A 56,505-nucleotide genomic window follows, 5' to 3' on the forward strand; every position below is an offset into this window, starting at 1 on the left:
TCACCCTCCATCCCGAAGCCGGCGCCGACGAGGCCGGTGACGAAGCGGCGGAGGCCTGAACCCCATGGCCTCCCGAAAGATCGCCAAAGTGAAGAACACCGTCCGCAAGGCCGCCAAGGCCGTGCGCAAGCAGGCCACCGCCGCGCGCAAGAAGGTCGCGCAGGTGAAGAAGGCCGTCCCGGCCCGGGCCAAGAAGCTGGTGAAGGCCGCGCAGGCGCCGAAGTCCGCCGCCACCGGCGAGCTGAAGCTGCCCGCGCTGCATGAGAGCACCACGTCCACGGGCCTGAGGGTCATCGCCGCCGAGCGCGGGCCGCTGCCGCTGGTCTCCGTGCGGCTGGTGATGCGCGCGGGCGGCGTGTGGGATCCGCCGGGCAAGGACGGCCTGGCGGACTTCACCGCGCGCCTGCTGCGCCGGGGCACGAAGCGCATGGACGCGGATGGCATCAGCGAAGCCATCGAGTTCGTGGGCGCCAGCCTCTACGCGGGCGTCAACGAGGACGTGCTGTCCGTCTACCTCACCACGCCGGCGGAGCACTTCTCCGCGATGCTGGACGTGCTGGGGCAGGTGGTGCGCGAGCCCACGTTCCCGGAGAAGGAGGTCGTGGACGCCCGCGAGCGCGCGCTGGCGCAGTTCGCCAACGACCTGGATGATCCGTCCTCCATCGCGGACCGCGCCTTCACGCGCGCCGTGTGGGGGGACCATCCGTACGGGCGCGACCTGGGCGGCAACAAGCGCACCGTGTCCACCTTCACCCGCGACGACGTGGTCCGCTTCCACGCCGAGTGCATGGGGCCGAAGATCTCCCTGCTCACGGTGGTGGGCGCCATCGACCCCGCGACCGTGGCCGCGGAGGCCGAGCGCGCCTTCGTCGGCTGGACGGGCGGCCCCGACGCGGAGCCGATGCTGCCCCGCAGGCAGGAGCCGCTGGCGAAGGCCGGCACGGTGCTGCTGGTGGACAAGCCGGACCAGACGCAGTCCCAGGTGCGCCTGGGCGGCCCCGGCTTCTGGCTGGGCCACGAGGACTACTTCCCGGCCACGGCGATGAACATCGCGCTGGGCGGCGGCTTCACGTCGCGGCTGATGAACGAGATCCGCGTCAACCGGGGCCTCACCTACGGCGTCAGCTCCTACTTCGACACGATGAGCGCGGCCGGCATCTTCGCGCTGTCCACGTTCACGAAGACGGCGTCCACGCGGGTGATCATCGACGTGGCGCTGAAGGAGATCCACGGCGTGCGCGACGGCGGCCTCAAGCCCCGCGAGCTGAAGGACGCGCAGAGCTACCTGGCCGGCCTGTACCCGCTGCGCACGGAGACCAACGAGTCCGTGGCCTCCGTCATCGCGGACATGCGCATGCACGGCCTGGGCGACGACTGGGTGGAGAAGTTCCGCGACCGGCTGCGCGCCGTGACGCCGAAGGACGTGGCCGCGGCGGCGAGGAAGTACGCGTTCGCGGACCGGCCCGTCATCGTGGTGCTGGGCAAGGCGTCGGAGGTGAAGCCGCTGCTGGAAGGGCTGGGCCCCATCACCGTCGTGCCGGCGTCGGACTACGAATGAGCGGAGACGTTCCCCGCGTCCTCTTCGAGGGCGCGGGCGTGATGGTGGTGGACAAGCCGGCCGGGGTGCTCGTCATCCCCGGCCGCGAGGGCGGCGCGTCGCTGCGCGACACGCTGGAGGCGTCGCTGGGCCGCAAGGTCTACGTGGTGCACCGGTTGGACCGAGACACGTCCGGCGCGCTGGTGTTCGCGCTGGACGCGGCCGTGCACCGCGCGCTGTCCCAGGCCTTCGAGACGGGCAAGGTGCGCAAGCGCTACCGCGCCCTGGTGGAGGGCCGGCTGGAGGCGCCCCGGATGGTGGACGCGCCGCTCGTCGCCGGCCGCAAGGGGCGCATGCGCGTGGCCAGGCCGGAGGAGCCGGACGCCAAGGCGTCACGCACGCGGGTGCGCCCGGTGGAGACCTTCGCGCGCGCGTCGCTGGTGGAGGCGGAGCCTTTGACGGGCCGCACGCATCAGATCCGCGTGCACCTGCTGTCCCTGGGGCACCCGCTGCTCGTGGACCACCAGTACGGCCGCGAGGCGCCGCTCACGGAGGGCGACCTGGGAGGGCAGGGGACCGCGGAGGTGCTGGCCCGGACGCCGCTGCATGCCGCGCGCGTGGAGTGGCCCGCGTTGCCCGGGCTGCCAGCGCGCGGGGTGGACGCGCCGCTGCCCGAGGACATGCGGCGCACGCTGGAGCTGCTGCGCGCGGCGGGGTGAAGCGCGGCGCTACCTGGCGGGCTCCAGCCGGAACGTGTTGGACTCGCCGGTCGCGCCGAAGCTGTTCAGCGCGGTGAGGCGCACGTTGCCCGCGGGCGCGTCCATGACGACGTACGCGTTGCAGACGCCGACCTCGCAGGGGCCGATCTTGGAGGGCGTCACCGTGCCGCGCGACGCGCTCAGCTCCACCGAGCCCTGGAAGTGCCCGGCCCGGGGCCCCAGGGCGCGCACCGTGATGACGAAGGGCGTCCGGCTCACGCGCGTGCCTTCGATGGCGTCGAAGCTGAAGCCCGTGACGTCGCCCTCGCGCATCGGCTCGTCCGGGCCGGGGCCCGCGTCCACCGGCTGGCCGCCGTCCGTGGTGTCGACCCCGCCGTCGAAGTCGCTGGAGATGGGGCCCGCGTCCGTGAGGATGAGCACGCCTCCGTCCTCCGCCGGGGGCGGGTCGATGACCTCCTGTCCCGCGGGGCGCAGGGTGAGGGCGTCATCGGCCACCGCCTCGCGCCCGTCCTCCAGTCGCAGGCGCACCGCGTGCGAGCCCGCACCCAGCCCCCGGGGCACCGTCACGACGGCGACGCCCGCCGGGTCGAAGCTCGACACCGTCGCCTCCACCTCATCCACCCAGACGCGGCCGGCGCCCATGCGCGCGTCCACCTTCTGCGCGCCGTAGTCCACCGCCACGCTGTAGCGCGCGTCGAACCGCACGGTGACGTCTTCGTCCCTCGTGTTCACCGGCAGCGTCGCGGGCTCCACGCTGACGATGGTGGGGTCGGGCAGCGCCGCCGGGTCGCCCGAGCAGGCCCACGCCAGCACCGCCAGCCCCACCGTGGCCAGGCCCGCGCGCCTCACGGCACGAACCTCAGCCCCGCGGACACGGACACGCCGCCCAGCTCGGCGCGCAGCGACGGCGTCTCCACGGGCGCCAGGGCCGCGCGCACCTCCGTGAGGACGCTCCAGCGGCCCAAGCCATACGCGCCCTGTGCGGCCAGGAATCCCATGGCGCGCACTCTGCGCTCATCCAAGGCGTCAGGAAAGACGGCACCGGCCTCAATGGCTTTCGTCGACAGGTGATGGCTCAAAGCCAGCACTCCGCCGCCTGCACGGCCGTCCAGTTGAAAGGAACCACGCTGGAAAAGGGTGACCCGCGCGGACAGAAGCAGGGGCATCCCCCAGACGCGGGAGCGCACCTGCGTGCCGGCCTGCTGTCCGTCCAGGCTCGCGTGACGAAGGCCCGCCTCGGCCTCGGCCGCCACGCGCCAGCGCCACAGCGGCAGCGGCACGGTGACGCCCAGCCCCAGCAGCGGTCCCCCGTTGGCGCCGCTCGCGAACGCGGCGCCGCCCAGGAGGAACAGCGACGGCTGCGGCACCGGGATCTGGACCCCGTGCCCAGGGAAGAGGGCAGGGGCGTCCGGGATGAGCACCACGTCCGCGGGCCGTGCGTCGGCGGGCTTCACCGCGCCCTGGAGCCGCACCGCGTCCCCGGCGGGCGCGTCACTCCAGCGCACGGTGACGGACACGTCCGTCGCGTCCGCGCGCGGGCGCACCGTGTAGCGCGCGCGCTCCGGATCCACCGGCTTCACGTCGGCGCCCTCCGCCTCCACGCTCAGCGCCGAGGCGGGGACGCGCTCCTCGGCGCCCGCGATGATCAGCCAGCCGCCGCCCTCCACGGGCAGCGGATCCGGCGTGAGCGCGGCGACGAGCGGACGCACCGCGGGCACCTCCAGCGGCGCGCGGCGATCCGTGGTGAGCGTGCCCCGGGTCGCGAGCACGCGCGCCTCCGTCGCGTCCGGCGGCACCTCCACGGGCACCTGCGCGCGCCCGTGCCCGTCCGCCTTCACCGGGCCGAAGCGCGCCTCGCCCACCGCGACCACCACCTCCGCGCCCGGCGCCGTGGACACGTCCAGCGTGGTGCGTCCCAGGAGCGGCAGCCGCACGGTGGTGACCTCCGGCGCGCGGCCGTCCTCCACCCAGAACGAGAGCACCGCCCACAGCGGGTAGCGCACCGGCGGAGGCGTCCAGCGGAAGACGCGCTCGGCGCCGCCCTCCACCCGCGTCCGCTCCCAGGTGCCGGCGGAGGCCGCCGCGCGCACGGGGCCGGCGCCCTTGGGCACCCGCACCCGCACCTCCACGACCACGTCCTCCCCGAGCACCACGCGCCCGGGCGTCGCCTCCACCTCCGGCGGAGCCGCCCGTGCGACGGCGGCACCCAGCAGCAGGAGGCAGAGAGCGAGAGGGAGCGGCGGACGCATTCGGGAGACCCAGCGCCCCAGTTGACCGCCGCTCCGGCCTCCGGGTCAATCCCCGGAAGGCAGGGAAGTCTCAGCGGCCAGGTCCGCCTCCGGAGGGGGCTCGGCCTGGGGCTTGTCCGCGGGGCCGGTGTGCTTGTTCGTCGGCGGACTGAAGACGGGCTTGTCCGTCGGCGGACCGCCACGGCCGTGCACCAGCGTCTTGGTGTCCGTGCGGAAGGTGAGGTCCACCTTGTCGCCGCGCACCGCCGTCACCAGGCCCACGCCGAACGTCGGGTGGTGGAGCACCTGGTCGACCTTGTAGGTGTCCTTGGGGCTGTACTTGGGCGCGCTCGCGATGTCCTTGCCCGCGAGCTGCTCGTCAAAGGAGATGACCACCTTCTCCGCGCGGGTGCTGCCGCCGCTGGAAGAGGCCGCGCGGGGCGCGCGGGTCGTGGAGGCCTTGGTGGGACGGTCCGTGACGCCCGCGGCGCCCCGGAACGCGTGGTCCCCGCCGCAGGTGTTGCAGCGGACGCGCACGATCTTCGGACCCACCATCGCGAGGATGGTGTGCGCCAGGTTCATCTTGCAGCGGGTGCACTGGGCATCCACCTCGCCGCCGACCTTCTGAGTAGCCATGCTGTCGTGTCGCTCTGGCCCGGCAACTCCCCGCGAGGGGCGCGCCGGACGTGGAAGTAAAAGGGCCGCGCAACATAACGGCCGACCCCAGGCGGAGGAAGTCCCATCGCATCCCACCCGCGCGCCGCGTGGGAGCCCTCCGGCCAACCAACCGATGGAGGTGGGGGTGGGATGGGCCCGCGCTCAGTTCCCTTGTGCCGCCGTCCGGAGCACGTAGAGTCGCCCGCCTGAACGCATGACCACCGAGACCCCCAGCAAACCCAACCGGTTCACCGGCGCCTTCATCCAGTCGGTGGAGGGCCTCGGCAAGGGCCTCATCGACGTCGTCAGCAGCATTGGCGGCGTGGTGGCCCTGGGCCTGGACGTCTTCCGCTGGAGCGTGCGCCGCCCGTTCCGGCTGCACAACCTCTTCACCCAGTTGGACTTCGTGGGCGTGGGCTCCATCTTCATCGTGGGGCTCACCGGCACCTTCACCGGCATGGTGTTCGCCCTCCAGACGTCCACGGCGTTCGCCCTGTTCGACGCGGAGAGCCTGGTGGGCCCCACCGTGGCCCTGACGCTCACGCGAGAGCTGGCCTCCGTGTTCGCCGCGCTGATGGTCACCATGCGCGCCGGCTCCGCCATGTGCACGGAGCTGGGCACCATGCGCGTCACCGAGCAGGTGGACGCGCTGGAGACCATGGCCGTCAACCCGGTGCAGTACCTGCTGGTGCCCCGGGTGCTCGCCGGCCTGTTCATGGTCCCCGCGCTCACCATGCTCTTCAACACCACGGGCATGAGCGGCGCCTACGTGGTCGCCGTCTTCGGCCTGGGCATCTCCCCCGGCACGTTCCTGTCCCGCACCCAGCAGTGGATGGCGCCGGCGGACGTCTACGAGGGCCTGCTCAAGGGCGCCATCTTCGGCCTCTCCGTGGCCCTCATCTGTTGCTACAAGGGCTTCAACGCCTCCGGCGGCGCCAAGGGCGTGGGCCAGGCGACCACGGAGGCGATGGTCTCGAGCGCGCTGGCCATCTTCATCCTCGACTTCATCGTCGGCATGTTGATGCACTGATGAGCTCAGAGACGGCGCCCGGCTCCGAGCGGGCCATGATCGACATCGTGGACCTGCACAAGACGTTCGCGGGCAACAAGGTCCTCACCGGCATCAACCTCACCGTGCCCGCGGGCAGCACCTGCGTCATCCTGGGCGGCTCCGGCTCCGGCAAGACGGTGCTGATGAAGCACATGATCGGCCTGCTCAAGCCGGACAGCGGCAAGGTCATCATCGACGGGCAGGACATCGTCCCCATGAGCGTGGAGGCGCTGCAGCAGGTGCGCCGCAGCTTCGGCATGGTGTTCCAGGCCGCCGCGCTCTTCGACTCCATGACGGTGTTCGAGAACGTCGCCTTCCCGCTGCGCCAGCACACGAAGCTGTCCGAGGACGAGATCCGCGAGCAGGTGAGGAAGCGCCTGGACCTCATGGGGCTCAAGCGCGAGGTGGAGGGCCGCTTCCCCGCGGACCTGTCCGGCGGCATGCGCAAGCGCGTGGGCCTGGCGCGCGCCGTGGTGCTGGACCCCAAGGTCGTCCTCTACGACGAGCCCACCACCGGCCTGGACCCCATCACCACGGACTCCGTGGACGACATGATCCTCACCGCGCAGAAGGAGCTGGGCGTCACCAGCGTGGTCATCAGCCACGACATCGCGTCCGCCTTCAACGTGGCCAACCAGATCGCCTTCCTGTCCAAGGGCGTCATCGTGGAGTACGGCCCGCCGGAGAAGCTGCGGGAGTCCCAGCACCCGGCCGTCCAGGTCTTCCTCCAGACGTGGTTCGGCAAGAACTAAGAGTGCGGGTAGGGAATCCGGTCCCCCAAGGATTCCAGCCCTTCATGAAAAGCTGGCACCCGGCATGCAAATCGTTAGAGTCGCGCGCGGCCGGTGGTAGCGCTCGGAGTCACATCAGGTGAAGAAGCTCGTCACGCCCTTCCGTGTTGGCCTGCTGGTCCTCGCCGCCGGAGGATTCCTCATCACGTTCGTGCTGTTCGCCAAGAAGGGCGGACTGAGCGACCGTGACTCCACCCAGGTGTGGGCCTACTTCCGGGACGCGTCCGGCCTGGCGGTCCGTGGGCGGGTGCAGATCGCCGGCATCCCCGTGGGCGAGATCAGCGACATCAGCCTGGAGGGCACCCGCGCGAAGATCTGGCTGAAGATCCGCAAGGGCGTGGACCTGCGCCAGGACGCCGCGGTCACCAAGCGCTCGGAGTCGCTCCTGGGCGACTACCTGCTGGACCTGAACCCCGGCACGGAGCAGGCGCCGGAGCTGGAGAACGGCGGGCAGATCCGCCGCGTCATCGACACGCAGGGCGTGGAGGCCGTCTTCGAGTCCCTGTCGCAGATCACCTCCGACATCCAGCAGGTGACGGGCGCGCTGCGCGAGGTGCTGGGCGGCGAGAAGGGCGCCGGCAGCCTGGAGCGCATCGTGGAGAACCTGGTCCGCCTGTCGGACTCGGTGGACGCGACGGTGCGCCGCAACACGGACCGCCTGGACACCATCATGGCGAACGTGGAGGGCGTGTCCTCCGACGTGCGCGCCATCACCCAGGGCAACGGCGCGGAGGTGACGCGCATCGTCACCAACGTGGAGCGCATCACCCAGGACGTCCGCGAGGTGCTGGGCACCGTCAAGAACATCGTGGGCAGCGGGGAAGGGGAGTTCAAGGAGAGCGTCTCCAGCCTCAAGCAGACGCTGGGCCGGCTGGACAACACCCTGGCCAACCTGGAGGACATCACCCGCAAGGTGAAGGACGGCGAGGGCGCCGCGGGCGCGCTGCTCACGGACGAGCAACTGGGCCAGCGCCTCAGCGAGGCCGTCACGGACGTCAGCGAGTTCGCCACCCGCCTCAGCACCCTCCAGACGGAGGTGGGCCTGTTCAGCAGCTACCTGGTGGCCCAGGGCGCGTCCAAGAACGGCCTGTCGCTGCGGCTCATCCCCAAGCCGGACAAGTACTACCTGCTGGAGATCATCGACGACCCGCGCGGCTCCGTCAGCACGCAGGTGGTGCAGACGAACCCGCCGTCTGACGGGGACCCGGTCATCCAGACGCAGAAGGTGACCCGGGAGTCCTTCAAGGTCAGCCTCCAGTTCGCCAAGCGCTACTACTTCACCACCCTGCGCGTGGGCCTCATCGAATCCACGGGCGGCGTGGGCGCGGACCTGCACCTCTTCGACGACGCGCTGACCCTGAAGATGGACGCGTTCAACTTCACCGCGGACGAGCTGCGCTACCCGCGCCTGCGCGCCACGCTGCGCGCCCAGGCGTTCGACCACCTGTTCGTCATGGCGGGCATGGACGACATCCTCAACGCCAAGCAGCGCGACGCGGCCACCCGCCGCCTCATCGCCGGCCGCGACTTCTTCTTCGGCGCGGGCTTCTTCTTCACCGACGACGACCTGAAGGCCCTCATCGCCACCACGGGCGTCCCGGCGTTCTAGACCGTTGTCCCCTTGACGTTGCCGGGAAGGTGTCGTACCCGGCACGGGCACGGGGTTTCCCCTGGAATGCGCCGTGCCCTGACGCGAAGCCGTACCCGCGCCGGGTCACCCCCAGGAAGAAGCCTCCATGTCTCTGCTCGTCGTCGGTTCAATCGCGCTGGACTCGCTGGAAACGCCCTTCGGCAAGAAGGAGGACGTGCTGGGTGGCTCGGCCACCTACTTCTCCACCTCCGCGTCCTTCTTCAGCCCCGTGCAACTGGTGGCGGTGATTGGCGAGGACTTCCCGGAGGCGCACCTGCAGTTCCTGCGCGGGCGCGGAATCGACCTGGAGGGGCTCACCCGCGAGTCCGGCCGCACCTTCCGCTGGAAGGGCAAGTACGGCTGGGAGCTCAACGAGGCGCAGACGCTGGACACCCAGCTCAACGTCTTCGAGGCCTTCTCGCCCAACCTGCCGGCCGCCTACCGCGAGACGCCCTACGTCTTCCTGGGCAACATCCACCCGGAGCTCCAGTCGCGCGTGCTGGATCAGGTGAAGGCGCCCAAGCTGGTGGCCGCGGACACGATGAACTTCTGGATCCAGGGCAGCCGCCCCGCGCTGCTCAAGACGCTCCAGCGCGTGAACCTGCTCTTCATCAACGACGCGGAGGCGCGCCAGCTCTCCGGCGAGCACAACGTGGTGAAGGCCGCCCGCGCCATCCTGGCCATGGGCCCGTCCCGCGTGGTCATCAAGCGCGGCGAGCACGGCGCGCTCCTCTTCGAGCAGGACCACATCTTCGCCTGCCCGGCCTTCCCCCTGTCGGAGGTCTTCGACCCCACCGGCGCGGGTGACACCTTCGCCGGCGGCTTCATGGGCACCCTGGCCAGCTCCGGCGCCGGCAAGGTGGATCAGCAGGTGCTGCGCAAGGCCATGGTCATGGGCAGCGTGATGGCGTCCTTCACCGTGGAGAAGTTCAGCCTGGAGCGCCTGCGCGAGGTGCAGCGCCCGGAGATCCACGCCCGCTTCACCGAGTTCAAGAAGCTCACCCACTTCGACGACCTGGGCCCGCTGGGCGGGTAGGGGAGCGCCGACGCGGGGACGGGACGGCCCGGTGTGGAACTTGACGGGCCGCACCCACCCTCCCTAGGCTCGACCGGACGCAGTGGATGAATAAATCCGGTGCGGACGTCCTTTTTCAGCGCCGGCGTGGACAGTGAAGGTGCCACGTCGGGAGGTCCCCCGGTTGAGCGAGAATCGAAAGCACGCGCGGGTCGGCACCCTCCTGCGCTGCTGGTGCGAGGGTGAGAACGTGACCCTGTATGCACGCATCGCCAACCTGAGCGAGGGAGGCCTCTTCGTGAGGACGAGCACCCCGCTGGCGGCGGGGACGCGGGCGCAGGTGCGGCTCACGCAGCAGGCGACGGACACGCAGTTGCAGGCGCAGGCCACGGTCGTCTGGTTGCGGCAGGAAGAGCAGCCCGCCGGCCGGCCCCCGGGCATGGGCCTGAGATTCGAAGCGTTGGACGCGGACGCGCTGACGAGTCTGCGGCGCATCATCTCCCAGCAGCAAACCCACCCCTAGGGTTCCCATGCGCATCGCCGTCATCTCCGACATCCACTCCAACATCGAGGCCCTCACGGAGGTGCTGAGGGTGGCGGAGCACCAGAAGGTGGACCGCTTCGTGTCGCTGGGGGACATCGTCGGTTATGGGGCGTCCCCCAACCCGTGCTGTGACCTGGTGCGCTCGGTGGCGGAGATCACGCTGCTGGGCAACCACGACGCGGCGGTGGCGGGGCGGATGGACTACTCGTACTACTACGACGCCGCCCGGCACGCGCTCGACTGGAGCGCCAACGTCATCTCCGACGAGAACCTGGCCTGGCTCAGAAGCCTCCCGTACACGTACCGCATCGGCGAGGTGGGCTTCTGCCACGGGTCGCCCATCGACCCGAAGGCGTACGAGTACATCTTCGCGCTGGAGCAGGCGCGGGAGCTGACGCCGTACGTGGCGGAGCTGCCGGAGGTCACCTTCATCGGCCACAGCCACCTGTGCCGCGCGTTCGCCATTGGCAACGGCGAGGTGAACGACGTGGTGGCGCAGAAGTTCGTGCTGCGCAAGGGCTACAAGTACATCGTGTCCGTAGGGAGCGTGGGCCAGCCGCGCGACTACGACAACCGGGCCTGCTTCGTCATCTGCGACACGGACGCGCGCACGGTGGAGTACCTGCGCGTGGAGTACGACATCGAGACCTCCGCGCAGAAGATCTTCGACGCGGACCTGGCGCTCAACTTCGGCAAGCGGCTGTTCCTGGGCGTGTAGGGCAGGCCCGCCGCCCCCGTGCGGAAAAGGGGCGCGGCCGGACGGAAGGTGGCATAAACCGGGGCCGTGCGCCCCCAGGTCCCCCGTCCGATGCGGCCCTTCATGGGCCTTGGCCTCGCAGCCTTCCTGTTCGTCAGCGGCTGCAGCCGCTCGCCCGCGCCGCCCTCGCCCGAGTTCGAGCAGGCCAGCCGCCGGTGGACGTCGCTCTACGCCCAGAAGCTGGACGACGCGTACCTGGACCCCTCCATTGGAGAGATTGAAGCGCAGTTGCAGCGCGTGCCCGCGGACAGCGTGGACTCCGCCGCGTCCCAGGACCTGCTCCAGCGCATCCAGGCGGGCCGCACGCGCATGCAGGCGGCGCTCGACGAGCAGCGCCGCGCGGTGGCCAACGCCGGCGCGCTGCCCACGATGGACCCCTCTTCCACGGACTTCCCGCGCCAGGCCGAGCCCGTGGCGGCCGAGCCCGTGGACGCCGGGCCGGGGGACGCCGGGGCGATCGCCGGGCCCCAGATGGGCACCCCGGCCTCCGAGCTGGTGGCCGGCTTCGAGGGCTGCTTCGGCCGGGGCACGCCCGTCACGGTGGAGGGGCGGGGGATGCGGGAGACCTGGCAGCTCAGCGACCGGGCGTCCTGCCAACTGGGGTACCCCAGCCACCGGGACTCCGTGGTGGTGGTTGAAGACGGCCGTGTGCTGGCGCTGTTACCCAAGAGCGCCATGCGGACCGTGCGCCGTTATGAGGACGGCGGCACGGTGCCCGCGGACGGCGGCGGGCGTTGAACCTCTCTCTTTCAAGAGCTGACGACCTTCGATGAACGAACAGACCTTCATGAAGTTGATGCGCGTGCTGCCCAAGTCGGCGGTGTCCTCCGCGGTGGGCCTGGCCACGCGCCTGCCCGCGCCCGCGCCGGTGCACCACTGGGCCATGCGCACCTTCGCCAAGGCGTACAACGTGGACATGGAGGAGGCGGAGCACTCCTTCGAGAAGTACCCGACCTTCGCCCAGTTCTTCACCCGCGGCCTGAAGCCGGGCCTGCGCCCGGTGGACCCCGGCGAGAAGGTCGTCGTGTCCCCGGTGGACGGCCGGGTGTCCCAGGTGGGCTACGCGGACAACGGCCGCTGCCTGCAGGCCAAGGGCATCGAGTACACGGTGGACGAGCTCCTGGGGGACGCGCAGGCGGCGAAGCCCTTCCACGGCGGCGCCTGGACGACGGTGTACCTGTCCCCGCGCGACTACCACCGCATCCACTCGCCGCTGGGCGGCACCATCACCGGGTACGCGTACATCCCGGGTGAGTTCTGGCCGGTGAACCCCGCGTCGGTGAAGAACAAGCAGTCGCTGTTCTGCGTGAACGAGCGGCTCGTGACGTACCTGGACACCGTGGCCGGCAAGGTGGCGGTGGTGAAGGTGGGCGCCACCTGCGTGTCGCGCATCAAGGCGTCCTACGAGGACATCACCACGCACGTGGGCCAGCCCGGCAAGGTGCACCGCTACGGCGCGGGCATCCCGGTGGAGAAGGGCGGCGAGCTGGGCCGCTTCGAGATGGGCTCCACCGTCATCCTCTGCTTCGAGCCCGGCCGCGTGCGCTGGGACGACAGCATGCAGCCGGAAGCGGTGGTGCGCATGGGCACGCGTATCGGAGTCATCACGTGAGCCAGAAGATCAACGGCGTGAAGGGGATGAACGACCTTCTGCCGGGCGAGATTGAAGTGTGGCAGTTCGTGGAGTCCACCGCGCGCACGCTGTTCGGCCGCTTCGGCTACGGCGAGGTGCGCACGCCCATGGTGGAGGACACGGCCCTCTTCGTGCGCAGCGTGGGCGAGGAGACGGACATCGTCGGCAAGGAGATGTACACCTTCGAGGACAAGGGCGGCCGCAGCCTGTCCCTGCGTCCGGAGGGCACCGCGCCCGCGGCGCGCGCGTACATCGAGCACTCGGTGAACAACCAGGAGCCGGTGTCGCGCTGGTTCTACATGGGGCCCATGTTCCGCTACGAGCGGATGAAGACGGGCCGCTACCGTCAGTTCTCCCAGATTGGCGCGGAGGCCTACGGCGCGAAGGAGCCCGCGCAGGACGCGGAGCTGATGGACGTGGTGGTGCAGTTCCTGGAGGCCCTGGGCCTCACGGACGTCACCCTGAACATCAACTCGCTGGGCGACGACAACTGCCGGCCCGCGTACCACGCGAAGCTGGTGGAGTACCTGAAGGCGCACCGGGAAGAGCTGTGCGCGGACTGCCAGCAGCGGCTGGAGCGCAACCCGCTGCGCGTCCTGGACTGCAAGAACGAGAAGTGCCAGGCGGTGGCCGCGGCCGGGCCCAACGTGCTGGAGTTCCTGTGCGAGCCGTGCCGCGCGCACTTCACGGACCTGCAGCGCAAGCTGGGCGTGCTGGGCATCAAGTACGTGGTGAACCACCGGCTGGTGCGCGGCCTGGACTACTACACGCGCACCGTCTTCGAGTTCATCGCCTCGCACCCCGCGCTGGGCACCGCCAGCACGGTGGGCGGCGGCGGGCGCTACGACAAGATGATGAAGGGCCTGGGCGGGCCGGACGTGCCCGCGGTGGGCTACGCCATGGGCCTGGACCGGCTGGTGCTGCTCCTGAAGGAGAGCGGCAAGACGTTCACCCAGCGGCCGGACCTGTTCATCGCCGTGGCGGACGAGGGCTCGCAGGACGAGGGCCTCAAGCTCGCCAGCCGCCTGCGCCGCGAGGGCCTCAAGGTGGACTTCGACACGCGCGGCGGCAGCCTCAAGAGCCAGATGAAGCGCGCGGACAAGTCCGGCGCCCGCTTCACGCTGGTGCTGGGCGAGCAGGAGCGCACCACCGGCCAGGCGAAGCTCAAGCCCATGGCGGGCGGTGAGCCCGTGCCCGTGGCGCTCGACAGCGTCGCCGCCACCGTGCGCGCGCAGCCGGACGCCCCGGCTCCAGCCCCCACGGCCTGATCCAGGAGCCCCTCCGGCATGACGCGCCCGGCCGGAGGGGAGGGGGGCGGCCTGTCTTCCCTGAAAACCTGGAAGTAAAGGTGTTAAGCATCGTAAGTCCTGGGAATCGCTGGGGGATTGAGGCTGCGTAGATTCGCGGACATTGAGAGGTTGGAGTACATTCCATCCTCCATGTCGAGCGCTCCCCAGCCCGTCTCCATGATCGATGGCCTCCGTTGGATCCCTGTCGCCGGGGACAGCATGTGGCCGTCGTTGCGTGCGGGGGACGTGGCGGAGGTGGAGCCGCTGGTGGAGGCGCCGCGCCCGGGTGAGGTGGTGCTGGCGCGCTTCGAGTCCTCGCTGGTGTTGCACCGGGTGCGCTGGTGCGACGGCCGCGTCTGCGCGCTTCGCGGGGACAATGGCGGCGTGGAAGATCCGCCGCTGCCGCTCGTCCGTATCCTCGGGCGTGCGCGGCGTGTGCGCCGGGGCGGCGCGTTGCTGGAGATGGACCGCTGGGACGTGGGGCCCCGTCGCCTGGGCCGCTGGCGCGCGACGCTGAAGCGCCAGGTGGCCGCGTGGCTGGGAAGGACGGGCCGTGCATGAGCTTTCAGGAAGGCAGCGTTCCCCGGCGGCGTGCGGGGACCTCGGGGGAGGGCTTTGGCGCGGACTTCCTGGTGCTGGACGCGGAGGGGCGCACGCTGCGCGGGCTCAACCCGACGGCGGCGCGCATCTGGGCGCTGTGCGACGGACAGCGCACGGCCCGGGCGGTGGCGGAGCAGGTGGCTTCCGAGTTTTCGACCGACGTCGGTCCGGTGCTGACCGACACGCTGCGCTTCCTGGAGGAGCTTCAGCGGCGAGGTCTGTTGGACGAAGTGCGCGCGCCGGCCGGTGCCGCGCCCCTGGAGGAGACATGATGCGTGCGCTCGTGACCGTGCTGGCGGGTGCGATGGTGCTGTCGGCGTGCTCGGAAGGGGTGTCCCCCCTGCCGCCGCCGTCGGCCGTGAAGCCGGGGCAGGGCGGCGGCTCCGTCACTCCCGTGGATCCGGCCGACGTGCTGGCCGGTGGCGGGAGCGTGGCCCGGCCGCCGCCTCCGGCTCCATCCGGTGAGCAGCCGCCTCCGGACGAGGACGGGGAGGAGGTGCCGCCGCCGGTGGCACTGCCGCCCCCGACCGGGAGCGCCGAGGTGGTGGGCGCGGGCGCGGAGCCCACGCCGCTGTCCGAGGTGCAGCAGGTGGACGTGGACTTCGTGGTGAGCGGCGTGCGGAACAAGGGCGTGGTGGACGTGGAGTTCATCGCGCCGGGCGGGCGTCCGTACGAGAAGCGGAGCGCGACGGTGGAGGCACCGCCGGAGGAGACGCGGACGCTGCGCTATTCGCTGCCGGTGGCGGGCACGCCGGTGTCCATGTCGCGCATGACGGGCACCTGGCAGGTGCGCTTCTTCCTGGACGGGGTGCAGTTGGCCTCCACGTCCTTCACCCTGGAGCCGTGACGTGAGGCCCGCCATGAACGTCCGCATCCTCGCGCTCGTCGCCGTGCTGCTGCCCGCGGTGGGCTTCTCCCAGAACCGGACCTGGACCGTGCGCCCCGTCCCCTCCGCCGGGGAGACCGTCGCCCGCGTGGTGATGGAGGACGCGTCCGACCTGGTCCTGGAGGTGACGAACACGACCCAGGCCACGACCGACGCCCGCCTGTCGGAGGTGTCCTTCGTGCTGCCCGCGGGCTACCAGCTCCTGGGCGGCCTGCCGGCGGAGGAGAACCCGCACTGGAAGGTCGAGTACCTCGACTCCAACGAGCGGCGCATCACCTTCCAGTCCACGTGGGGCTGCGTGGACGAGGCGCGCGGCCTGGCGCGCAATGAGTCCGCGCGCTTCGTGCTGAGCGTGGTGGGGCCGTCGAACCGTTCCAACGACAGCTCCACCGAGCGCCTCGTCACGGGGACGTATGCCCGCGACCAGTGTGACGGCACGACCTACTCGTACAACGTCGGCACCATGACGCCGTGGAATCGCGGCATCCTGGCGGCGAACGTGACGCTGTCGCCGCGCATGCTGGCGGTCAACGGCACGACCGTGGCGCGCGTGGTGGTGGAGAACCGGGGCACGGGCTCGTCCTCGGTGGTCGTGGACAACCCCGCCTCCACGACCAGCGTGCCGCTCACCACCGTGAGCAAGCTCCCCACCGGCAACGTGCCCGTGGCGGTGCAGGCCGCGGGCGTCATCGCGGTCACCCTGCGGCCCACCGCCGCCGGTGCCGTGGCCGCGCGCGTCCGGGCTCGCGCGACCGGCGCGAACGCGCCGCTGGTGGACTCGCCCATGGCGGACGTGGGCGCCCTGGTCGCCGCGGCGGACATGGACCTGGTGGACGCGTTCCCCGGTGATCAGGTGACGCTGCGCCTGACGGTGCTCAACACCTCCACCACGAACACGTACACCCAGGTGCGGCCGCGCGCGCCGGTGCTGCTGGGCACTGCGGCGGCGTCGCTCGTGTCCGGCCCGTCGCCGGAGAGCGTGGCGCAGTTGGCTCCGGGCGCCTCCGCGCAGTTCACCTGGCGCTACCAGGTGTCCGGCACGCCCGGCGCCCGCTACCAGTTCCAGGCGCAGGTGGACGGGACGCTCAACGGTTCGGCGGTGGCGGGGGATGCCGTCACGGCGCGCAAGGGCCGCATCGTGGAGCACCGCGTGCGGCTGAGCCAGGAGACGATGTCCACGGCGGCCACGGGCGTGACGGTGGCGTACACGGTGCAGAACCGGGGCACGCTGCCCATCTACGAGGTGAAGCTGTTCAAGCCCGCGGTGAACTACTTCGCGGTGGCCGCGTCGGGGCCGCAGCCGTTCGGGGACTGGAGCGTCTTCACGGAGGCGGGCGGTTACATCTGGGCGTCGGACACCGGCATCCCGGTGGGCGGCGAGGCCACCTTCCGCATCACCTATTCGGGCTTCACCGCCGTCCCCGCGGACACGGCGTTCCGCCACCGCCTGGAGCTGAACCAGGGCTGGAACGATCCGCGCATCCGCGTGGAGGCGACGATGACGCTGCTCGCGGTCACCGCCTCCCCGGACGTGGGGCGCCTCACGGGCGTGGCCCGCGACGGCAGCGTGACGCTCACCTGGGACAACCCGTTCAACCACGGCGGCACCCTGGTGCTGCGCGCCGAAGGGGCGACGCCCAACACCGCGCCGACCAGCGGCACGCGCTACGCGGTGGGTGACGTGCTGGGCAACGCGACGGTGGCGTACGTGGACGAGTTCAGCTCCGCGTCGTCCATGACGGACACGGGCGTCACCAACGGCACGACGTACGTCTACCGCGTGTTCAACGCGGACGATGAGCTGCGGTACGGGCCGGGCAACCAGCCCACCTCGGTGGGCCTGCTGGCGACCCCCCGGGCGCGCGTGGCGGGCAACCCGCTGTGGTGCTACTCGGTGGGGTTGGACACGACGCTGCAGCCCGTGACGGAGCTGGGCGTGGGCATCTTCAGCTCCTTCAACGACTCGGTGGTGGCCACGCTCACGAACACCACGAACCCGTCCGAGGACGGCGCGGAGCGCTTCCGGCCGGTGAAGATGGCGGGCAAGATCGCCAGCCGCTTCCCGGTGGTGCCGCTGCTGGGCCGGCCCGGGCAGCAGTGGATCGTCGTGGGCGACCAGAGCGGCGTGCCGGCGGTCATCAACACGGCCACGGGTGAGTTCCTGTGGAGGAACACCACGCTGGGCCTGGGGAACATCAGCTCGTTCCCGGTGACGCAGTTGCTCGACTACGCGAACCCGGAGTACCGGACGACGTACTCGAACGTGGACCTGGCCATCTTCGCCACGCGCAACACGTCCGCGCAGAACCAGGTGGTCGCGCTGAACGCGGCCACGGGCGCGCTCATCTGGCGCTACCGGCCCGGGGACCTGGGCATGGTGAGCGGCGGCATGCTGGTGGACTACACGACGAACCGGCTCTACGTGCCGACCCGCTCGGGCACGAGCACGGCCACGCTGCGCGTGCTCAACAGCCTCACGGGCGCGGAGGTGGCGCGGCTGTCGCTGGGGGACCTGGAGTTCGGCGTGGTCCGCAACGCCACGAGCAACCAGATCCTGGTCACCGCCAATGATGGCCGGGTGTACGGCGTGAACCCGGCCACCTTCACGACGGCCTGGACGGTCGCCGTGCGGCCCACCACGGCGCGGGCGTTCACCCACTTCGCGCGGCCCCTGGGCCGGGGCTTCGTGGTGAGCACGGCGGACGGCAGGGTGGAGCGCTATGAGATGGACGCGACCAACGTGCCGGTGCAGTTGTGGTCCACGCCCATCGAGGGCCCGGCCGGCTCCTTCACCCTCAACCAGAACGGGGTGGCGCGCATCTACGTCGGCGGCTCGGACGGCAAGGTGCACCAGTTGGAGCTGGAGACGGGGACGGACTCCGGGCAGGTGACCGTGGCCCCGGCGCAGACCATCGGCACGCCGACCATCGATCACACCGTGAGCCGGTTGCATGTCGGTACCGGGGATGGTCGTATCTGTGCCTTCCCGGTGCCCTTCTAGGTGGGCCATCACGTGAGCCAACGACCTTCACAGCCTCCAGCGGGTCCCGCCGTGCCGAAGCCGCCGGCGGCGCCCGCCGTGTACGTGCCTCCCGCCATCCTGTGGGAGCAGCCCTTCGTCGCGCTGGCGCAGTTGTCCATGTGCACCATCCCCGGCGAATCGGAGTGCATGCCGTGAACGGCGGGGACCCCGCGCCGGGTCCCCGTGACGGCGCGCTCCGGATCACCCTGGCCGGGTGGACGGTGGCGCTCGAGGTGGAGGATGACGCGCTCGCCGGTCCACTCCGGCGCGTGTTCGGCGCGTTCCTCGCTCCGGAGGCCGTGGCTCCCGATGCCCGGCTGGTGATGCGGAACCCTCCCAGCCCCCAGGCTCCGCCTACCGTGCAGGAGCTGCCCCGGCTCGTGCCCGGTGACGCGGGGACGCTGCGCGTGGAGGGCGCCGGGTATTCGGCGGTGCTCTCCGAGGACCGGTGCCACGCGGACGTGGTCGGGTCCGGGCGCTACCCGGTGGAGAACGTGATCAAGGTGATGCTCGCGTCCGCGCTGGCGAAGCGCGGCGGGCTGCTCCTCCACGGCGTGGGGCTGGTGCATGGAGGCCGGGCCGCGCTGTTCGTGGGGCACTCCGGCGCGGGCAAGAGCACCCTGGGCGGCCTGTGGCGCGAGGCGGGTGGGGCGGTGCTCGCGGATGAGCTGGTCGCTGTCTGGCCCGGCGAGGATGGCGGCTGGCGGGCCGCGGGAACGCCCTGGAACGTGCCGGCCCGGACCGCCGAGGCGGCGCTCGTCGCGGTGGGCACGCTGGGCTGGGACGCGGGGTCGCGGTGGGAGGCGCAGGGGGCAGGGGAGGTGGCCCGCGTGCTGCTGCTCAACGCGCTGTTGCCCGAACCCACGCCCTCGGGCCGGGGAGCGCTGGTGGGCGCGGCCGGACGCGTGCTGTCGTCCGTGGAGACCGCCCGGCTCGTGTTCGCGCGGGATGCCAGCGCGGCGGAGGTCGTGCGGGCGCGGCTGGCGTAGCGGGGGCTCGCGCTTGCCTCGCGGCTGCGCTACAGCGGGTGCGGGAGGCGGACGCTGGTGGCTGAGACGCGGGTGCCGTTGACGGTGATCGCTGGGCCCACGGCGTCGGGGAAGACGGCGCTGGCCATCGAGTGGGCGCGCGCCGTGGGCGGGGAGATTGTCAGCGCGGACTCGCAGCAGGTGTACCGCGCCTTCGACATCGGCACCGCGAAGCCCTCCGCCGAGGAGCTGGCCGCCGTGCCGCACCACCTGGTCTCCTGCGTGGATCCGCTCGAGCCCTTCTCCGCCGCCGGGTACCAGCGCCTCGCGGACGCGGCCATCGCGGACATCGCCTCGCGGGGCCGGCCGGTGTTCGTCGTCGGCGGCACCGGCCTGTACCTGCGCATCCTGCTGCACGGCGTGGTGGACGCGCCCGGCGCCCTGCCTTCGCTGCGCGCGGAGCTGGAGGCGCTCGCGGCGGAGCAGGGGAGGGAGGCCGTGCACCGCCGGCTGGCCGATGTGGATCCGGAGACCGCGGCGAAGCTGCCTCCCCAGGACCTGGTGCGCGTCGTCCGCGCCCTGGAGATCCACGCGCAGACGGGCGTGCCCGCGTCCGAGTTCCGCCGCGCCCACGCCTTCGCGCCGGACCGCCACCCCTTCCAGCTCTACGTGCTGGACCCGCCGCGCGACTCCCTCTACGCCGCCATCAACACGCGCACGGAGGCGCTCTTCTCGCGGGGACTCGTGGAGGAGACCCGCGCCCTGCTGGAGCAGGGCTACGCGGACGCGGCGCCCATGCGCAGCGTCGGCTACGTGCAGGCCCGCGCCGTGGTGGAGGGCCGGATGACCCGCGAAGAGGCCATCGCCGACACCGCGCGGGAGACCCGGCGCTACGCCAAGCGGCAGCTCACCTGGTTCCGCAAGGAGCCCGGCGCGGTGTTCCTGTCGCCGCCGTACGCCCGTCCTGCCCTTTAGGCGCGGTGGGCCACCCTGGCCCCTGCTCGCCGTTCCGCCTCATTTCGTGGGTGGGAGGCGATTGTTCGCGCCCGGTCGCGCTCCCATCTTCCACGAGGAAGCGCTACCCCCACCCCGTCCACTCCCGGACCGGCAGGCGGCCGAGGGCCCGAGGCGGGCAGCCATCACCGTGGAGATCGCCATGCGAACGAACGTCGAACGTGCGCCGGAGACCCGGCCGGACCGTCCTCCCAGGGGGGCCTCGGCCATGTGGGGCGCTCCCTTCATCCTGGGCCTGCTGACGGCAATCGCGGGGGTGGTGCTGCTGGGCGCCACGTTCTTCACCAGCATGGTCACCGTCTTCTTCGTGGGGATGATGCTGGTGATTGGCGGGGTCCTGGAGATCGCCGCGGGGATCCGCTCACGCAAGGAGAGCCACAGCGCCTTCTGGTCCTTCATGCTCGGCGGCATCCTCACCACCGTCGTCGGCATCCTGACCGTCATGTACCCGGCCGCAGGGCTGGCGTCCCTCACGCTGCTGATCGCCGGCTACTTCTTCGCCAGCGGCCTCTTCCACGTCATCACCTCCGTCATGGACCGTTACTTCCAGTGGGGCTGGGACCTGGCCTACGGCCTCATCTCCCTGGTCCTGGGCCTCAGCGTGATGGCCCGGTGGCCCGCGTCCTCCGTGTGGCTGGTGGGCACGCTGGTGGGGCTCGCCGTCTTCTTCCGGGGCATCTCCATGATGTCCGGCTCGCTCCTCCTGCGGCGGGGGCTGCACCACGTGGAGGCCTGAGCGCCAGGACTGACCGCATTTCACCCACGGTGATTGAAGGATATCCGTGGGTGAAATCCCGGCGGAGCGGGTCCGGCGCGGGTGCTCGGCGCCGGACCGGTTCGCGGGCTACTTCGTCTTCTTGTGCGCGTCGTCGAACTGGTCGGCGAACTGATCGCGCGGCACGTGCTTCAGGTCGCCGTTGGCGTCCGGGCGCTCCAGCGTGAAGTCGTGGATGGTGCCGCGCACCAGGTACTCCTGATCGCGCTTGGAGTTCATCATCGCGCGCTCGCGGTAGGTGAAGTGGGGCTTGGTCGGGTCCACGCCGACGTCCGCGAGGATGGGGCGCTCGTGGGGCTCCGGCTGCCACACCGGCGTGCCGGGCTGGCTGCGGTTCACGGCCGTCTCGTCCAGGCCCGGGTGCGTGGACGTGCGGATGTCCCGCTGGATGTCGAACTGGTCGAAGACGTCCCCGCCCTTCGCGTCGAGCGCCGGGTTGTGGACGATGCGGCTCTGGCCGTAGTCCGGGTTGTCCACGAGCTTCTGCTCCACGGCCTTGCCATCCACGCCCACGGGCACGCCGCTGAAGGACGTGAAGGGCGAGTGGGCCTTCGTCTCCTTCGCGCCGTCCACGTGCGCCGTCAGCGTCACCGTGCGGTCCTTCGCGTCCACCGGCTGCAGCTTGCCGTCGCGGTCGATGGCCGACTTCGGCGTCTCGTACTTCGGCTGGACCTCGTTGAAGGGGAAGTTGTCCCGGCGCGTGAGCGGCACGTCCGGACGGATGCGCGGCGCGAGCTGGTTGTTGCCGCCGTGACGCCGGTCCTCGGCGTTCATGATGTCGCTCATGAGGTCGTGCTGCTGGTGCTTGACGCGGTTCTTCTCCGCGCGGACCTTGAGCAACTGATCCTCTTGCGACGGCACCTGGGTGGAGAAGGTGCGCTTGAGCTCCGGCGCGTGCTTGAACAACCGGGACGTCGTCTGCGTGAGACGCGGCAGCTTCGAGGCGAACATGAGGGACTCCCTTTTGGTGGAGCATGAAGTGCGAGGCTTCATGCTTTTGTAGGGATTATCCCGTCGATGTGATCGTGGTTGCGTGCAGGTGGGTTTCAGGACGCAAAACGGTCTTCGCCAAATGTTTCCGTGACTGGAGGCCGGATGACGTCGCTCGGCGCGCCGAGCGGGTCCGGCACGCGGCCGGTGAGCTGGCACAGGAGGCGATCCGGGTTCACCGGCTTGGGCAGGAAGGCCTCCGCGCCCGCGTCGAGCGCGCGCTGCCGCACGTGCGGACGGTTGAGGCCGCTCATCACCAGCACGCGCGTGTCGCGGGTGAGCGGGTGCTGCTTGAGGCCTTCACACAGACGCAGGCCGTCCACCCAGTGCAGCACCACGTCCAGCAGGATGGCGGTGGGCGGACGGCGCGCCACCGCGCAGAACAGCGCCAGCTCGTCCGCGAAGGACACCACGCGCGCGCCGGTGCTCTCCAACAGGAGCGTGAGCGCCTCGCGCGTGTCCGCGTCGTCGTCCACCACGTAGTAGAGGTCCGGCTCCACCTCCGGCACCAGCGTGGGCACGGGCTCGATGGGCGTGCGCAGCCACGAGCCCACCACCTCGCGCACGCCCGACCAGCGCGCCGCGGACAGGAGGCCCAGCGGGGTGGGGGAGCTCAACCCCAGCACGCCGCCGCCGTACACGCCGCCCGCCGAGTGCTTCGCGCGCGCCGCGACGAACGCCGCCGGGGCCCGCTTGCCCGCGCGGCGCAGCCAGGTGAGGGAGCGCGCTCCCGCCGCCGCGTCCTCCATCAGCTCGCCCAGCCCGTCGCGCACGTAGCGGCGCTCCAGCGACGGCGCGTCCAGCCCGCCATCCAGCAGCGCCACCGCGGCGCGGCTGCACGACGCCAGCGTCTCCGACAGGCCCACCTGCAGCGGGTGGCCGAAGGCCGCGGGGCCCACCACCAACTGCCCGGGCGCCACCAGCGTGCGGCCAGGGCCGAAGGGCAGGCGCGTCGTCTCCAGCGCGGTGAGCTCGAAGCCTTCGTCCAACAGGCCGTCGCGCGCGGCCATCATCAGGACCTGGCACAGGTCCGCGGGCGTCACCGCCGCGCCGAACGCCAGCGCGTACACGGACGACGCGCCCGGGATGAGGAACAGCGCGTCCACGGAGGGCAGCGGCGCCACCCACAGCCGCGCCACCGGCGCCAGGTCGCGGCCCGGCATCCCGCCCTGGATGCGCGCCTGCACCGCCGGCATGGACGGCGCCGGCTTGAAGCCCTTGAAGAAGGCGTCCCCCAGCAGCGGCCCCGCGCCCGCGGCCAGCGCCACCGCGTGGAAGCGCTCGCCGCTGCCCTGCGCGCGGACGACCAGGGGCCCCGCGTTGCGCACCGCCGCGGGCGCGTCCGGGGCGGGCGCCTGCCGCTCCACGCGCTCCACGTGGCGGTTCACGAACCGGGCGCCCTGCGCGCTGGCCGCCGTGGACAGCACGTGGCGCACCATGTCCAGGCCGCCTTCGCCCCGGGGCCAGCCATCCACGACCCAGAGCCCGCCGGCCGCGCAGGGCAGCAGCTCGCGCTCGCCCTGGGAGATGACCTCCACGCCGCGCAGCTCGTGCGCGCGCCACTCCGGCGGTATCCGGCAGCCCAGCGCGGCGAGCCGCGAGCGGCACTCCGGCGTGAGCAGGGCAGGGGGCGCGGTGCGCTCCTCGGTGCCCCCCGCGTAGACGCGCACGTCCAGGGCCACGCCCCTCGCGCGGCCGTTGAAGAGAAGCGAGGCCGCGAGCCCCGCCCCGGCGATGCCGCCGCCGACGATCGCCACCCTCGAACCACTCGCCAGCTTGCTGGTCCCGCTCATCGCGCGCCCTCGTTCCCGTCCCGCCGTCAGTGCCGCTGTGCCGCGGTCGAGTGCATCGACTGGCCGTACACCACCACCCGGTCGCGCCCCTCCCGCTTGGCCTCGTAGAGCGCGGCGTCCGCCGCCTTCAGCAAGGCCTCCGTGCTCTCGCGCGGGGAGTCGGCCGTGTGGTCCGCCACGCCCACGCTGATGCTCAACCCGAAGGGCGCCGGGCGCCCGTCACCGCGCTGCACGTTCACGCCGCGCAGCTCCGAGCGCAGGCGCTCCGCGAACACCGCGGCCTCCAGCGACGTCTGGTGCGGCAGCAGCACGACGAACTCGTCCCCGCCGAAGCGCGCCGCGAAGTCGGACTCGCGCAGGTTGCCCTGCATCAGCGTGGCCAGGGCCAGGATGGCGCGGTTGCCCACGTCGTGGCCCATGCCGTCGTTGATGGCCTTCAGGTGGTCCAGGTCGATGACCACCACGCTCAGCGCGTAGCCGTAGCGCTGGGCGCGCTTGAACTCGTCCTCCAGCCGCACGGACAGCGCCCGGAAGTTCGCCAGGCCCGTGAGCGCGTCCGTCTGCGCCAGCACCTGGAGCTTGCGCTGCTGCTCGCTCTGGCGCACCGCGCGGTCGATGCGGGCGAGCAACTCGCGCGAGCTCGCCGGCTTGTGGATGAAGTCCACGGCGCCCATCTCCAGGCATCGCTCCAGGGTCGCCTCGTCCGCGTCCCCTGTGAGGAAGATGACGGGCACCGTCTCCGTGCGCACGTCGCCCTGGAGCGTCTCCAGGACCGCCAGCCCATCCCCGGAGGGCAGGAACCGGTCCAGGAGCACCAGGTCCGGGCGGTGCTCGCGCGCCAGCTCCACGCCCGCGTCCGCGTCCGTGGCGGCCAGCACGTCGAAGCGCGGGGCGAGCAGGTCCATCAGGCCTTCGCGCACGCCGGTGTCGTCCTCGATGATGAGCAGGAGCGCGCGCTCACTGCTGCGGCCGTGCCGTTCCATGAACTGGTTCGCTCCGCTCGCCTGTCCCGAAATGGCAGGCCGAAAGTCTCGGGCCCCACGCCCTTCCAGGTGCTCCCCACGCCCTTGCGCCCCACGCGCACCCGCCGCCGCCTCGTTCCGCAAGCACCCACCCACCCATCCAAACTTCACCCGAGACCTCCGGCTGCCAAGCCCGTCCGCCTCCGCGGGGGCTTTGGGAACCTTGCGCCCCGGTCGCCCGCGTGCCCCTGCCCGAGAGCAAGCCTTGTGCCCCGCGCCTCACTCGCGCGACGGCCTCTTTTCAGGGGGTTGCATGGGGGCCCACGAGACAGCCAACAAGCCAGCCGGAAGACGTTGCAGCGTGGGTCCCGAGCGCACGGTAGGAATTGCCGGACGCGGGCCGCCCTGGGAGCCAGGGCCCCGGGGTGGGAGGGAGCGGCGGATCCGTCGGGAACCCCCGGAGGCGTGCCGCGCGGGGCGGCGCCATCGACGGGGTCACGGCAGGCGGCGGAAGCGGGCCCTGGCGCCATTGCATTGGCGCCGGGCCATCACTTCCACCGGGACTTCAGCGCCGGTGGGTGAACTGCACGCGGCGCCCGCCACCCTGGGGCGGCATCATCGGCGGCGCCTCCAGGCCGAACTGCCACCAGAGCGGCTCGTAGGGCTTCATCTTCAGGCGCTTGTCGTTCTGCAACTGGGCGAGGCTGCCCTTGAGCTTCTCGTCGGAGGGGTTCTGCTCCACGCCGCGCGCGAGCACGCGCTGGGCCGCGTCCTTGTCCTTGAGCTGCAGCAGGCACCACGCGTACACGGCCCAGACGATGGACTCCTTCTTGCCGCTCTTCACCGCGGCCTCGAAGGAGGACTTCATGGCGGGCACGTCGTTGCGGCGGAAGTGCAGGGCGCCCTCCATGGCCTTGGCCATGTAGTTGCGGCCGCTGGCCTTCTCCAGGTGGGGCTTCGCGCCGTCCAGGTCCTTCACCATGTACTTCAGCATCCCGATCTGCGCGTGGAGCTCCGGGCCGATCAGGAACTGCCACTTGTCCCAGACCAGGCCCTGCTCCAGCGTCTGGACGGCCCGGTCCACGCGGCCCTGGGCCTCCTTCTGGGTGGCGGGCTGGCCCTGGAGATCCTTCTGCACCGTCGTCATCAGCGCCTGGACCCGGGTGGAGACCCGGCGGGCGAGCACGATGTAGGTGGCGAAGAAGACGATGACGCCGGGCACGATGCCGGCCCACCAGGAGAAGCCGCCGGCGAACTTCACCAGCACGCCGACCGCCAGCCCGACGGCCAGGGAGATGAGGAGGTTGTACATGCGCTGCCCCTTTAGCGGTGTGCGTGGACAGCCGCAATCTTCGGATGCACACGGACCGAAGGCGCGATATACGTTCGGCCGCCTCGCTCACACCCAAGGGGCCCTCTGTCGAAATTGGTAGACGAGGCGGACTCAAAATCCGCTGCGGCTGACCCCGCGTCCCGGTTCGAGTCCGGGGAGGGCCATCTTCAAACGCAGACCCGGCGCCCGAGATGCCATCCTCCCGGGCTGCCCGAACGTGAAAGCGCTCCCCTGGTCCCCGCGCTGGAAGATGCGATGAAGGTCCTGCTGGTCGAGGATGATCCGAGCCTCCGGGAGGGAATGGGGGAGCTGGTCTCCGAGCTGGCGGACGTGCGGGCGGTGGGCACCCTCGACGAAGCGCTGCGCGCCCTGACGGCGGACCGCTTCGAGCTGGTGATGACCGACATGCGCATCGCCGGGGGGCACACGGATGGCCGGGGCATCCTGGAGGCCGCGCGCCGCCAGCGCTACCCGGTGGCCATCGTCAGCGCCGCCGGCCCGGACGAGGTCGCCCAGGTCCTGCACCCCTCCGTGCCGGACGCGCTGCTGATCAAACCCTTCCAGGTGGACGACATCCTGGGGCTGGTGGAGCGCTTCCTGGAGCTCAAGCGCCAGGTGGTCGCCGCGGCCCGGGAGCCCCTGGCCGGGGATTCCCCTGAGTGGATTGAACCATCACCCGGAGTATGGGTGGCGGGTTCGGCGCCGGACAGCGCCCGGACCTGGCTGCGGCTGGCGCCGGAGGCGTCCTTCCCGTGGGACCGCTCCCAGTCCGCCCATGGGGTCCTCGTGCTGGAGGGCGACCTGGAGCTGGACGGCGAGCGCTATGCCGCGCCGTGCTACCTGTTCCTGGCCCAGGGCGCGTCGCCCCGGGTGAAGACGCGGGCCGGTGCGCTGGCCGTGTGCGTTCCGCTGCGCGGCCAGGCGTAGAGGTCATCCGTGGACATTCCCCTCTGGCCCACGCCGCATGAGCCGTCACGTCTGGGGCGTCCGTCCCGGCGCGCGGCCACCGCGGCGGTGGAGACGCACATCGCCGTCCTCAAGGGTGAGCCGCTGAAGGCCGCGCTCGCCACCGCGCTGCGGGAGGCGGAGGGCCTGGGCGGGCAGGAGCGGCGCTTCGTGGCCCTGGCGGCGCGCGAGCTGTCCCGGCACACGCGGCTGTTGGACCTGGCGGCGCGGCAGTTGGGGCACTCCCCGGGCAAGCACGCGCTCACGGAGGATCAGGCGCTGGTGCGCTACACGCTCTGGCGGCGCCTCTTCTGTGGCGAGGGCTGGGCGCGCATCGGGCCGGAGGTGAAGCTGCCGGGGCCGGTGCGTCCGCGCACGCTGCATGACGCGGTGCTGGAGGGGCTCGCCACCAAACCCCTGGCGGAGCCCGCGGCGGCGGAGGGCGCGGAGGCCGTCGTCGAGCGGCTGGCCACCCGGTACTCGTTCCCCGGCTGGCTCACGCAGCGGCTGGCGCAGGTGTATCCGGAGGCAACGCTCGCGGGGCTGATGGCGTCCCTGGACGAGGAGCCGTCGCTGCACTTCCGCGCGCGGCCCCCGGGCACCCGCGACGCGGTGCTCGCGGCGCTGGCGGAGGAGGGCGTGGCGGCGGAGGCGGTGCCCTGCGCGCCGGACGCGCTGCGGGTCTCGGACTCCAGCCACCGCATCTTCGAGTCGCGGACGATGAAGGCCCGGCGGCTCCAGGTGCAGGACGTGGGCAGCCAGCTCATCGTCCTGGCGTGCCTGCCTCCCGGGGCGACCCTGGCGGGGCTGACGGTGGCGGACGTGTGCGCGGGGGCCGGCGGCAAGACGCTGGGGCTCGCGGACCTGGTGGGCGCGAAGGGGAGGGTGCTCGCGGGGGACCGCTCCAAGCGGCGGCTCTCCGACGCGCGCGACCGGGTGCGCGAGTTCGGCCTGAAGCAGGTGGCGTTCCCGCACCCGGTGCCGCTGGGGGACGTGGACGTGGTGCTGGTGGACGCGCCGTGCAGCGGCACGGGCTCCCTGGCGCGCGAGCCGGATCAGAAGTGGAAGCTGTCCGCGAAGGCCATCACGGAGTTCCAGGCCACGCAGTCCCAGTTGCTCGCGGAGGTGGCCGCGCAGGTGAAGCCCGGGGCGCGCATCGTCTACGCCACGTGCTCCGTGCTCCCGGAGGAGAACGACGCGGTGGTGGAGGGCTTCCTCCAGAAGCACCCGGGCTTCGCGCTGGAGCCGGTGGGGGAGGGGTGGCCCGCGGAGCTCCAGGTGGGCGTGGACGGCCCCTACCTGCGGGCCCTGCCGCCCCGGGTCCCCGGCGGGGGCTTCTTCGCCGCCCGGCTGGTCCGCAAGGCGGGTTGACAGTCGGCGAGCCGCCACGTTACGCACGAAAGACCTTCTCTCTCCCGAGGGTGACAGCCGTGGCGGCAGATCCGAAGCAGGCGGAAGTGATGCGGCAGATCAACGAAGCCTTCCAGGCGGCCGAGGCCAAGCTGGCCAGGCTGCGGGAGGCCGTCGAGCGCAACACGGAGCTGGCGCGGGCCAACGGCAAGGCGGCCTTCCTCAAGGACAAGAAGGAGCAGACCCACCGCGAGCTGGGCGAGGCCGTCTGGCAGGCCGTGCAGGCAGGCCGGCTGGAGCTGCCCGCGAACTTCGCCCGCCTGCTCCAGAACATCGCGGCGGCGGAGAAGGCGGCGGCGGATCACGCCGCGTCCCTCACCGACCTGCTCCGGGAAGGAGAAGAGGTGGCGGACCGTTTGAAGGTAAAAACCGTCGCGAAGCCGCAAAAAGTTGTGGCGTCCGGGACGAAGAAGCCGTAGAAGTCGCGCCGCCTCACGGCACGGACCGCTCCCCACGGCGGGCCGGGCAGCACGCAGCAGAAGAGACGGGGCTATAGCTCAGCTGGGAGAGCGCTTGAATGGCATTCAAGAGGTCACCGGTTCGATCCCGGTTAGCTCCACACTGAAGTGAGAGAGGCCCGCGAGAGAAATCTCGCGGGCCTTTTGCTTTTGCGGCCTCCGGCGCCGGAGGCCGCCGCGCCCTCGCTACAGGCTCGCCGGGAGGTCGCGGGGCAGCCGCACGGTGAAGGTGGTGCCCTCCTCGGCGGTGGACGTCACGGTGATGATGCCCCTGTGGGCCTCCACCAGTTGTTTCACGATGTAGAGCCCCAGGCCGATGCTCCGGCTGCTGGGGTCCACCTCGCCGCTGGCGCGCTGCAGCGGCTCGAAGAGGCGGCTCATCCGCTCCGGTGAGATGGGCGCCCCCTCGTTGTGGATGGACAGCGACACGGCGTCGTCCCCGCCGTGGGTCTCCACCTGGATGGCGGTGTCCCGGGGGCTGTACTTCAGCGCGTTGGTGACCAGGTTCTGGGCCAGTTGCCCCAGCCGGTCCGGATCCCACACGCCCAGGCCGCTGCCGCTCCGGCGCCGGCGGATCTCCCGGTCCGGGTGCGTGGCTTCAATCTCCTCCAGCACGCCGTCCACGATTTCATGCAGGTCCGACGGGCGCCGCTGGATGCGCAGGCCGCCGCCCAGGCGCGCCTGGGTGAAGTCGAGCAGGTCGCGGATCATCCGGTGGGCCCGCTCCGCGGCGGACTGGATGCGGCTGACGGCCTTGGTGCTGCGCTCGTCCAGCTCCTCGCGGCGCATCAGGCTGGCGGCGCCCAGGAGGATGGCGCTCACGGGGTTGCGCAGGTCGTGGCTGACGATGCCGATGAGCTGCTGCTCGAAGTCCGCGCGCTGCTGCTGCTGGGCCTGGGCCTGGCGCAGCTCGTGGACGTCCATGGAGGTGCCCACCCATTTGATGATCCGCCCCTCCGCGTCCTTCACGGGCAGGGCGCGCACCAGGTGCCAGCGGTACAGGCCGTCCCGGTAGCGCACCCGGTGCTCGGCCTGGTAGCGGTCGCCGCGCTTCAGGGCCTCCACCCAGGCCTGGCCGCTGAGGGGCAGGTCGTCGGGATGGACGACGTGCCGGTAGCCCCGCTCCAGCAGCGTCTCCGCCCTCACGCCGGTCTGCTCCGTCAGCACGCCGTTCACATAGGTGACCGAGCCATCCGGAGCGGTGACGAAGACGGCCTCCGGCAGCGCCTCCGCGAGCGTGCGGAACTCCTCCTCGCTGCGGCGCAGGGCGTCCTCCGCGGCCTTGCGCTGGGTGACGTCCTGCATGGCGCCCACCATGCGCAGCGCCGTGCCGGCGGCGTCTCGCACCACCCAGCCGCGGTCCTCCACCTGGGCGTAGGTGCCGTCCGCCTTGCGGAAGCGGTACTCGGCGCGCCAGTCGCTGCCGCCGGGCGTGTCCGCGATGGCGTGGAGGCTCTCGATGGCCTGCGCGCGGTCCTCCGGGTGGACGGACTCCGTCCACCAGTCCAGCCCGGAGGGCACCGTGCCGGGCGCGTAGCCGAAGAGCGTGTGGATGCCCTCGCTCCAGGTGAGTTGCTGGGTACTCAGGTCCAGGTCCCAGACGGCGTCCTTCGTGGCCCGGGTGGCCAGCCGGTAGCGCGTCTCCGACAGCTTGAGCGCCTGGAGCAGCTCCTCGCGCTGGGCGCGCGCCCGCGCGGCGTTCACGGTCCCCTCCAGGCGGGCCACCAGCTCGCGCACGCCGAAGGGCTTCACCAGGTAGTCGTCCGCGCCGGCGGTGAGGCCCTCCACCTTCGCCTCCTCGCCCGCGCGCGCGGACAGGAGGATGACGGGGACGTGGGCCGTGCGCGGATCCGCCTTCAGCTCGCGCAGGAGCCCGAAGCCGTCCAGCCCCGGCATCATCACGTCCGACAGCATCACGTCCGGCGGGTGCTCCCGTGCCAGCTCCAGCGCGGCGCGGCCATCCGCCACGGTCGTCACCTGGAAGCGCCCCTCCAGCGACCGCCGCACGTAGTCGCGCATGTCCGCGTTGTCGTCCGCCACGAGCACGTGCCCCCGCACGACCCCCGGGGGCGCGTCCGGGACGGGCGCGGGGGCGGGCGCGTTCTCCGCGGCCGTCAGCCACTGCTCCGCCTCCTGGACGAAGGACTCCGGATTCGGGGCCCGGACGGACTCCCGCGGGGCGGCCCTCGACTGCTCGGGCGGCAGGTGCGCCGTGCCGGTGGGCAGGGACACCGTGAAGGTGCTGCCCTGGCCCAGCGTGCTCTCCACGGAGACGCGGCCTCCGTGCAGCTCCACCAGCTCCCGCACGAGCGCCAGCCCGATGCCGCTGCCTTCATGGCTGCGCCCCCGCGCGCCCTCCACCCGGTGGAAGCGGTCGAAGACGCGGGGCAGCTCGGGGGCGGGGATGCCCGTGCCCGTGTCGCTGACGGACAGCTCCACCCGGCCGTCCCCTTCGCGGAGCCGGACGGTGAGGGCGCCGTGGAAGGTGAACTTGAAGGCGTTGGAGAGCAGGTTGAGGACGATCTTCTCCCAGAGATCGCGGTCCACCCAGACGGGGGCGGACAGGGCGGGGCAGTCCACCTGGAGCCGCAGCCCCGCCTTCCTCGCCAGCGAGTCGAACGCGCTCGCGAGCCCCGTGGTGAGCGGACCCAGGTCCGTGGGCTCGAAGGTGGCCCGCATGCGGCCCGCCTCCAGGCGGCTGAAGTCGAGCAGGCTGTTCACCAGCTTGTGCAACCGCTGGCTGTTGCGCTGCACGAGCTCCAGCCGCTCGCGGTGCCTGGGCTCCAGCGGGTGCTCCACGTCCGTGAGCACGTCCCCCAGCGGCCCCAGCATCAGCGTCAGCGGCGTGCGGAACTCATGGCTGACGTTGGAGAAGAAGGCCGTCTTCGCCCGGTCCAGCTCCGCCAGGGCCTCCGCCTGCCGCCGGGCGTCCTCGTGCGCGCGCGCCCCCGCGATGACCGCGTCCAGTCCGCCGGCGACCAGCTCCAGGAAGGAGCGGTACGACGCATCCGCGGGCAGCCGCGGGGACATGCCCAGCACGAGCACGCCCAGGGGATTCGACTCGCCGGGGCGGGCCATGGGCAGGACGAGCGCGGAGCCCGGTTGCGGCACGCCGCCACGCAGGGGGAGGGGACCGAAGCGGGCTTCCAGTCCCTGGACCTGCTCGGCCTGCCCGGAGCGGATCACCCGGGCCAGGGGCCAGGGGGAGTCCGCGCACGGCTCCAGGGCCACCTCCCCGGGACAGAAGGCGCTGTCCCCCTCCAGGCCCATGCGCCCCACCAGCCGCGCCTGGGTGCCATCCGCCTCCACGAGGTAGAGCAGTGCGAACGGGAGGTCCGCGGGGTTGGTGGCGAGCGCCTCCATGCCGTGCGTGGCGGCGTCATGGACCCGGATGCTCCCGCCCGCGCGTGACGCCATCTCCTGCAGCGTCCGCAGGCGGCGCGAGTCCAGCACCTGGCTGGTGGTCTCCACCGCCGTGTCCAGCACTCCGTTGACGGCGCCGGACTCGTCGCGGACGGGGCTGTAGGAGAAGGTGAAGTAGGTCTCCTCCAGGAAGCCGGCCCGCTCCAGGAAGAGCTGCTGGTCTTCCGCCAGCGTGGCGCGGCCTTCGGTCCGGACCTGTTCGATCATCGGGCCGATGACGTCCCAGATCTCCGCCCAGACCTCGCGGCCGGACCGTCCCATGGCGAAGGGGTGCTTGCCGCCCAGCATGGGGCGGTAGGCGTCGTTGTAGAGCTTCACCAGCTCCGGCCCCCAGAAGACCATCATGGGGAAGCCCGAGTTCAGGCAGACGCTGGCGATGGTGCGCAGGGACTGCGGCCAGGAGGACACCGGACCCAGCGGCGTCCGGGACCAATCCATGGAGCGCATCAGAGCGCCCATCTCGCCGCCTCCGGCGAGCACCTCCCGGGCCGCCGCGCGCTCGGCATCGTCCGGCTCCGGTGCGGGCGCGCTCGCGCCGTGCTCGTAGGACGTCCTGGAACCGTGATTCATCCCCGTTGCGTAATCGAAGCCCTTGGGGGCGGCCAGGGGACGAGCATGGGAAGCCAGCCGCTCCAGCGCCTGGCAGCCCGCCTGCGTTCACGGCGAAACGCTTCGCGAAGCAGGGCGCCCGTCCCGCGAAGAGCCAGGCCGGGAAGGGCGCCACGCCGCGGAGGACCGCGCGGGGACTACTTGCCCGCGAAGACGTTCATCACGTCCTTGAGCAGCTTGATGGACTCGTCGTGCGGACGCTGGAAGGCGTTGCGGCCCATGATGGAGCCGAAGCCGCCGCCCTGGTGGATCTGCTTGATGTCCTCCATGAGGGCGGACGTCTCCTTCGCCTCGCCGCCGGAGAAGATGACGATGCGCTTGCCGTTGAACGCGGAGCGCACCACCTCGCGCACGCGGTCCGCGAGCGTCTTGGTGGGGATGTTCGCCTTCTCGAAGGCCTTCTTCGCCTCCGCCTGCTCCAGGTGATCCGAGGGCGGCTTCACCTTGATGACGTGCGCGCCCAACTGCGCGGAGATCTGCGCCGCGTACGCCACCACGTCGATGGCCGTCTCACCCTCCTTGGACAGCGCGCCGCGCGGGTAGGCCCAGAGCACCGTGGGCAGGCCGTAGGACTTGGCCTCCGCGATGATGTCGCGCAGGTCCTCGTACTGCTCGTTGCGGGCCGCGGAGCCCGGGTAGATGGTGTAGCCCACCGCCGCGCAGCCCAGGCGCACCGCGTCCTTCACGGACGACGTCACCGCGGACATGGGCGCGGCCGTCTTGGCCAGCGTGTCGGAGTTGTTCACCTTCAGGATGAGGGGAATCTCACCGGCCAGCTTGCCCGCGACGGCCTCCAGGAAGCCCAGCGGCGCCGCGTACGCGTTGCAGCCGGACTCGATGGCGAGCTGCGCGTGGTAGTCCGGATCATACCCCGCGGGGTTGGGACCGAAGGAGCGCGCGGGGCCGTGCTCGAAGCCCTGATCCACCGGCAGGATGACCATCTTGCCCGTGCCGGCGAGCGTGCCGTGGTTCAGCAGGCGCGCCAGGTTCGTCAGCGTGCCGGGGTTGTCGGAGGGATACCAGGAGAGGATCTGCTTGACGCGGTCGGTGTAGGCCATGGGGTTTTCCTTGAAGGAAGGCGTCGAAACCGGCGCGGGATTCTGCGTTCCCTGCCCGCGCCCACAAAGCATTGTCTGAACGGAATGTCGCCGACTGTCACGCCCTCTACGCGCGAGCCGACTGGAGGGAAGCCGACATCCGGCCCCCCGGCAAGGTGCACAGAAATGCTGCACCGTCGCGGGCTTCCGGATATGCCCGGCCGCACACGAGGCGGACCACAGCATGGGCAGAGAAGTCGGCAAGGTCGTCGCAGTGGCAATGATGCTCACCGGTGGCGTGGCGGGCGCGCAGATCTCGCCCACGACGGCCCCCTCGAATGCCCCGGGAACAGGGGCGCCGGGGACCGCGTCTCCCTCGCCCGGCAACCTGTCTCCGGGCACCGTGCCCACCCCCTCGCCCGGCACCACCCCGGCCCCCGGCCCCACCGGCACCGGTTCATCCGCCGCCAACCCCACCCCTGGCACGCGCGCGCCGCTGCCCGGCCCCGCGGCGGTGAACCCCGCCCCGGCCGCCGAGCCGGGCAACGCCGCCCAGGGCGCCACCGCCGGCACGCCCAAGCCCGCCGCCGCCACCCCGGGCGCGACGGAGCTGGGCACGTCTCCCATCTCCCCCGGCTCGGGCGACGGCGCGCGCGGCGACCTCACCCCGGGCATTCCCCGGGGCCCTCCGGAGGAGGCCCGGGCCCATGGCGCCCCCGAGGGCGCGAAGGCCCCCAAGGGGCCCATCACCCTGGCCCAGTTGGTGGCGCGGGCGCGCTCGCAGGACGCGCGCGTGGCGGAGGCCACCGCGGAGCTGCGCAAGTTCCAGGCGCTCCATGATCAGGCCCGCTGGGCCTGGTTCCCCCGGTTCGAGATCACCCTGGGCGCGGGCGGCCCCGTCCCCGAGGCCCGCAACAACGGACTGGGCGGCCCGCCCACCACGGAGGCGTCGCTGGAGGGCGACTGGAACTTCGGCAAGGTGGGCGTGACGGTGTTCTCCACCGGCAACGCGGTGCTGCCGCTGTACACCTTCGGCAAGCTCTCCGCGCTGGAGAAGGCGGGCGAGCAGGGCCCCAAGGTGGGCGCGGCGCTGCGCGAGCGCGTGCGCGCGGAGGCCGGCTTCCAGGCCGCCCAGGCGTACTACGGCTACCAGTTGGCCCGCGCGGGCCTGAAGCAGTTGGAGGACGTGTCCAAGCGCCTCAAGGACGCGGGCGACAAGATCGACGCGCTCCTCAAGGAGGACTCGGATCAGGTGTCCAAGCTGGACACGTACAAGCTGGGCTACTTCCGTCAGCTCGTGGAGTCGCAGCGCGCCACCGCCATCCAGGGCGAGCAGTTCGCGCTCACCGCCATCCGGCTGCTCGCCAGCGTGGGCCCGGACGAGCAGGTGGAGGTGATGGAGGAGGACCTGCCGCTCCAGGGCGACGTGAACGTGCCCGACCTGGAGACGGCGCTGAAGCAGGCCAACGAGCGGCGCCCGGAGCTGAAGGCCATCGCCGCGGGCATCATCGCGCGCGAGCAGGAGGTCATCATCCGCGAGCGCAGCTACTACCCGGACCTGGGGCTCGCGGGTTACTACGACGTGCGCTGGACGAGCAGCGCCACGCGCCAGCGCAGCCCCTTCGCGTACGACCCCTTCAACGACCGCACCGCGGGCCTGGGCCTGGTCATCCGGGGCACCTTCGACATCCCCATCAAGGACGCGCAACTGGAGCAGGCCCGCGCGGAGCTGGACAAGATGCACGCGCAGGAACAGACGCTCAAGGCGGGCATCCGGCTGGAGGTGACCCAGGCGCAGAGCCAGCTCGTCGCGGCCTACGCGCGGGCGAAGTCCTTCACGGAGGCGGAGAAGAACGCGAAGCGCTGGGCCACCGCCGCCTACGCCGCCTTCGACCTGGGCACCGGCGACACGCGGGAGCTGGTGGACGCCTTCACCGCGCTGGCCCAGGCCTCCGCCGAGCGCGGCAAGAGCTGGCACGACGTGCGCGTCGGATTCGCGTCACTCGCCCGCGTCACCGGTGCCGTCCCCGGGGCGGATGAATAACCCTTTCAGGCTGCCAGTCCTCACAGGTGTCGTCACACCTGAACTTCAACCCGGAGCTTCATCCCTATGATTGCTTCCCTGCTTGCCGCCACGCTGCTCGCCGCCGCCCCCGTGAGCCCGCTCAACGTGGTGAAGAACGGCAACGCCGCCGTGCAGAAGGCGGCCAACGCCCCTGGCGCCACCGTGCAGTCCCTGGCGAACGTCGTGGAGTCCTTCGTGGACTTCCAGGAGCTCGCCAAGCGCGCCCTGGGGGAGAAGGCCTGGGCCGGCCTCACCGCCGCCCAGCGCAAGGAGTTCACCGACACCATGACGGGCCTGCTGCGCGCCTCGTACGCCCAGAAGGCCATCGGCCAGGCGAAGGCGGACGTGAAGTACGGCAAGGAGAGCGTGCAGGGGAACGAGGCCACGGTCGACACCGAGCTCACCGTGAAGACGGACCAGGTGCCCGTGAACTACCGCCTCTACAAGGCCACGCCCAAGTCCGACTGGCGCATCTACGACGTCATCACGGACGAGGTGTCCCTGGTGGACACCTACAGCGGCCAGTTCAAGAAGATCCTCTCCACCAAGGGCTTTGACGGCCTGCTGACGACGCTCAAGTCCAAGCGCGCCCAGTTGGAGAAGGAGAACGCCAACACCAGCGCGGCCTCCGTGAAGGAGTCCGCCGCCGGTGGCTCGGGCGCCGCGCCGCAGGCGAAGTAGGGCAGGGCGCTAACAGCTTCGCGGTGTTTCCCTCCGCCCGGGTGCCTTGAAGCGCCCGGGCGGAAGTGTTTCCGGAGGACGTCAGACGGGCCGCTGGTACACGCGGTACGTCTTGGAGCGCTTGCCGCCCATGGACTCGATGGCGCGGTTGACCAGGTGGTTGTCCTCCAGCGTCCAGGAAATCTCGCCGCCCGTGTACCCCAGCTCCTTCGCGGTGCGCAGGGTGTCCAGGTAGAGGATGGCGTCCAGGCCGCGGCGCCGGTAGCCCTCCTTGATGCCCAGCGTCAGCAGGCGCAGCCGCTTGAGCTTGCGCGACGCCAGCACCAGCTTCACCAGGCCAATGGGCAGGCCGAAGGTGGTGAGCCGCCCGTTGGCCGCCTTGAACGCCGCGTTGGCGTCCGGCAGCGTCATGGAGAAGGCGACGGGCTCGCCCTTCACCTCCGCGATGAGCAGCAGCTCCGGCCGCACGATGGCCTTCATCTCCTTGGCCATGTGGTCGAACTCGCGGTCGGTGAAGGGGATGAAGCCCCAGTTCTTCTCCCAGGCCGCGTTGTAGATCTCCTTGATGCGCGCGACCTCCGCGGGGAAGTCCTTCAGGTTCACCGCGCGCACGGTGACGCCCTCGCGCTGGCGGATCTTCTCCGCGATGCGCGCCACCTTCTCCGGCGGCGGCGTGGAGGACGACAGCTCCCACGCCCACAGGTCCTTCGCCTTGGTGAAGCCGCACGTCTCCAGGAGCCCCGCGTAGTACGCCGGGTTGTAGGGCATCATCAGCGCGGGAGGGCTCTCATGGCCCTCCACGAGCAGGCCCCAGTCCTGGTTGGAGGAGAAGTTGGCCGGCCCCAGCACGGTGTCGATGCCGCGCGCCTTCAGCCACGCGCTGGCCGCGTCCAGCAGGCCCCGCGCCACGCCCGCGTCGTTCACGCACTCGAAGAGGCCGAAGAAGCCCTCCTTGGTGCCGTGGAACTCCATGTGGCGCGGGTTCTTGATGGCCGCCACCCGGCCCACCACGTCCTGGCCGCGGCGCGCGAGGAACAGCTCCACCTCCGCGTAGTCGAAGAAGGGGTTCTTCTTCGGGTCCAGGAAGTCGCGGCGCTCCATCTCCAGCGGCGGCACCCAGTTCGGGTCGTCGCGGTAGAGCGAGTACGGCAGCCGGATGAACGCCGTCCGGTCCGCCGCGCCGCGCACAGGGGTCACCTGCACGTCGGAGGGCATGGAGGGAGGAGAGGACGCTTCGTGCGGGGCGGGGTGGGCCATGGGTGGGGCTCAGTTCCTCTCGGCCGGGTTGCCGTCGGAACCGTCGCTGCCGTTGCGCATGAAGAGCTGCGCGCCCTTCTCCAGCAGCACACCGCCCAGCTCGCTGCGCTTCTCCCACAGCTTCTTGGGCGCGCCGCCCAGCCGCCGCAGGTCCTCCGGCTGCAGGTTCGCCGCGCGCCAGGTGAGCTGCTCCACCGCGTCGAAGAACTTCCCGGCCATCTCCCGCGACGACATCCGCGACAACTGCTCCAGGCTGAAGCCCTTGTCCGCGAGCAGGCCCGCGCTGCCCGCCGCCCACGTCTCGCTCGCCTTGTTGCTGCGCACCGCGCTGCCCGGCCGGGCGATCTTCACCGGCTCGTACACCGTGGGGCGCGTCTCCGGGATGACGTTGAGCTTGCGGCCGATCTTCTCGAAGGTGTCCAGCACCTGATCCAACTGCGCGTCCGTGTGCGTGGCCATGTAGCTGGTGCGGATGAGCGCGTGGCCCGCCTCCACCGCCGGCGGAATGACGGGGTTGGCGAACACGCCCGCCTCGTGCAGCGCGCGCCAGAAGCGGAAGCACTTCACCTGGTCGCCGATGTGCACCGGCACCACCGGCGTCACCGACACGCCCGTGTCGAAGCCCATGGCGCGGAAGCCGTTGTGCATCTTCTCCGCGATGTCCAGCAGGCGCTCGCGGCGCTGCGGCTCCGCCTCGATGATCTCCGTGGCCTTGAGCGCCGCCGCGATGGACGCGGGCGTCATGGACGCGGAGAAGATGACCGAGCGCGCCTTGTGGCGGATGTAGTTGATGACCTCGAAGGGGCCCGCGAGCACGCCGCCCAGCGACGCGAAGCTCTTGGAGAACGTGCCCATCACCAGGTCCACGTCCTTCTCCAGCCCGAAGTACTCCGACGTGCCCCGGCCCAGCTCGCCCAGCACGCCCATGGCGTGCGCGTCATCCGTCATCACGCGGGCGTTGTACTGCTTGGACAGCTCCACGATGCGGGGCAGGTTGCAGACGTCGCCCTCCATGGAGAACACGCCGTCCGTGACGATGATCTTCCCGGCGCCCGGCTCCGCCGCCGCGAGCAACTGCTCCAGGTGATCCATGTCGTTGTGGCGGAACTTGCGCTCGGTCGCGAACGACAGGCGCACGCCGTCCACCAGCGACGCGTGGTTCGCGCGGTCGCTGAACACGATGTCGTGCCGGCCCAGGATGGACGCCAGCGCCAGGTTCGTCTGGAACCCGGTGGAGATGACGATGGCCGCCTCGCGGTTGAGGAACTTCGCCAGCCGCGCCTCCAGCTCCTCATGCAGCGCCAGCGTGCCGTTGAGCAGGCGCGAACCGGAGCAGGTGGTGCCGAACTTCTCCGTCGCCTTGATGGCCGCTTCCTTCACGCGCGGATCCGCCGACAGGCCCAGGTAGTTGTTCGAGCCCACCATGATGACCCGCCGCCCCTCGATCTCCACCTCCGTGGCGCCGTGCGACGCCTCGATGGCCCGGAAGTACGGGTACAGTCCCGTGGCCTTGGCGATGCGGTAGTCCTTCCAGGTACGGCACTTGTCGAACACGTCGCTCATGGTGGTCTTTCTTACGCGTCGGAGGGTGTGGATCCGAGCCGCTTTCCATGTGCAGGGCACGTTCCAGGTTCGGATTGCCCGGCCGCGCGAACACCCAGGGGGACGACGCGAGGGGGTCAATAAAGAGGGAAATCCGCACTGTCAAGGCGGGGACGGCTCCATCTCACCCGGTGTGGGGCATCCGTGTCAGGGCGCGCCTTGACAGTCATGCCGCAATGGTGGCACGCCGCGCCCCCGGACCTGCGTCCGCCAGTGGATGCTTCAGCGCCAATGGCGCACACGGGTTCACACGGGGAATGGGTTCCGAGCGGCCGTCTGTTCCGGGGGCCTGGATCATGGCCGGCTTATTGCTTCGTCGGCCGGCATCAGAGGAGCGGACGGTGTCTCAAGCGCGACGGCGGCGGTGGTTCGAGGGCTTCATCCAGGCAGCGATGTCGCGCCCCTGGCAGGTGCTGCTCGCGGTCGCCCTGGTGACGGCCGCCGCGGGCTTCTTCGCCTCGCGCCTGGAGTTCCGCGGGTCGTTCGTGGAGCTGCTCCCGGAGGGCGCCCCGGAGGTCCGGGATCTGACACGCGTGTCAGAGAAGGCGGGCGGAGATGGCTACCTGGTCATCATGGCCAAGGGGGCGGCCCCGGAGGCCCTGAAGGCCTACGCCACGGAGTTCCAGAAGCGCCTGGAGGCCCTGCCCACGGTCCGCTACGTCGAGCACCACTATGACGTGGCCTTCTTCCGCCGCCACGGCCTGCTTCTGCTGCCCACGGCGGAGGTCGCCTCGCTGCGCCAGGACCTGGAGGCCCGCGTCCAGTACGAGAAGGAGCGCGCCAGCCCCCTCTTCGTGGACCTGGGCGCGGACGTGGCGCCGCCCACCTTCGAGGAGATCGCCCGGAAGCACACCCCGGACACGGCGCTGCCGGAGACGCTGGCGAACAAGGACGGCACCGAGGTCTACCTGATGATCAAGCCGTCGGGGACGGCGGGGGACCTGGAGTTCGCGCGGAACTTCGTGGCCACGGTGTTCGACACCGGCCGGAAGCTGGCGGCGGAGCAGTACCCGGGCGTGACGCTGGAGGCGACGGGCAACTTCCAGAACCGCATCGAGGAGGACGCGGTGATGCGCCGCGACCTGTCCAACGCGGGCCTGTTGTCCGCGCTCATCGCCGTGGGGCTCATCCTGCTGGCCACCCGGCGCATCTCCGCGCTGGCGGTGGTGGGCGTGCCGGTGATGGTGGGGCTGGTGCTGACGTTCGCGTTCGCGCAGGGCGCCATCGGCCACCTCAACATCGTGACGGGCTTCCTCGTCGCCATCCTCATCGGCCTGGGCATCGAGTACGGCGTCCACCTGGCCATGCGCTACTGGGAGGAGCGCGAGCGGCACGGCGTGAAGGAGGCGCTCACGGCGGCGGTGCGCGGCACCTTCAGCGGGGCGCTCACGTCCGCCTTCACCAACGCGGCGGCGTTCTTCGTGCTGGTGCTGGCGCAGTTCCACGCCTTCCAGCAGTTCGGCCTGCTCGCGGGCGTGGGCGTGCTGATGGCGGTGCTGTCCGCGTACGCGCTGGGCCCGTCGCTCCTGGCCATCGCGGAGCGCATCCGCCCGTACCGCCGCGATGCGGCGTCCACCGCCCAGCCCGCCGCGCCCGTCGTGGGGCAGGCTCCGGCGAAGGAGTGGCGGCGCTGGCCCACGGGCGTCATCGTCGCGGTGGCGCTGTCGGTGGTGGGCTTCGCGGCGTACTCGGTGGGCATCGCGCCCCGGCTGGGCTTCGAGACCAACCTGCGCAACCTGAAGGGGGACTCGCCGGCGTCGCGGCTGGACGACCACATCACGGAGCAGATCGGCTCGCCGCTCAACCCCGCCATCCTCGCCGTGGACACGCTGGAGCAGGTCCGCGAGGTGGAGGCCGTCATCGCCCAGGTGAAGGCGAGCAACGGCGCCGACTCCGTGTTCCTTCGCACCGCGTCGTTGAGCGACCTGGTGCCCTCCGACGTGGCGGCCCACGAGGCGGAGATGGGCGGCATCCGGACGCTGCTGGACGGGCTGCCGAGGTCCGCGCAGGAGGACCCGCGCGTGAAGGACCTGCGCCAGATGGTGGACGCGAAGCCCTACGGCCTGGAGGAGCTGCCGGTGGAGGCGCGCCGCCGCTTCGAGGCGCTGGACGGCAAGGGGATGTTCCTCCTCTTGTTCCCGTCCGTGTCCAACTACGACACGCAGGACCTGCACCGCTGGGCGGGGCAGTTGGATGAGGTGGTGGCCGGGGCGAAGGCGAAGGGCATCGACCTGGCGGTGCTGGACAGCAACCGCATCGCCGCGCGCATCTTCTCGCTGGTGCGCGGGGACGGGCCGTTCATCCTCTGGTCCGCGGCGGTGGTGGTGTTCCTGGTCATCCTCGCCAGCCTGCGCAGCCTCAAGCGCGCGCTGCTGGTGGCGGGCCCGCTCTTCCTGGGCATGACGTGCCTGGCGGGCGGGATGTACCTCTTCGACGTCCAGCTCAACTTCATCAACGCCGTGGTGCTGCCCAACCTGCTGGCCATCGCGGTGGACAACTCGGTGCACCTGTTCCACCGGTACGAGGAGGAGGGCCCCGGGTCGCTGGGCCGGGTGGTGCGCAACACCGGCTTCGCGGCGGTGGTGGCCACCCTGTCCAACGCGGCGGGCTATGGAGCGCTCCTCGTGGCCAACCATCAGGGCTTGCGCAGCATCGGACAGATTGCGCTGCTGGGGGTCGTGAGCACCTTCCTGGGAACGACGGTGTTCTTCCCGGCCATGCTGGCGCTGTTGGAGCGGTGGAAGGGGCGGCGGTCCGCGGTGGCGCCGGAGTCGGGCGCGGTGGTGCGGAGCCTCAATCTCGGGGGGGCCGGCGAGCTGCCGGCCGAGTCGCCGGGGGAGCGCAAATCGGCGTGAGCATCTGGTCATTCAGCGAAGGCCGCGTGCGGCCCGTCGTGACGTCGTCCGGCGAAGCGCTCGTGCGCTTCCGGCAGGTGGACCTCGTCCTCATGGTGGCCTGCTCGGTGGCCGCCCTGGCGTGCGTGGGCCCGGCCCGCTGGGCGCCGCACTCCGGCCGCAACGCGCTCCTCTTCCTCTTCTTCGCGCTGGGCCTGCCGGCCATGCGCATGCTGGAGGCGCGCTTCCCGCGCCACCACCTCATCACCATCGTGGCGGACTTCTGGCTCCTGCCGGTGTCCGCGCTGGCCCACGGGTGGCTGGGGCCCATCGTGGACTGGGTGAACCCGGTGCTGAAGGACGCGCAGCTCGTCGCGGTGGATCAGAAGCTGTTCGGCTTCCAGGCCGCGGTGGCGCTGGCGCACGTGGTGCCGCCCTGGGCCAACGACGTGCTGATGCTCTGCTACTACGGGCACTTCCTCTGGCCGCTGCTGCTGGGCGTCTACCTGTACGCCCGGGGCAGGGGGGCCACGCCCGGCTTCGACGAGTACCTGCTGGGGCTGGGCCTGCTGCTGGGCTTCAACTACGCGGCGTACTCGCTGGTGCCCGCGGTGGGGCCCCGGTACTTCCTCATCGGCGCGTTCGACAGTCCGGCCACCCAGGGGTGGATCCTCACGCCGCTCCTGGAGTCCATGATGCGCACGCCGGTGTACACCCGGGACTGCTTCCCGTCCGGGCACACCGGGGTGATGCTGGTGGTGCTCTTCTACGCGTTCCGGTTCGCCCGGCGCTTCTTCTGGGTGATGCTCCTGCCGGGCATGGGGCTCATCTTCGCCACCCTGGCGGGGCGGTTCCACTACGCCATCGACCTCATCTGCGCGGTCCCCCTGGTGCTGGTGGTGACGGGGCTGGCGCTGGCCCTGTCCCGGTCCGCCCGGCAGCGCGCGGTGGAACAGGGCGCGCGTTCCGTGCCCGCGGACGCTATCGTCCGGCCCTGAACCGCCAGCCGGTCGCCCCGGGGGTCGGGGTGGACGTGCGCTGGCCTCCAGAGGCCTGACCCATGTCCCGCCGGCCCGTGCTCGCGCAACGCGTCTCCCGCTTCGGCACCACCGTCTTCTCCGAGTTCAGCGCGCTGGCCCTGAAGCACCAGGCCGTGAACCTGGGGCAGGGCTTCCCGGACTTCGACGGGCCGGACGCCGTCAAGGAGGCCGCGTGGAAGGCCATCCAGGGCGGCGTCAACCAGTACGCCCCCGGCATGGGCGCCAAGGACCTGCGCAACGCCATCGCGGAGCACGCGCAGCGCTTTTACGGCCACGCCGTGGACCCGGACACCATGGTCACCGTCACCAGCGGCGCGACGGAGGCCATCCTCGACGTCATCCTCGGTCTGGTGGACCCGGGCGACGAGGTGGTCGCCTTCGAGCCGTTCTACGACTCGTACGACGCCAACATCGCCTTCGTGGGCGCCACGCCGCGCTACGTGCCGCTGCGCCCGCCGGACGCGGAGCACGCCACCTGGTGGTTCGACCGGGACGAGGTGCGCGCCGCCTTCGGCCCCAAGACGCGGCTGCTCATCCTCAACTCGCCGCACAACCCCACGGGCAAGGTCTTCACGCGCGAGGAGCTGGAGTTCCTGGGCAGCCTCTGCGCCGAATACGACGTGAAGGTGCTGGCGGATGAGGTGTACGAGCACATCGTCTTCGCCCCCGCGAAGCACCTCCGCGCGGCGACGGTGCCGGTGCTCGCGGACCGCACGGTGACGGTGAGCAGCGCGGGCAAGTCCTTCAGCCTGACGGGGTGGAAGATCGGCTGGATCATCGCGCCGCCGCCGCTCCGGGACGCGGTGCAGCGCGCGCACCAGTTCGTCACCTTCGCCACCGCGTCGCCGTTCCAGGCGGCCATGGCCGTGGCGCTGCGGCTGCCGGACAGCTACTTCCAGGAGCTGACGGCGCTCTACACCGCCAAGCGGGAGCGGCTGCTCACGGGCCTGCGCGAGGCCGGGCTCCAGGCCTTCTCCCCGGAGGGCAGCTACTTCATCCTCGCGGACATCCGCGGCTACGGCTTCGAGGACGACGTCGCGTTCTGCCGGCACCTGGTGACGGAGGTGGGCGTCGCGGGCATCCCGCCCAGCGTCTTCTACGGCCCGGAGCACCGGCACCTGGGCCAGCGCTTCGCGCGCTTCGCCTTCTGCAAGACGGAGGGCGTGCTGGACGAAGCCGTGCGCCGCCTGCGCGAGAAGCTGCCCGCCCTCAAGCGCTGAGGCGCGCACGGCCGTGGGCGACTTCTTCGGGGAGCTGTACCTGCGCAGCACGCTGCCGTTCCTCTCCGAGGCGGTGACGGCCCGGGAAGGGGAGTACCTGTCCCGGGCGTTCGCGGACGTGGAGGGCCCGGTGGTGGACCTGGGCTGCGGCCACGGCCGGCACGCGGCGCGGCTCAACACGGCGGGCGCGCTCGCGGGCCGGGTGGTGGGCCTGGAGCTGGATCCGCTTTCCTTACGCCTGCGCCGCCCCGGCTTTCCCGCCGTGCGGGGTGACCTGCGGGCGCTGCCCTTCCAGGACGCGACCCTGGGGGGCGCCTACGCCTGGTATTCGACACTCTTCGCCTTCAGCGACGCGGAGCACGTCCAGGTGCTGCGCCAGGTGGCGCGGGCGCTCAAGCCCGGCGGACGGCTGGTGTTCCAGACGGTGCCCTACGAGCGGCTGGCCGGAAGTCCGGGCGCGTCGTTCCGCGAGCGGTTACCGGATGGGAGTCTCCTGGAGGAGGAGAGCCGCTTCGACGCGACGCGTGGAAGGGATGTCGGGCAGCGTCAGCTCACCTTGCCTGACGGTCGCGTCCTGCGAGCGGCGTACACGCTTCGTTACTATCCTCTTGCGGAACTGAAGGGGCTGTTGGAAAGCACGGGCTTTTCGGTGGAGTGGGTGCACGGCGGTCTGGATGGCGCGCCGGTGACACCCGAGTCGACCGACCTCATCGTGGGAGCCGGGCGCCGGTGACGGAGCCCGGGACACGTCCAGTGGATCCGAAAGAGACATCGCGAACGCGGGTCGGCCTGCTGGGGCAACTGCCCCGCCGGGTCGACGTGTACGAGGTAGGCCCCCGCGACGGCCTGCAGAACGAGCTGCGCACGCTGCCCACCCGCGACAAGGCGCGCCTCATCAACGCCCTGGTCGCCGCGGGGGAGAAGCGCATCGAGGTGACGTCGTTCGTGTCACCCAAGTGGATCCCCCAGTTGGCGGACGCGGAGGAGCTGCTCAAGCTGGTGGGCCGCCGCCCCGGGGTCGTCTTCTCCGCGCTGGTGCCCAACCTGAAGGGCCTGGAGCGCGCGCAGGCGGCGGGCTTGGAGGAGGCCGCGGTGTTCATCTCCGCGTCGGAGGCCCACTCCAAGAAGAACATCAACAAGACCATCGCGGAGGCGCTGGCCGGCGCGAAGGAGGTGACGGCCGCCGCCCGCAAGGCCGGCATGCGCGTGCGCGGCTACCTGTCCACCGTGTGGGGCTGCCCCTACGAGGGCCACGTCCCGGTGGAGCGCGTGGTGGACATCTGCCGTCAGCTCGTGGACGCGGGCATCTACCAGTTGAGCCTGGGCGACACGATCGGCGTGGGCACGCCCCGGCAGACGGAGGAGATCCTCGCGGCGCTGCTCCAGCACATGCCGGTGGACACCCTGGCGCTGCACCTGCACGACACGCGCGGCACCGCGCTGGCCAACGCGCTCGTCGGCCTGTCCGCGGGCGTCACCACGTTCGACGCGAGCATCGGCGGGCTGGGCGGCTGTCCCTACGCGCCGGGCGCCGCGGGCAACCTGGCCTCCGAGGACGCCGTCTTCATGTTCCACGGCATGGGCGTGGACACCGGCATCGACCTGGACAAGCTGGTGGAGGCCGGGGAGATCGCCCAGGAACTCATCGGCCGGAAGCTCGCGGGCAAGTACCTCCAGGCCGCGCTCGGCGAGCGGGACAAGAAGGCCACCCGCCGCGCGCAGACCTGAGCGTCAGTGGTCACCGAGGAGGGCCGGGAGCTTCTCCTCCAGGCCCAGGTGCTGGGCGGCGATCTGCAGCATCCGCCGCTCCTTGCGGTCGATGCGGCCGTCCACCAGCGCCATCTCCACGATGTGGCGCAGGAACACCTCCGCCTCCGGGCTGCCGCGCGGCACCAGGCGCTCGAAGAGCTGGGGCCCGGCGTTGAGGGCCATCTCCACGTTGGCCCACGACACGCTCCAGCGCTCCGCGCACAGCTTGAGCAGGCGGCGCTCGGCGTTGGAGACCTCGCCGTCCGCGGCGGCGATGGACGCCATCATGTAGAGCAGCCGCTCGCGCTCCTTCACGTCCGTCACCACGCGGTCGCCGTCGCCGTCGCCCACGGCATGGCCGCCCACGTCCACGGGCGGGGGCGCCACGGTGCCGCGCTCGGCGCGGCGGGCCTCCTGGTAGCGGGCCACGTTCCGGGACGTGCGCTGCGCGTGGTGGACGTTCCAGGACTCGAAGGGGAGGGCGGACGCGAGCACCCAGTCGCGCTCGCCGTTGCCCAGCACCGTGCCGCAGAACTCGCAGGTGTTGGCCGCGCTGTTGGTGGTGGGCGCGTTGCACTGCGGGCAGCGGTCCGTGGACATACCGGTGTCCGTGTTCGTCTTCGCGCCGTGGCGGCGCAAGAGCGTGAAGACCCAGCGCTGCGGCACCGTGGGCAGGCTGGGGGGCCGCTCGTTCGCCGGGCCCACGCCCATGCGGGCGCTCCAGCGGATCTCCACCTGTGCCTCGTCGAAGGACTCCGGGTGCACCTCCAGCGCGCGCACGTCCACCGCGCCCACGGCGCACTCCAGGAAGACGCGGCGGCGGCCCTGCTTCGCCAACTGGCCCAGCTCCGCGTCCAGCTTCGTGAGGGCGTCCGCGTTGGCGACCTTGGACAGGCGCTGCGGCTCGTTGCGGCTCTGCGCGTCGATCCACTTCCAGAACAGGAGCGACGCGCGGTCCTCCAGCATCTCCAGGTTGAGCGCCGGGTCCGCCTCGCGCGCCTGCATCAGGCCGTCCACCTGCTTGTGGTGGCGCACGTGCTCCACGCCCTGCGTGATCTCAGACAGCGTCCAGTCGTAGTTGCCGGAGTTCACCACCGCGTCGCAGAACTCGCAGGTGTTGGACGCGCCGCCCTTGTACGGGGCGCCGCAGTTGGGGCACTTGCCCTGGAACAGGTCCTCGCCGATGCGCGTCTGGGCGCCGGGCTTGCGCACGAAGGTCCACACCTCCGTGAACACCTCCGGGGCCACCTTGCTCGCCGCGGCCATGGCCTGCGCGTCCGTCTGGTTCGCGGGCACGTCCGTGTCGCGGATGCTGGCGCGCACGCGCACGTGGATGCTGTCGTACCACTGCGTCTGGTGCAGGCCGATGAGCTGCACGTCCAGCACCTTCATGTCCGCCAGCGCGTCGCGCACGCCCTGCGCCTGCATCAGCGCCAACTGCACGTTGAAGCGCTGCCACGTCGCGTCCGACAGGAAGGGGCGCACCGGCGTCATGTCCCGGCGGAACCACGACTTCTGCAGCTCGAGGAAGAGCCAGCGCACCTTCTCCAGCGTGGGCTCCAACTCGAAGGACGGGTCCTTGAGCTTCAGCGCGTTCACCCAGCCCTGCACGTCGCGGCCGGACACCTCCGTGCGCGCCTCCGCCTCGCGCTGATCCAACGCGCGCCGGGTGGTGGCGTCCGGGTGCAGGTTGCGCTTGTAGAGCCACCAGGCTCCGCCGGCGATGATCAGCAGCGGGACGGTCACCTTCGGGTAGAGGAAGAGCAGGCGGATCAGATCGAAGATCAGCCAGAGGGGCAGGCCGTCGCCTCCGCCACCGCCGTTGCCGCGGTCCCGGCCGGACGTGTAGTGCTCGCCTCCACCGCCGCGCGCCAGGGCCACGAGCGGCAGGGCGAGCACGAGCAGGGCGGACACGGTGAGCAGGCCGGGCAGCCACCGCCACGGGCGTTTCGTCGTTGAGCACGAAGGCATGGGCAAGATCCTATCCGTTTACGGCTTGCCAGTCGGGTGAACAGGTTTCAGGCTGCGCGCCATTCACGCGGGCCGCCCACCGCGGCCCGTCACCGGGAGCGAAGATGCCGGAGTTCAAGGTCGAGGCCCGAGGGGCCATCGAGATCTGGACCATCGACGGGGAGAGCCGCCGCAACGCCATCAGCCGCGCGATGCACCAGGAGCTGGACGCGCTCGTGTCCCGCGTGTCCTCCGGCCGCGCCGTGCGCGCCGTCATCCTCACCGGCGCGGGCGACAAGGCCTTCTGCGCGGGCGCGGACCTCAAGGAGCGCACCACCATGTCGGAGGACGAGGTGCGCGCCTTCCTCAACGGCCTGCGCGTCACCCTGCGCTCCATCGAGAAGAGCGACTGCGTCTTCATCGCCGCCATCAACGGCGCGGCCTTCGGCGGCGGCACGGAGCTGGCCCTGGCGTGCGACCTGCGCGTCGCCTCGCCCGCCACGGAGATGGGCCTCACGGAGGTGAAGCTGGGCATCATCCCCGGCGGCGGCGGCACCCAGCGGCTCGCGCGGCTCATCGGCCCCGGGCGCGCCAAGGACCTCATCCTCACCGCCCGGCGCGTGAACGCGGCGGAGGCCTTCACCATCGGCCTGGTCAACCGGCTGGCCCCGGAAGGGCACCTGCTGGAGGTCGCCTTCCAGCTCGCGGAGGCCGTGGTGGAGAACGCCCCCGTCGCCGTGGCCACCGCCAAGCACGCCATCGACGAGGGCACCGGCCTGGAGCTGGAGGACGCGCTGGCGCTGGAGCTCAAGAAGTACGAGGAGGTGCTCAAGACGGAGGACCGGCTGGAAGGGCTCCGCGCCTTCGCGGAGAAGCGTCCCCCTGTCTATAAAGGCCGCTGAGCCTCCCGAAAGCGACAGGGGCGGCAGGCCCGCGGTTGCCCGCGGGCCGTGCTGCCCCTGCTTGCGTCACGACTTCAGCCGGGCGTCAGGCGCTCGCGGTCTTCTCCCCGCCGATGTTCACGCCCTGCTTGTTGATGTAGCCCATCGCCTTGTCCTTGACGGTGGTGCGCAGCTCCGTGCCGCGGCTGGGGGCCAGCAGCAGGGCCACCACGCTGCCCGCGGCGGCGCCCAGCAGGAACGCCCCCAGGCCGCCCAGGCCCGCGCGCGCCGGCTTGTACGTCGTCAATCCCACATAGCGCAGCGCGTCGTCCGGGTCGAAGCGGTCCCAGGACTTCCGGGCCACCTTGCCGGCCTTGTCCGCGTACTCGGGGAGCTGGTCGAGCAACTGGTGCGCCAGGAACTGGCGGTACAGCTTGCTCCTGGCCAAAGCCTTCGCCTGCCACGTCGCCTTCTTCGCTCTGAACATGGGTCCCTCCTGGGCCGGATGCGGTTCACGGGGTGGTTCGTGGCCCGCCTGGGTGCACACCCCCCGTGCGACATGAAGGTAGGCAGGGAAGCCCCATGCGACACCCCCCGAAGCGCTCCGCCGTGGCCCCATGCGTCGTCCGCTGGACGGCACGGCTGGCGGCTGGCGCGGCAAGAAGGCAGCCAGGCCAGGGGTTTCTTGGTATGGGACGGCGGCCATGTCCTCAGATCAGAAACTGCTCGAGAAGCTCTCCCAGGTGGAGAAGGGCGGCGCGCCCAAGTACCACGCGAAGAACGCGGAGACGGGCAAGCTCTTCGCGCGCGAGCGCATCCGGTTGCTCGTGGACGCGGACTCCTTCGTGGAGGACGGCAAGCTCGCGAACAACCTGGACCCGGAGCTGCCCTCCGACGGCGTCGTCACCGGCGTCGCGCGCATCGACGGCCGCGCGGTGGCCATCATGGCCAACGACTCCACGGTGAAGGCGGGCAGTTGGGGCGCGCGCACGGTGGAGAAGATCCTCCGCATCCAGGAGACGGCGAAGGCGCTGCGCTGCCCGCTGCTCTACCTGGTGGACAGCGCGGGCGCGCGCATCACGGACCAGGTGGAGATGTTCCCCGGCCGCCGCGGCGCGGGCCGCATCTTCTACAACGAGGTCCACCTGTCGGGCTTCGTCCCGCAGATCTGCCTGCTCTTCGGCCCGTCCGCCGCGGGCGGCGCGTACATCCCCGCGTTCTGCGACCTGGTCATCATGGTGGAGGGCAACGCCTCCATGTACCTGGGCAGCCCCCGCATGGCGGAGATGGTCATCGGCGAGAAGGTCACCCTGGAGGAGATGGGCGGCGCGAAGATGCACTGCTCCGTGTCCGGCGTGGGGGACGTGCTGGTGAAGACCGAACAGGAGGCCATCGCCGCGGCGAAGCGGTACCTGGCCTTCTTCCCGGAGAACTTCTCCAAGGCCCCGCCCCAGGTGGAGGTGAAGGCGCCCAAGCACAGCGGCAAGCGCGTGGACGAGATCGTCCCGCCGGATCAGAACAAGCCGTTCGACATGCACGCCCTCATCGCGGAGCTCATCGACGAGGGAAGCTGGTTCGAGGTGAAGAAGCTCTTCGCGCAGGAGCTGATCACCGGCCTGGCGCGCATTGGCGGCCGCCCGGTGGGCATCGTCGCGAACCAGCCCAAGTACAAGGGCGGCGTGCTGTTCGTGGACAGCGCGGACAAGGCGGCCCGGTTCATCTGGTTGTGTGACGCGTTCAACATCCCGCTGCTCTACCTGGCGGACGTGCCGGGCTTCATGATCGGCACCAAGGTGGAGCGCGCGGGCATCATCCGCGCGGGCGCGAAGATGATCTCCGCGGTGTCGGAGGCCAGCGTGCCGCGCATCTGCGTGGTGGTGCGCAAGGCGTACGGCGCCGGCCTCTACGCCATGAGCGGACCCGGGTTCGCCCCGGAGGCCACGCTGGCGCTGCCCCAGGCGATGATCGCCGTGATGGGCCCGGAGGCGGCGGTGAACGCCGTCTACTTCAACAAGATCCAGGAGCTGCCGGAGGCCGAGCGGCCGGCCTTCGTCCAGAAGCTCCGCGACGAGTACAAGCAGGACGTGGACATCTTCAAGCTGGCCAGCGAGCTCATCATCGACGCCGTGGTCCCCGGCGACTCCCTGCGCGGGGAATTGATGCAGCGTTATTCACTGTATGCGGACCGGTTCCAGCCCCGTGCGGAGAAGAAGCACGGTGTCCACCCGGTCTGAAGTTCCCCACCCGTCATTCACGCTCTAGATTCCGCACCCGACCATGGACTTCGAACTTCCTGAAAGCCACCGCGCCCTGCAGGCCTCCCTCCGTGAATTCTGCGAACGCCGCGTGAAGCCATACGCGCGCGAGTGGGACAAGGACGAGAAGTTCCCCATGGAGGTGGTGAAGGAGCTGGGGCAGTTGGGCGTGCTGGGCATGCTCGTCTCCGAGGAGTACGGCGGAGCGGCCATGGACTCGCTCGCCGTGGCGGTGGCCGTGGAGGAGATCGCCCGCTACGACGGCTCGCTCGCGCTCACGGTGGCCAGCCACAACGGCCTGGGCACCAGCCACGTGCGCGTCTTTGGCAACAAGGCGCAGCACCAGCGCTACCTGCCCAAGCTCGCCTCCGGTGAGTGGCTGGGCGCGTGGGGCCTCACCGAGCCGGGATCCGGCTCGGACGCGTCCGGCATGCGCACCACCGCCGTGAGGAAGGGCGACAAGTGGGTGATCAACGGCGCGAAGATGTTCATCACCCAGGGCACGGTGGGTGACGTGTTCGTGGTGCTGGCGCTCACGTCGCCGGAGAAGCGCCAGAAGGGCATCACCGCCTTCGTGCTGGAGAAGGGCATCCCCGGCTTCAGCCAGCGCTCCATCCACGGCAAGCTGGGCATGCGCTCGTCGGACACGGCCGAGCTCATCCTGGAGAACGTGGAGGTCGGTGACGACGCCATCGTGGGCGAGGTCGACCGGGGCTTCATCGACACGCTGAAGATCCTGGACAAGGGCCGCATCACCATCGGCGCGCTGTCGGTGGGCCTCCTGCGCGGCGCGCTGGAGGAGTCGGTGGCGTACTCCAAGGACCGCACCGCGTTCGGCCAGCCCATCGGCGAGTTCCAGGGCCTGCGCTGGATGATGGCGGACATGAAGACAGAGCTGGAGGCGGCGCGGCTGCTGGTGTACCGGGCGGCGCGGCTCGCGGACGCGGGGCAGCCGTACTCGGAGGAGGCCTCCATGGCGAAGCTCTTCGCGTCGGAGGCGGCCATGCGCGGCTGCAACAAGGCCGTGCAGATCCACGGCGGCTACGGCTACACGCGCGAGTTCCCCGTGGAGCGCTACCTGCGCGACGCCAAGCTCTGTGAGATTGGCGAGGGCACGAGCGAGATCCAGCGCACCATCATCGCCCGCGAGACCTTCAAAGGGGCCTGATGGATACCGCTCGGCTGCGTGAGCTGGGGCTCCAGGTCCGTGAGGAGCCGTCCGGCGTCGAAGTGGTGTTGGACCTGGAGGCCGCGTCCCTGGTGAACCCCATCACCAGGGACTTCATCACCGACATCACCTTCCAGGTGATGGGGGACCGGCTCATCCCCATCGCGCCGCCCGCCGTGGTGGGCATGACGCCCATCCTCCTGTCCGCCATCGACGCGGCGGAGGAGATGCAAGCGCTGCTGCTGGACACCTTCAGCGACCACGTCTTCCACCTGCAGCGCCGCTCGGAGGAGCTGCAGTTGCTGGGCCTGCCCGCGGACGTGGATCCGCAGTCGCTGGAGCTGTCCACGAACGTGCGGGAGGGGCAGCTCGCGGTGAAGCTGGTGGCGGACCGGATGGGCAACTTCCGCATCGCCCAGGCCATCCGTGGCCGGGAGGAGCTGGCCACCGCCGCCGGGCACGTCATCGAGCTGTCCGAGTTCCGCGAGAAGGCCGCGCTGACGGGCTACCTGGGCGCGCTGCTCGGCGAGCCCGTGCCGCGCGCGCCGCAGGTGGCGGCCGGCGCGGAGCCGGTGCGCTTCGTGGAGATCGTGGAGAAGTTCGGACCGCAGTCGCTGGTGCCGCCGCGCAGCAGCCTGGAGCTGCTGGCGCAGTTGCAGGTGGAGGGCAAGGCCTTCCGCTTCGCCGCCGCGCGCATCGCCGGGCGCACCTTCCGGGGCCTCTTGGCGGGCACCCAGGGCAAGGTGTGGGCGGGCCGCTTCGAACTGGATGAGTTCCCCGGCGTCGTGCAACTGGTGGCGGACCTGCTGAAGGTCGCGCCGGAGGCCGTGCGACTCGTGGGCCCGGACGCACCCCAGGAGTGAGCCGCGTGGAGAAGATGACCCTGGCCGAACGGGTGCAGGCCCTGGAGGCACGCCTGGGCGTGCAGTTCTCCAAGCGCGACCTGGCCCTGGAGGCGCTGACGCACAAGACGTACGTCAACGAGAACCGCGACCAGAACCTCAAGGACAACCAGCGCCTGGAGTTCCTGGGCGACGCCGTGGTGGACCTGGCCGTGAGCCACCGGCTGATGGACCGCTGCCCCGGCGTCCCCGAGGGCGAGCTCACCAAGATGCGCGCCCGCGTCGTCCACGAGGAGGGCCTGGCCCGCGTGGCCCGGAGCCTGCGCCTGGGCGAGCTGCTCCTCCTGGGCCGGGGCGAGTCCCAGTCCGGAGGCCGCGACAAGAACTCGCTGCTCGCGGACGCGCTGGAGGCGGTGCTGGGCGCGGTGTACCTGAGCGGCGGCCTGGAGCCGGCGCTGGCCCTGGTGGACCGCGTCTTCGGGGAGCTGGTGGAGGAGGTGGCCTCCGGCGCGGGCCGCCTGGACTACAAGACGCTCCTCCAGGAACTGGCCCACGAGAAGCTCAAGCTGTCGCCGCGCTACCGGGTGGTGTCGGAGACGGGCCCGGAGCACGCCAAGGTGTTCGAGGTGGAGGTGTGCATCGGGGAGGCCGTGTACGCCCGGGCCACCGGCCGGAACAAGAAGGAGGCCGAGCAGGCAGCCGCGCGCACCACGCTGGAGCGCCTGAAGGCGGAGGCGGCTGTCGTGGCATCCCCGGCTGTCGTGGCGCCCGTCCCGGGAGGTCCTTCCCCGGACGACCCTCCGGCGTGAAAGCCCTTGGAGCGGGAGGGGGGTGGGGGGTAGGGTCCGCGCTTTCCTGCCCAGGAGGCTGTCCCGTATGCACCGTCTTCTCGGTATCACCGTGGCGCTGGCCGCCGTCGCGGCGTTGGCCGCCGAGCCCGCCGCGGGGCCCTGGACGAAGAAGGTCCAGGCCGGAAAGGACCTCTACGCGACCCTGAAGACGAGCCAGGGCGTCATCACCGTGAAGCTCTTCTCCAAGGACGCGCCCAACACGGTGGCGAACTTCGTGGGGCTGGCCACGGGGGAGAAGACCTGGACGGATCCGAAGACGGGCGAGCCCGTGAAGGGCAAGCCGCTCTACGCCGGCACCGTCTTCCACCGCGTCATCCCGGGCTTCATGATCCAGGGCGGCGACCCCACCGGCACCGGCCGGGGCGACCCGGGCTACCGCTTCGCGGACGAGTTCCAGAGCGGCCGCAGCTTCGACAAGCCGGGCCTCCTGGCCATGGCCAACGCGGGCCCCAACACCAACGGCAGCCAGTTCTTCATCACCACCGGCACGCCCGTGCACCTCACCGGCCGCCACACCATCTTCGGCGAGGTCGTCACCGGCTACGACGTGGTGGAGAAGATCGGCAACGTGCCGCGCAGCGCGCAGGACCGCCCGCAGACGCCCGTGGTCCTGGAGACGATGACGCTGAGTGAGAAGGCGCCCAGGAAGCCGGCCGCGCCCAAGCCCGCCGCCCCCAAGAGCCCCCCGCAATGAGCTTCATGGAACAGGCCCGCGCGGGCACGGAGTTGTTCGGCACCTTCCAGACCACGGAGGGGCGCATCGTCGTGCGCCTGTTCTCCAAGGAGTCGCCCAAGACGGTGGAGAACTTCGTGGGGCTGGCCACGGGGGAGAAGCCGTGGACGGACCCCATCACGTTCCAGCCCCAGCACGGCCGCCCGCTCTACGACGGGACGCTCTTCTTCCGCTGCATCAAGGACTTCATGATCCAGGGCGGGGACCCGACCAGCCGGGGCAACAACGGCCCGGGCTTCCGTTTCGAGGATGAGTTCCAGGGTGGCCGGCGTTTCGACAAGAAGGGCGTGCTGGCCATGGGCAACACCGGCCCCAACACCAACGGCAGTCAGTTCTTCATCACCGCGGCGCCGCAGCCCCACCTGGACAACCGTTACACCATCTTCGGCGAGGTGGTGGAGGGGCAGGACGTGGTGGACCGCATCGCCAACGAGCTTCCCAAGGATTCAAACGACCGTCCCCGCCGGGACGTGCGCATCCAGACGTTGACCATCTCCACGGCGCGGCCGTCTTAAGGCAGTCCGCCGCCGCCGTACCCTGGCAGTTCCCCCGGGGCCTTCCCGTCGCAGTCGGAAGGCCCACCGATCACCTCCGGAAGTATGGCCTCCCAGTCCCAGAAGAAGACCCCTCGCGCTGGCTTCGCCGCGCTCATCGGCCGGCCCAACGTGGGCAAGAGCACGCTGCTCAACGTCCTCACAGGCGAGAAGATCGCCATCGTCTCGCCGAAGCCCCAGACGACCCGCAACCGCATCCTGGGCGTGGTGACGCGCCCGGAAGGGCAGGTGGCGTTCATCGACACTCCCGGCATCCACCAGGCCAAGGGAGAGCTCAACCGCTACATGGTGGAGGCCGCCCTCTCCGCGGCCGAGGAGGTGGACCTGGTCCTCTTCCTCATCGAGCCGCCCCAGGGCGAGACGCTGGACGTGACGCCAGGCAACCGCGCCATCCTCGAGCGGCTGCAGAAGGTGGGCAAGCCCACCTTCCTGGTCATCAACAAGATCGACTCCATCCCCAAGTCGAAGCTGCTGCCGCTGATCGCGCTCTACGGCCAGGAGTTCCCCTTCGCGGAGGTGGTGCCCATCTCCGCGCGGGAGAAGGACGGCGTGGAGCACCTGTTCCAGGTCGTGCTGGGCCACCTGCCGGAGGGCGAGCCCCTCTTCGCGGAGGACATGCTCACGGATCAGCAGGAGCGCGTGCTGGTGGCGGAGTACATCCGCGAGCAGGTGCTGCGGCACTGCCGCCAGGAGATCCCGTACTCCACCGCGGTGCTGGTGGACGTGTTCGACGAGTCCGAGCGCGAG

At 71.1% G+C, this 56,505-nt stretch carries 51 protein-coding genes and 2 tRNA genes (2 of these 53 running past the window's edge); 40 read left to right on the forward strand and 13 right to left on the reverse strand.

What is annotated here, in order from left to right:
* The 3 genes in view from K8556_RS01930 to K8556_RS01940 are tightly spaced (at most 5 nt apart) and all read left to right on the forward strand, a layout consistent with a single transcriptional unit that may run on beyond the window.
* Positions 1–59, forward strand: partial view of a pitrilysin family protein gene (locus tag K8556_RS01930; protein WP_223738315.1) — the end only. 1,282 nt of this gene lie to the left of the window's left edge; 59 of the gene's 1,341 nt are visible here — the last part of the coding sequence; the start codon falls outside the window, past its left edge; its stop codon occupies positions 57–59.
* Positions 60–64: 5 nt separating this feature from the next.
* The gene (locus K8556_RS01935; RefSeq protein ID WP_223738316.1) at positions 65–1,558 is read left to right on the forward strand and encodes a pitrilysin family protein; all 1,494 of its coding nucleotides are present in this window, start codon (positions 65–67) and stop codon (positions 1,556–1,558) included.
* On the forward strand, positions 1,555–2,256 hold the full coding sequence (locus tag K8556_RS01940) for an RluA family pseudouridine synthase (protein ID WP_223738317.1): 702 nt from the start codon (positions 1,555–1,557) through the stop codon (positions 2,254–2,256). Before K8556_RS01935 ends, K8556_RS01940 begins: the two co-directional genes overlap by 4 nt.
* A gap of 9 nt (positions 2,257–2,265) precedes the next feature.
* Here K8556_RS01940 and K8556_RS01945 read toward each other — a convergent pair whose 3' ends face one another.
* Genes K8556_RS01945 through K8556_RS01955 form a run of 3 tightly spaced genes read right to left on the reverse strand, consistent with a single transcriptional unit; the run spans position 2,266 to position 5,120 of the window.
* The gene (locus K8556_RS01945) at positions 2,266–3,105 is read right to left on the reverse strand and encodes a hypothetical protein (RefSeq protein ID WP_223738318.1); all 840 of its coding nucleotides are present in this window, start codon (positions 3,103–3,105) and stop codon (positions 2,266–2,268) included.
* On the reverse strand, positions 3,102–4,505 hold the full coding sequence (locus tag K8556_RS01950) for a hypothetical protein (protein WP_223738319.1): 1,404 nt from the start codon (positions 4,503–4,505) through the stop codon (positions 3,102–3,104). The genes K8556_RS01945 and K8556_RS01950 overlap by 4 nt, the downstream gene beginning before the upstream one ends.
* Before the next feature lie 45 nt (positions 4,506–4,550).
* Complete coding sequence (locus tag K8556_RS01955; RefSeq protein WP_223738320.1) at positions 4,551–5,120, reverse strand: hypothetical protein; 570 nt, start codon at positions 5,118–5,120, stop codon at positions 4,551–4,553.
* Between the two features lie 235 nt (positions 5,121–5,355).
* Between K8556_RS01955 and K8556_RS01960 the strand changes: the two genes are divergently transcribed.
* The 17 genes from K8556_RS01960 (at position 5,356) to K8556_RS02035 (ending at position 21,077) form a co-directional block, all read left to right on the forward strand.
* Positions 5,356–6,171 carry an ABC transporter permease gene (locus tag K8556_RS01960; protein WP_223738321.1) on the forward strand — a complete coding sequence of 272 codons (816 nt, stop codon included), beginning with the start codon at positions 5,356–5,358 and terminating at the stop codon, positions 6,169–6,171.
* Between the two features lie 35 nt (positions 6,172–6,206).
* On the forward strand, positions 6,207–6,944 hold the full coding sequence (locus K8556_RS01965) for an ABC transporter ATP-binding protein (protein ID WP_304503921.1): 738 nt from the start codon (positions 6,207–6,209) through the stop codon (positions 6,942–6,944).
* Between the two features lie 118 nt (positions 6,945–7,062).
* Positions 7,063–8,592 (forward strand): MlaD family protein, encoded by a 1,530-nt coding sequence (locus K8556_RS01970; RefSeq protein WP_223738323.1) that lies wholly within the window; start codon positions 7,063–7,065, stop codon positions 8,590–8,592.
* 127 nt (positions 8,593–8,719) lie between these two features.
* Positions 8,720–9,649 (forward strand): PfkB family carbohydrate kinase, encoded by a 930-nt coding sequence (locus K8556_RS01975; RefSeq protein ID WP_223738324.1) that lies wholly within the window; start codon positions 8,720–8,722, stop codon positions 9,647–9,649.
* 163 nt (positions 9,650–9,812) lie between these two features.
* Positions 9,813–10,151, forward strand: coding sequence for a TIGR02266 family protein (locus tag K8556_RS01980; RefSeq protein ID WP_223738325.1), 339 nt, complete (start codon positions 9,813–9,815; stop codon positions 10,149–10,151).
* A 7-nt stretch (positions 10,152–10,158) separates the two neighbouring features.
* Positions 10,159–10,890, forward strand: coding sequence for a metallophosphoesterase (locus K8556_RS01985; protein WP_120526312.1), 732 nt, complete (start codon positions 10,159–10,161; stop codon positions 10,888–10,890).
* Positions 10,891–10,992: 102 nt separating this feature from the next.
* On the forward strand, positions 10,993–11,667 hold the full coding sequence (locus tag K8556_RS01990; RefSeq protein WP_223738326.1) for a hypothetical protein: 675 nt from the start codon (positions 10,993–10,995) through the stop codon (positions 11,665–11,667).
* A 31-nt stretch (positions 11,668–11,698) separates the two neighbouring features.
* Entirely contained in the window at positions 11,699–12,541 is an 843-nt protein-coding gene (asd, locus tag K8556_RS01995; protein ID WP_223738327.1) for an archaetidylserine decarboxylase, read from the forward strand.
* A gap of 26 nt (positions 12,542–12,567) precedes the next feature.
* The gene (gene hisS, locus K8556_RS02000; protein ID WP_223738393.1) at positions 12,568–13,830 is read left to right on the forward strand and encodes a histidine--tRNA ligase; all 1,263 of its coding nucleotides are present in this window, start codon (positions 12,568–12,570) and stop codon (positions 13,828–13,830) included.
* A gap of 171 nt (positions 13,831–14,001) precedes the next feature.
* Entirely contained in the window at positions 14,002–14,412 is a 411-nt protein-coding gene (locus K8556_RS02005) for a S24/S26 family peptidase (protein ID WP_304503919.1), read from the forward strand.
* On the forward strand, positions 14,409–14,723 hold the full coding sequence (locus K8556_RS02010; protein ID WP_014397086.1) for a PqqD family protein: 315 nt from the start codon (positions 14,409–14,411) through the stop codon (positions 14,721–14,723). The genes K8556_RS02005 and K8556_RS02010 overlap by 4 nt, the downstream gene beginning before the upstream one ends.
* The gene (locus K8556_RS02015; protein ID WP_223738328.1) at positions 14,720–15,298 is read left to right on the forward strand and encodes a hypothetical protein; all 579 of its coding nucleotides are present in this window, start codon (positions 14,720–14,722) and stop codon (positions 15,296–15,298) included. Before K8556_RS02010 ends, K8556_RS02015 begins: the two co-directional genes overlap by 4 nt.
* A 13-nt stretch (positions 15,299–15,311) precedes the next feature.
* Positions 15,312–18,338, forward strand: coding sequence for a PQQ-binding-like beta-propeller repeat protein (locus K8556_RS02020; RefSeq protein WP_223738329.1), 3,027 nt, complete (start codon positions 15,312–15,314; stop codon positions 18,336–18,338).
* Between the two features lie 51 nt (positions 18,339–18,389).
* Complete coding sequence (locus K8556_RS38985) at positions 18,390–18,515, forward strand: hypothetical protein (protein WP_255651269.1); 126 nt, start codon at positions 18,390–18,392, stop codon at positions 18,513–18,515.
* Entirely contained in the window at positions 18,512–19,348 is an 837-nt protein-coding gene (locus tag K8556_RS02025; protein ID WP_223738330.1) for a hypothetical protein, read from the forward strand. Before K8556_RS38985 ends, K8556_RS02025 begins: the two co-directional genes overlap by 4 nt.
* Before the next feature lie 72 nt (positions 19,349–19,420).
* Complete coding sequence (gene miaA / locus K8556_RS02030; protein WP_223738395.1) at positions 19,421–20,302, forward strand: tRNA (adenosine(37)-N6)-dimethylallyltransferase MiaA; 882 nt, start codon at positions 19,421–19,423, stop codon at positions 20,300–20,302.
* Between the two features lie 181 nt (positions 20,303–20,483).
* On the forward strand, positions 20,484–21,077 hold the full coding sequence (locus tag K8556_RS02035; RefSeq protein ID WP_223738331.1) for an HdeD family acid-resistance protein: 594 nt from the start codon (positions 20,484–20,486) through the stop codon (positions 21,075–21,077).
* A 108-nt stretch (positions 21,078–21,185) separates the two neighbouring features.
* Here the strand turns inward: K8556_RS02035 and K8556_RS02040 are convergent, their stop codons facing one another.
* The 4 genes from K8556_RS02040 to K8556_RS02055 all read right to left on the reverse strand — a co-directional run bounded on the left by K8556_RS02040 (position 21,186) and on the right by K8556_RS02055 (position 26,173).
* Positions 21,186–22,067, reverse strand: coding sequence for a hypothetical protein (locus K8556_RS02040; RefSeq protein WP_223738332.1), 882 nt, complete (start codon positions 22,065–22,067; stop codon positions 21,186–21,188).
* Between the two features lie 95 nt (positions 22,068–22,162).
* Positions 22,163–23,899 carry a two-component system response regulator gene (locus K8556_RS02045; RefSeq protein WP_223738333.1) on the reverse strand — a complete coding sequence of 579 codons (1,737 nt, stop codon included), beginning with the start codon at positions 23,897–23,899 and terminating at the stop codon, positions 22,163–22,165.
* Between the two features lie 26 nt (positions 23,900–23,925).
* Entirely contained in the window at positions 23,926–24,882 is a 957-nt protein-coding gene (locus K8556_RS02050) for a diguanylate cyclase (protein WP_223738334.1), read from the reverse strand.
* A 544-nt stretch (positions 24,883–25,426) separates the two neighbouring features.
* Positions 25,427–26,173, reverse strand: coding sequence for a M48 family metallopeptidase (locus K8556_RS02055; RefSeq protein WP_223738335.1), 747 nt, complete (start codon positions 26,171–26,173; stop codon positions 25,427–25,429).
* Positions 26,174–26,272: 99 nt separating this feature from the next.
* Here K8556_RS02055 and K8556_RS02060 point away from each other — a divergent pair.
* The 5 genes from K8556_RS02060 to K8556_RS02080 all read left to right on the forward strand — a co-directional run bounded on the left by K8556_RS02060 (position 26,273) and on the right by K8556_RS02080 (position 29,108).
* Positions 26,273–26,358, forward strand: a tRNA-Leu gene (locus K8556_RS02060).
* 91 nt (positions 26,359–26,449) lie between these two features.
* A complete protein-coding gene (locus tag K8556_RS02065) occupies positions 26,450–27,121 on the forward strand; it encodes a response regulator (RefSeq protein ID WP_223738336.1) in 672 nt (223 codons plus the stop codon).
* Positions 27,122–27,130: 9 nt separating this feature from the next.
* The gene (locus tag K8556_RS02070; RefSeq protein ID WP_223738337.1) at positions 27,131–28,510 is read left to right on the forward strand and encodes an RsmB/NOP family class I SAM-dependent RNA methyltransferase; all 1,380 of its coding nucleotides are present in this window, start codon (positions 27,131–27,133) and stop codon (positions 28,508–28,510) included.
* Between the two features lie 59 nt (positions 28,511–28,569).
* Positions 28,570–28,968, forward strand: a complete 399-nt coding sequence (locus K8556_RS02075) for a hypothetical protein (protein ID WP_223738338.1) — start codon at positions 28,570–28,572, stop codon at positions 28,966–28,968.
* A gap of 67 nt (positions 28,969–29,035) precedes the next feature.
* Positions 29,036–29,108 (forward strand) — tRNA-Ala (locus tag K8556_RS02080).
* A gap of 85 nt (positions 29,109–29,193) precedes the next feature.
* On the opposite strand, the gene K8556_RS02085 is transcribed toward K8556_RS02080, so the two are convergent.
* Positions 29,194–33,000 carry an ATP-binding protein gene (locus K8556_RS02085; protein ID WP_223738339.1) on the reverse strand — a complete coding sequence of 1,269 codons (3,807 nt, stop codon included), beginning with the start codon at positions 32,998–33,000 and terminating at the stop codon, positions 29,194–29,196.
* A gap of 176 nt (positions 33,001–33,176) precedes the next feature.
* A complete protein-coding gene (locus K8556_RS02090) occupies positions 33,177–34,097 on the reverse strand; it encodes a class I fructose-bisphosphate aldolase (RefSeq protein ID WP_223738340.1) in 921 nt (306 codons plus the stop codon).
* 223 nt (positions 34,098–34,320) lie between these two features.
* Between K8556_RS02090 and K8556_RS02095 the strand changes: the two genes are divergently transcribed.
* Both K8556_RS02095 and K8556_RS02100 read left to right on the forward strand, forming a co-directional pair.
* Entirely contained in the window at positions 34,321–36,120 is a 1,800-nt protein-coding gene (locus tag K8556_RS02095) for a TolC family protein (protein ID WP_223738341.1), read from the forward strand.
* A gap of 66 nt (positions 36,121–36,186) precedes the next feature.
* Positions 36,187–36,822, forward strand: a complete 636-nt coding sequence (locus K8556_RS02100; protein ID WP_223738342.1) for a phospholipid-binding protein MlaC — start codon at positions 36,187–36,189, stop codon at positions 36,820–36,822.
* An 81-nt stretch (positions 36,823–36,903) separates the two neighbouring features.
* Here the strand turns inward: K8556_RS02100 and K8556_RS02105 are convergent, their stop codons facing one another.
* Both K8556_RS02105 and K8556_RS02110 read right to left on the reverse strand, forming a co-directional pair.
* Entirely contained in the window at positions 36,904–38,079 is a 1,176-nt protein-coding gene (locus tag K8556_RS02105; protein ID WP_223738343.1) for an N-acetyltransferase, read from the reverse strand.
* Between the two features lie 9 nt (positions 38,080–38,088).
* A complete protein-coding gene (locus K8556_RS02110; protein ID WP_206794852.1) occupies positions 38,089–39,642 on the reverse strand; it encodes an aminotransferase class I/II-fold pyridoxal phosphate-dependent enzyme in 1,554 nt (517 codons plus the stop codon).
* Positions 39,643–40,073: 431 nt separating this feature from the next.
* On the opposite strand from K8556_RS02110, the gene K8556_RS02115 reads away from it, so the two are divergent.
* The 5 genes from K8556_RS02115 (at position 40,074) to K8556_RS02135 (ending at position 46,503) form a co-directional block, all read left to right on the forward strand.
* Complete coding sequence (locus K8556_RS02115) at positions 40,074–42,536, forward strand: RND family transporter (protein WP_223738396.1); 2,463 nt, start codon at positions 40,074–40,076, stop codon at positions 42,534–42,536.
* Positions 42,533–43,513: a phosphatase PAP2 family protein gene (locus K8556_RS02120; RefSeq protein WP_223738344.1), complete on the forward strand. Its 981-nt coding sequence runs from the start codon at positions 42,533–42,535 to the stop codon at positions 43,511–43,513. The genes K8556_RS02115 and K8556_RS02120 overlap by 4 nt, the downstream gene beginning before the upstream one ends.
* 62 nt (positions 43,514–43,575) lie before the next feature.
* On the forward strand, positions 43,576–44,775 hold the full coding sequence (locus K8556_RS02125) for an aminotransferase class I/II-fold pyridoxal phosphate-dependent enzyme (RefSeq protein WP_223738345.1): 1,200 nt from the start codon (positions 43,576–43,578) through the stop codon (positions 44,773–44,775).
* A gap of 13 nt (positions 44,776–44,788) precedes the next feature.
* Positions 44,789–45,508, forward strand: a complete 720-nt coding sequence (locus tag K8556_RS02130; protein ID WP_223738346.1) for a class I SAM-dependent methyltransferase — start codon at positions 44,789–44,791, stop codon at positions 45,506–45,508.
* 20 nt (positions 45,509–45,528) lie between these two features.
* Entirely contained in the window at positions 45,529–46,503 is a 975-nt protein-coding gene (locus K8556_RS02135; protein WP_223738347.1) for a hydroxymethylglutaryl-CoA lyase, read from the forward strand.
* 3 nt (positions 46,504–46,506) lie between these two features.
* Here K8556_RS02135 and K8556_RS02140 read toward each other — a convergent pair whose 3' ends face one another.
* Positions 46,507–48,495 (reverse strand): TIM44-like domain-containing protein, encoded by a 1,989-nt coding sequence (locus K8556_RS02140; protein ID WP_223738348.1) that lies wholly within the window; start codon positions 48,493–48,495, stop codon positions 46,507–46,509.
* A 104-nt stretch (positions 48,496–48,599) separates the two neighbouring features.
* Here K8556_RS02140 and K8556_RS02145 point away from each other — a divergent pair, with 104 nt between their 5' ends.
* Positions 48,600–49,376: an enoyl-CoA hydratase-related protein gene (locus K8556_RS02145; RefSeq protein ID WP_223738349.1), complete on the forward strand. Its 777-nt coding sequence runs from the start codon at positions 48,600–48,602 to the stop codon at positions 49,374–49,376.
* 85 nt (positions 49,377–49,461) lie between these two features.
* On the opposite strand, the gene K8556_RS02150 is transcribed toward K8556_RS02145, so the two are convergent.
* A complete protein-coding gene (locus K8556_RS02150; RefSeq protein WP_223738350.1) occupies positions 49,462–49,842 on the reverse strand; it encodes a YtxH domain-containing protein in 381 nt (126 codons plus the stop codon).
* Positions 49,843–50,059: 217 nt separating this feature from the next.
* Between K8556_RS02150 and K8556_RS02155 the strand changes: the two genes are divergently transcribed.
* The 7 genes from K8556_RS02155 to era all read left to right on the forward strand — a co-directional run.
* Positions 50,060–51,589, forward strand: a complete 1,530-nt coding sequence (locus tag K8556_RS02155) for an acyl-CoA carboxylase subunit beta (protein ID WP_223738351.1) — start codon at positions 50,060–50,062, stop codon at positions 51,587–51,589.
* Positions 51,590–51,632: 43 nt separating this feature from the next.
* Complete coding sequence (locus K8556_RS02160; protein WP_223738352.1) at positions 51,633–52,778, forward strand: acyl-CoA dehydrogenase family protein; 1,146 nt, start codon at positions 51,633–51,635, stop codon at positions 52,776–52,778.
* Complete coding sequence (locus tag K8556_RS02165) at positions 52,778–53,641, forward strand: hypothetical protein (protein WP_223738353.1); 864 nt, start codon at positions 52,778–52,780, stop codon at positions 53,639–53,641. Before K8556_RS02160 ends, K8556_RS02165 begins: the two co-directional genes overlap by 1 nt.
* A gap of 14 nt (positions 53,642–53,655) precedes the next feature.
* A complete protein-coding gene (rnc, locus tag K8556_RS02170) occupies positions 53,656–54,429 on the forward strand; it encodes a ribonuclease III (protein ID WP_223738397.1) in 774 nt (257 codons plus the stop codon).
* A gap of 67 nt (positions 54,430–54,496) precedes the next feature.
* A complete protein-coding gene (locus K8556_RS02175) occupies positions 54,497–55,165 on the forward strand; it encodes a peptidylprolyl isomerase (protein ID WP_223738354.1) in 669 nt (222 codons plus the stop codon).
* The gene (locus tag K8556_RS02180; RefSeq protein WP_223738355.1) at positions 55,162–55,719 is read left to right on the forward strand and encodes a peptidylprolyl isomerase; all 558 of its coding nucleotides are present in this window, start codon (positions 55,162–55,164) and stop codon (positions 55,717–55,719) included. The genes K8556_RS02175 and K8556_RS02180 overlap by 4 nt, the downstream gene beginning before the upstream one ends.
* Positions 55,720–55,803: 84 nt before the next feature.
* On the forward strand, positions 55,804–56,505 hold the 5' portion of the coding sequence (gene era / locus K8556_RS02185; RefSeq protein ID WP_223738356.1) for a GTPase Era. The gene runs 252 nt beyond the window's last position; only the first 702 of its 954 coding nucleotides appear in the window; the start codon lies at positions 55,804–55,806; the stop codon falls past the right edge of the window.

This window comes from Corallococcus sp. AS-1-12, from assembly GCF_020036995.1.
Taxonomy (GTDB): domain Bacteria; phylum Myxococcota; class Myxococcia; order Myxococcales; family Myxococcaceae; genus Corallococcus.

What these genes read in the sequence shown, in the direction of transcription:
- K8556_RS02015 (WP_223738328.1), top strand. Translation starts at nt 14,720, where the DNA reads ATGATGCGTGCGCTCGTGACCGTGCTGGCGGGTGCGATGGTGCTGTCG.
- K8556_RS02035 (WP_223738331.1), top strand. Translation starts at nt 20,484, where the DNA reads ATGCGAACGAACGTCGAACGTGCGCCGGAGACCCGGCCGGACCGTCCT.
- K8556_RS01940 (WP_223738317.1), top strand. Translation starts at nt 1,555, where the DNA reads ATGAGCGGAGACGTTCCCCGCGTCCTCTTCGAGGGCGCGGGCGTGATG.
- K8556_RS02065 (WP_223738336.1), top strand. Translation starts at nt 26,450, where the DNA reads ATGAAGGTCCTGCTGGTCGAGGATGATCCGAGCCTCCGGGAGGGAATG.
- K8556_RS02020 (WP_223738329.1), top strand. Translation starts at nt 15,312, where the DNA reads ATGAACGTCCGCATCCTCGCGCTCGTCGCCGTGCTGCTGCCCGCGGTG.
- hisS (WP_223738393.1), top strand. Translation starts at nt 12,568, where the DNA reads ATGAACGACCTTCTGCCGGGCGAGATTGAAGTGTGGCAGTTCGTGGAG.
- K8556_RS02110 (WP_206794852.1), bottom strand. Translation starts at nt 39,642, where the DNA reads ATGAGCGACGTGTTCGACAAGTGCCGTACCTGGAAGGACTACCGCATC.
- K8556_RS01990 (WP_223738326.1), top strand. Translation starts at nt 10,993, where the DNA reads ATGGGCCTTGGCCTCGCAGCCTTCCTGTTCGTCAGCGGCTGCAGCCGC.
- K8556_RS02100 (WP_223738342.1), top strand. Translation starts at nt 36,187, where the DNA reads ATGATTGCTTCCCTGCTTGCCGCCACGCTGCTCGCCGCCGCCCCCGTG.
- K8556_RS02045 (WP_223738333.1), bottom strand. Translation starts at nt 23,899, where the DNA reads ATGAGCGGGACCAGCAAGCTGGCGAGTGGTTCGAGGGTGGCGATCGTC.
- K8556_RS01975 (WP_223738324.1), top strand. Translation starts at nt 8,720, where the DNA reads ATGTCTCTGCTCGTCGTCGGTTCAATCGCGCTGGACTCGCTGGAAACG.
- asd (WP_223738327.1), top strand. Translation starts at nt 11,699, where the DNA reads ATGAACGAACAGACCTTCATGAAGTTGATGCGCGTGCTGCCCAAGTCG.
- K8556_RS02145 (WP_223738349.1), top strand. Translation starts at nt 48,600, where the DNA reads ATGCCGGAGTTCAAGGTCGAGGCCCGAGGGGCCATCGAGATCTGGACC.
- K8556_RS02055 (WP_223738335.1), bottom strand. Translation starts at nt 26,173, where the DNA reads ATGTACAACCTCCTCATCTCCCTGGCCGTCGGGCTGGCGGTCGGCGTG.
- K8556_RS02115 (WP_223738396.1), top strand. Translation starts at nt 40,074, where the DNA reads ATGTCGCGCCCCTGGCAGGTGCTGCTCGCGGTCGCCCTGGTGACGGCC.
- K8556_RS02010 (WP_014397086.1), top strand. Translation starts at nt 14,409, where the DNA reads ATGAGCTTTCAGGAAGGCAGCGTTCCCCGGCGGCGTGCGGGGACCTCG.
- K8556_RS02150 (WP_223738350.1), bottom strand. Translation starts at nt 49,842, where the DNA reads ATGTTCAGAGCGAAGAAGGCGACGTGGCAGGCGAAGGCTTTGGCCAGG.
- K8556_RS02175 (WP_223738354.1), top strand. Translation starts at nt 54,497, where the DNA reads ATGCACCGTCTTCTCGGTATCACCGTGGCGCTGGCCGCCGTCGCGGCG.
- K8556_RS02105 (WP_223738343.1), bottom strand. Translation starts at nt 38,079, where the DNA reads ATGGCCCACCCCGCCCCGCACGAAGCGTCCTCTCCTCCCTCCATGCCC.
- K8556_RS02005 (WP_304503919.1), top strand. Translation starts at nt 14,002, where the DNA reads ATGTCGAGCGCTCCCCAGCCCGTCTCCATGATCGATGGCCTCCGTTGG.
- K8556_RS02050 (WP_223738334.1), bottom strand. Translation starts at nt 24,882, where the DNA reads ATGGAACGGCACGGCCGCAGCAGTGAGCGCGCGCTCCTGCTCATCATC.
- K8556_RS02090 (WP_223738340.1), bottom strand. Translation starts at nt 34,097, where the DNA reads ATGGCCTACACCGACCGCGTCAAGCAGATCCTCTCCTGGTATCCCTCC.
- K8556_RS02125 (WP_223738345.1), top strand. Translation starts at nt 43,576, where the DNA reads ATGTCCCGCCGGCCCGTGCTCGCGCAACGCGTCTCCCGCTTCGGCACC.
- K8556_RS02085 (WP_223738339.1), bottom strand. Translation starts at nt 33,000, where the DNA reads ATGAATCACGGTTCCAGGACGTCCTACGAGCACGGCGCGAGCGCGCCC.
- K8556_RS01960 (WP_223738321.1), top strand. Translation starts at nt 5,356, where the DNA reads ATGACCACCGAGACCCCCAGCAAACCCAACCGGTTCACCGGCGCCTTC.
- K8556_RS02180 (WP_223738355.1), top strand. Translation starts at nt 55,162, where the DNA reads ATGAGCTTCATGGAACAGGCCCGCGCGGGCACGGAGTTGTTCGGCACC.
- K8556_RS02095 (WP_223738341.1), top strand. Translation starts at nt 34,321, where the DNA reads ATGGGCAGAGAAGTCGGCAAGGTCGTCGCAGTGGCAATGATGCTCACC.
- K8556_RS01935 (WP_223738316.1), top strand. Translation starts at nt 65, where the DNA reads ATGGCCTCCCGAAAGATCGCCAAAGTGAAGAACACCGTCCGCAAGGCC.
- K8556_RS01955 (WP_223738320.1), bottom strand. Translation starts at nt 5,120, where the DNA reads ATGGCTACTCAGAAGGTCGGCGGCGAGGTGGATGCCCAGTGCACCCGC.
- K8556_RS02040 (WP_223738332.1), bottom strand. Translation starts at nt 22,067, where the DNA reads ATGTTCGCCTCGAAGCTGCCGCGTCTCACGCAGACGACGTCCCGGTTG.
- K8556_RS02165 (WP_223738353.1), top strand. Translation starts at nt 52,778, where the DNA reads ATGGATACCGCTCGGCTGCGTGAGCTGGGGCTCCAGGTCCGTGAGGAG.
- K8556_RS02160 (WP_223738352.1), top strand. Translation starts at nt 51,633, where the DNA reads ATGGACTTCGAACTTCCTGAAAGCCACCGCGCCCTGCAGGCCTCCCTC.
- K8556_RS01950 (WP_223738319.1), bottom strand. Translation starts at nt 4,505, where the DNA reads ATGCGTCCGCCGCTCCCTCTCGCTCTCTGCCTCCTGCTGCTGGGTGCC.
- K8556_RS02140 (WP_223738348.1), bottom strand. Translation starts at nt 48,495, where the DNA reads ATGCCTTCGTGCTCAACGACGAAACGCCCGTGGCGGTGGCTGCCCGGC.
- rnc (WP_223738397.1), top strand. Translation starts at nt 53,656, where the DNA reads ATGACCCTGGCCGAACGGGTGCAGGCCCTGGAGGCACGCCTGGGCGTG.
- K8556_RS02155 (WP_223738351.1), top strand. Translation starts at nt 50,060, where the DNA reads ATGTCCTCAGATCAGAAACTGCTCGAGAAGCTCTCCCAGGTGGAGAAG.
- K8556_RS01965 (WP_304503921.1), top strand. Translation starts at nt 6,207, where the DNA reads ATGATCGACATCGTGGACCTGCACAAGACGTTCGCGGGCAACAAGGTC.
- K8556_RS01985 (WP_120526312.1), top strand. Translation starts at nt 10,159, where the DNA reads ATGCGCATCGCCGTCATCTCCGACATCCACTCCAACATCGAGGCCCTC.